General features: G+C 41.8%; 55 protein-coding genes, 1 pseudogene and 1 riboswitch (1 of these 57 running past the window's edge). Of the genes and pseudogenes, 44 read left to right on the forward strand and 12 right to left on the reverse strand.

From position 1 onward, the window contains the following. Positions 1 to 1,227: the 3' portion of a tRNA uridine-5-carboxymethylaminomethyl(34) synthesis enzyme MnmG gene (gene mnmG, locus PAN07_RS06380; RefSeq protein WP_269797500.1), read on the forward strand. The gene continues 687 nt to the left of window position 1, outside the view; only the last 1,227 of its 1,914 coding nucleotides appear in the window; its start codon lies off the left edge, out of view; its stop codon occupies positions 1,225 to 1,227. Between the two features lie 139 nt (positions 1,228 to 1,366). Here the strand turns inward: mnmG and PAN07_RS06385 are convergent, their stop codons facing one another. Continuing rightward, positions 1,367 to 3,046 carry a ribonuclease J gene (locus PAN07_RS06385; RefSeq protein WP_033682444.1) on the reverse strand — a complete coding sequence of 560 codons (1,680 nt, stop codon included), beginning with the start codon at positions 3,044 to 3,046 and terminating at the stop codon, positions 1,367 to 1,369. A gap of 1 nt (position 3,047) precedes the next feature. Further along, positions 3,048 to 3,281 carry a DNA-dependent RNA polymerase subunit epsilon gene (locus PAN07_RS06390; RefSeq protein ID WP_000639572.1) on the reverse strand — a complete coding sequence of 78 codons (234 nt, stop codon included), beginning with the start codon at positions 3,279 to 3,281 and terminating at the stop codon, positions 3,048 to 3,050. A gap of 1,317 nt (positions 3,282 to 4,598) precedes the next feature. Here PAN07_RS06390 and tsaB point away from each other — a divergent pair. From tsaB to PAN07_RS06465, 15 genes and pseudogenes are all read left to right on the forward strand, one after another. Continuing rightward, positions 4,599 to 5,282 (forward strand): tRNA (adenosine(37)-N6)-threonylcarbamoyltransferase complex dimerization subunit type 1 TsaB, encoded by a 684-nt coding sequence (gene tsaB, locus PAN07_RS06395; protein ID WP_269797501.1) that lies wholly within the window; start codon positions 4,599 to 4,601, stop codon positions 5,280 to 5,282. Further along, complete coding sequence (gene rimI / locus PAN07_RS06400; RefSeq protein WP_269797502.1) at positions 5,279 to 5,716, forward strand: ribosomal protein S18-alanine N-acetyltransferase; 438 nt, start codon at positions 5,279 to 5,281, stop codon at positions 5,714 to 5,716. Before tsaB ends, rimI begins: the two co-directional genes overlap by 4 nt. Next, positions 5,706 to 6,716, forward strand: coding sequence for a tRNA (adenosine(37)-N6)-threonylcarbamoyltransferase complex transferase subunit TsaD (gene tsaD, locus PAN07_RS06405; protein WP_269797503.1), 1,011 nt, complete (start codon positions 5,706 to 5,708; stop codon positions 6,714 to 6,716). Before rimI ends, tsaD begins: the two co-directional genes overlap by 11 nt. Before the next feature lie 103 nt (positions 6,717 to 6,819). Continuing rightward, positions 6,820 to 7,683 carry an Rgg/GadR/MutR family transcriptional regulator gene (locus PAN07_RS06410; RefSeq protein WP_269797504.1) on the forward strand — a complete coding sequence of 288 codons (864 nt, stop codon included), beginning with the start codon at positions 6,820 to 6,822 and terminating at the stop codon, positions 7,681 to 7,683. Between the two features lie 240 nt (positions 7,684 to 7,923). After that, positions 7,924 to 8,588: pseudogene (locus PAN07_RS06415) on the forward strand (lysostaphin resistance A-like protein). A 71-nt stretch (positions 8,589 to 8,659) separates the two neighbouring features. Next, positions 8,660 to 9,886: an MFS transporter gene (locus PAN07_RS06420; protein WP_000862437.1), complete on the forward strand. Its 1,227-nt coding sequence runs from the start codon at positions 8,660 to 8,662 to the stop codon at positions 9,884 to 9,886. A gap of 143 nt (positions 9,887 to 10,029) precedes the next feature. Next, positions 10,030 to 10,251: a TetR/AcrR family transcriptional regulator gene (locus PAN07_RS06425; protein ID WP_004250194.1), complete on the forward strand. Its 222-nt coding sequence runs from the start codon at positions 10,030 to 10,032 to the stop codon at positions 10,249 to 10,251. A gap of 49 nt (positions 10,252 to 10,300) precedes the next feature. Beyond that, a complete protein-coding gene (locus tag PAN07_RS06430; protein ID WP_269797505.1) occupies positions 10,301 to 10,813 on the forward strand; it encodes a DUF308 domain-containing protein in 513 nt (170 codons plus the stop codon). A gap of 125 nt (positions 10,814 to 10,938) precedes the next feature. Next, positions 10,939 to 11,634, forward strand: coding sequence for an AzlC family ABC transporter permease (locus PAN07_RS06435; protein ID WP_000659743.1), 696 nt, complete (start codon positions 10,939 to 10,941; stop codon positions 11,632 to 11,634). Beyond that, positions 11,624 to 11,947 (forward strand): AzlD domain-containing protein, encoded by a 324-nt coding sequence (locus tag PAN07_RS06440; protein WP_000253936.1) that lies wholly within the window; start codon positions 11,624 to 11,626, stop codon positions 11,945 to 11,947. Before PAN07_RS06435 ends, PAN07_RS06440 begins: the two co-directional genes overlap by 11 nt. A 209-nt stretch (positions 11,948 to 12,156) precedes the next feature. Continuing rightward, on the forward strand, positions 12,157 to 12,987 hold the full coding sequence (locus tag PAN07_RS06445; protein WP_004254995.1) for an amino acid ABC transporter substrate-binding protein: 831 nt from the start codon (positions 12,157 to 12,159) through the stop codon (positions 12,985 to 12,987). Positions 12,988 to 13,139: 152 nt separating this feature from the next. Further along, positions 13,140 to 13,994 carry a MetQ/NlpA family ABC transporter substrate-binding protein gene (locus PAN07_RS06450; protein ID WP_070482468.1) on the forward strand — a complete coding sequence of 285 codons (855 nt, stop codon included), beginning with the start codon at positions 13,140 to 13,142 and terminating at the stop codon, positions 13,992 to 13,994. A gap of 96 nt (positions 13,995 to 14,090) precedes the next feature. Then, positions 14,091 to 15,464: a M20/M25/M40 family metallo-hydrolase gene (locus PAN07_RS06455; protein ID WP_084862726.1), complete on the forward strand. Its 1,374-nt coding sequence runs from the start codon at positions 14,091 to 14,093 to the stop codon at positions 15,462 to 15,464. Continuing rightward, positions 15,457 to 16,518: a methionine ABC transporter ATP-binding protein gene (locus PAN07_RS06460; RefSeq protein WP_000085666.1), complete on the forward strand. Its 1,062-nt coding sequence runs from the start codon at positions 15,457 to 15,459 to the stop codon at positions 16,516 to 16,518. The genes PAN07_RS06455 and PAN07_RS06460 overlap by 8 nt, the downstream gene beginning before the upstream one ends. A gap of 1 nt (position 16,519) precedes the next feature. Continuing rightward, positions 16,520 to 17,212 (forward strand): methionine ABC transporter permease, encoded by a 693-nt coding sequence (locus PAN07_RS06465; protein WP_049546857.1) that lies wholly within the window; start codon positions 16,520 to 16,522, stop codon positions 17,210 to 17,212. Positions 17,213 to 17,241: 29 nt separating this feature from the next. On the opposite strand, the gene PAN07_RS06470 is transcribed toward PAN07_RS06465, so the two are convergent. Beyond that, positions 17,242 to 17,811, reverse strand: coding sequence for an MptD family putative ECF transporter S component (locus PAN07_RS06470; protein ID WP_269797506.1), 570 nt, complete (start codon positions 17,809 to 17,811; stop codon positions 17,242 to 17,244). Between the two features lie 134 nt (positions 17,812 to 17,945). On the opposite strand from PAN07_RS06470, the gene PAN07_RS06475 reads away from it, so the two are divergent. The 5 genes from PAN07_RS06475 to nrdI all read left to right on the forward strand — a co-directional run bounded on the left by PAN07_RS06475 (position 17,946) and on the right by nrdI (position 22,638). Next, positions 17,946 to 18,560: a YesL family protein gene (locus tag PAN07_RS06475; RefSeq protein ID WP_000532348.1), complete on the forward strand. Its 615-nt coding sequence runs from the start codon at positions 17,946 to 17,948 to the stop codon at positions 18,558 to 18,560. After that, positions 18,538 to 20,208: a sensor histidine kinase gene (locus PAN07_RS06480; protein WP_346658448.1), complete on the forward strand. Its 1,671-nt coding sequence runs from the start codon at positions 18,538 to 18,540 to the stop codon at positions 20,206 to 20,208. The genes PAN07_RS06475 and PAN07_RS06480 overlap by 23 nt, the downstream gene beginning before the upstream one ends. An 11-nt stretch (positions 20,209 to 20,219) precedes the next feature. After that, positions 20,220 to 21,506, forward strand: a complete 1,287-nt coding sequence (locus PAN07_RS06485; protein ID WP_269797507.1) for a response regulator transcription factor — start codon at positions 20,220 to 20,222, stop codon at positions 21,504 to 21,506. A 60-nt stretch (positions 21,507 to 21,566) separates the two neighbouring features. Then, the gene (locus tag PAN07_RS06490; protein ID WP_247933476.1) at positions 21,567 to 22,100 is read left to right on the forward strand and encodes an ABC transporter permease; all 534 of its coding nucleotides are present in this window, start codon (positions 21,567 to 21,569) and stop codon (positions 22,098 to 22,100) included. A 73-nt stretch (positions 22,101 to 22,173) separates the two neighbouring features. Next, positions 22,174 to 22,638 (forward strand): class Ib ribonucleoside-diphosphate reductase assembly flavoprotein NrdI, encoded by a 465-nt coding sequence (gene nrdI / locus PAN07_RS06495; RefSeq protein ID WP_020901834.1) that lies wholly within the window; start codon positions 22,174 to 22,176, stop codon positions 22,636 to 22,638. A 166-nt stretch (positions 22,639 to 22,804) separates the two neighbouring features. Here the strand turns inward: nrdI and PAN07_RS06500 are convergent, their stop codons facing one another. Together PAN07_RS06500 and argS are read right to left on the reverse strand one after the other, a co-directional pair. Beyond that, positions 22,805 to 23,050, reverse strand: coding sequence for a hypothetical protein (locus tag PAN07_RS06500; protein WP_033682430.1), 246 nt, complete (start codon positions 23,048 to 23,050; stop codon positions 22,805 to 22,807). A 576-nt stretch (positions 23,051 to 23,626) separates the two neighbouring features. After that, a complete protein-coding gene (argS, locus tag PAN07_RS06505) occupies positions 23,627 to 25,318 on the reverse strand; it encodes an arginine--tRNA ligase (RefSeq protein ID WP_269797508.1) in 1,692 nt (563 codons plus the stop codon). A 134-nt stretch (positions 25,319 to 25,452) separates the two neighbouring features. Here argS and argR point away from each other — a divergent pair, with 134 nt between their 5' ends. Both argR and mutS read left to right on the forward strand, forming a co-directional pair. After that, positions 25,453 to 25,899, forward strand: coding sequence for an arginine repressor (argR, locus tag PAN07_RS06510; protein WP_001231476.1), 447 nt, complete (start codon positions 25,453 to 25,455; stop codon positions 25,897 to 25,899). Positions 25,900 to 25,949: 50 nt separating this feature from the next. Then, positions 25,950 to 28,484, forward strand: coding sequence for a DNA mismatch repair protein MutS (gene mutS / locus PAN07_RS06515; RefSeq protein WP_269795163.1), 2,535 nt, complete (start codon positions 25,950 to 25,952; stop codon positions 28,482 to 28,484). A 41-nt stretch (positions 28,485 to 28,525) separates the two neighbouring features. Here mutS and PAN07_RS06520 read toward each other — a convergent pair whose 3' ends face one another. Then, positions 28,526 to 28,984: a DUF3021 domain-containing protein gene (locus PAN07_RS06520; RefSeq protein ID WP_084862744.1), complete on the reverse strand. Its 459-nt coding sequence runs from the start codon at positions 28,982 to 28,984 to the stop codon at positions 28,526 to 28,528. Further along, positions 28,981 to 29,421, reverse strand: coding sequence for a LytTR family DNA-binding domain-containing protein (locus PAN07_RS06525; RefSeq protein WP_084862746.1), 441 nt, complete (start codon positions 29,419 to 29,421; stop codon positions 28,981 to 28,983). Before PAN07_RS06525 ends, PAN07_RS06520 begins: the two co-directional genes overlap by 4 nt. Positions 29,422 to 29,627: 206 nt before the next feature. Here PAN07_RS06525 and mutL point away from each other — a divergent pair, with 206 nt between their 5' ends. Genes mutL through PAN07_RS06540 form a run of 3 tightly spaced genes read left to right on the forward strand, consistent with a single transcriptional unit; the run spans position 29,628 to position 32,759 of the window. Continuing rightward, on the forward strand, positions 29,628 to 31,577 hold the full coding sequence (gene mutL, locus PAN07_RS06530; protein WP_084862748.1) for a DNA mismatch repair endonuclease MutL: 1,950 nt from the start codon (positions 29,628 to 29,630) through the stop codon (positions 31,575 to 31,577). 15 nt (positions 31,578 to 31,592) lie between these two features. Further along, on the forward strand, positions 31,593 to 32,186 hold the full coding sequence (gene ruvA, locus PAN07_RS06535; protein ID WP_141230338.1) for a Holliday junction branch migration protein RuvA: 594 nt from the start codon (positions 31,593 to 31,595) through the stop codon (positions 32,184 to 32,186). A 9-nt stretch (positions 32,187 to 32,195) separates the two neighbouring features. After that, a complete protein-coding gene (locus tag PAN07_RS06540; protein ID WP_269797509.1) occupies positions 32,196 to 32,759 on the forward strand; it encodes a DNA-3-methyladenine glycosylase I in 564 nt (187 codons plus the stop codon). 84 nt (positions 32,760 to 32,843) lie between these two features. Here the strand turns inward: PAN07_RS06540 and PAN07_RS06545 are convergent, their stop codons facing one another. From PAN07_RS06545 to PAN07_RS06565, 5 genes are all read right to left on the reverse strand, one after another. Further along, a complete protein-coding gene (locus PAN07_RS06545) occupies positions 32,844 to 33,107 on the reverse strand; it encodes a SemiSWEET family transporter (protein ID WP_000166114.1) in 264 nt (87 codons plus the stop codon). 105 nt (positions 33,108 to 33,212) lie between these two features. Next, positions 33,213 to 34,247: a S66 peptidase family protein gene (locus PAN07_RS06550; protein WP_049487390.1), complete on the reverse strand. Its 1,035-nt coding sequence runs from the start codon at positions 34,245 to 34,247 to the stop codon at positions 33,213 to 33,215. A gap of 161 nt (positions 34,248 to 34,408) precedes the next feature. Further along, a complete protein-coding gene (locus PAN07_RS06555; protein WP_000331824.1) occupies positions 34,409 to 34,756 on the reverse strand; it encodes a hypothetical protein in 348 nt (115 codons plus the stop codon). Between the two features lie 15 nt (positions 34,757 to 34,771). Beyond that, positions 34,772 to 35,449, reverse strand: a complete 678-nt coding sequence (locus tag PAN07_RS06560; protein WP_049493910.1) for a DUF1129 domain-containing protein — start codon at positions 35,447 to 35,449, stop codon at positions 34,772 to 34,774. An 11-nt stretch (positions 35,450 to 35,460) separates the two neighbouring features. Next, complete coding sequence (locus PAN07_RS06565) at positions 35,461 to 36,405, reverse strand: magnesium transporter CorA family protein (protein WP_000815623.1); 945 nt, start codon at positions 36,403 to 36,405, stop codon at positions 35,461 to 35,463. Between the two features lie 131 nt (positions 36,406 to 36,536). Between PAN07_RS06565 and uvrA the strand changes: the two genes are divergently transcribed. The 18 genes from uvrA to rplC all read left to right on the forward strand — a co-directional run. Further along, positions 36,537 to 39,368, forward strand: coding sequence for an excinuclease ABC subunit UvrA (gene uvrA, locus PAN07_RS06570; protein ID WP_261116673.1), 2,832 nt, complete (start codon positions 36,537 to 36,539; stop codon positions 39,366 to 39,368). After that, on the forward strand, positions 39,361 to 40,422 hold the full coding sequence (locus PAN07_RS06575) for a Xaa-Pro peptidase family protein (RefSeq protein WP_033682421.1): 1,062 nt from the start codon (positions 39,361 to 39,363) through the stop codon (positions 40,420 to 40,422). Before uvrA ends, PAN07_RS06575 begins: the two co-directional genes overlap by 8 nt. Before the next feature lie 57 nt (positions 40,423 to 40,479). Continuing rightward, positions 40,480 to 40,630, forward strand: a riboswitch (M-box (ykoK) riboswitch). 194 nt (positions 40,631 to 40,824) lie between these two features. Then, complete coding sequence (gene mgtA, locus PAN07_RS06580; protein ID WP_269797510.1) at positions 40,825 to 43,488, forward strand: magnesium-translocating P-type ATPase; 2,664 nt, start codon at positions 40,825 to 40,827, stop codon at positions 43,486 to 43,488. Positions 43,489 to 43,623: 135 nt separating this feature from the next. Then, complete coding sequence (gene spx / locus PAN07_RS06585) at positions 43,624 to 44,022, forward strand: transcriptional regulator Spx (protein ID WP_000591165.1); 399 nt, start codon at positions 43,624 to 43,626, stop codon at positions 44,020 to 44,022. A gap of 65 nt (positions 44,023 to 44,087) precedes the next feature. Continuing rightward, entirely contained in the window at positions 44,088 to 44,657 is a 570-nt protein-coding gene (locus PAN07_RS06590) for an SP0191 family lipoprotein (RefSeq protein WP_261027252.1), read from the forward strand. An 86-nt stretch (positions 44,658 to 44,743) separates the two neighbouring features. After that, entirely contained in the window at positions 44,744 to 45,010 is a 267-nt protein-coding gene (locus tag PAN07_RS06595; RefSeq protein ID WP_000507059.1) for an IreB family regulatory phosphoprotein, read from the forward strand. Between the two features lie 3 nt (positions 45,011 to 45,013). After that, positions 45,014 to 45,433 (forward strand): Holliday junction resolvase RuvX, encoded by a 420-nt coding sequence (gene ruvX / locus PAN07_RS06600; RefSeq protein ID WP_004239076.1) that lies wholly within the window; start codon positions 45,014 to 45,016, stop codon positions 45,431 to 45,433. Between the two features lie 15 nt (positions 45,434 to 45,448). After that, the gene (locus PAN07_RS06605; protein WP_000017620.1) at positions 45,449 to 45,754 is read left to right on the forward strand and encodes a DUF1292 domain-containing protein; all 306 of its coding nucleotides are present in this window, start codon (positions 45,449 to 45,451) and stop codon (positions 45,752 to 45,754) included. Positions 45,755 to 45,960: 206 nt separating this feature from the next. Next, positions 45,961 to 47,211, forward strand: coding sequence for a folylpolyglutamate synthase/dihydrofolate synthase family protein (locus PAN07_RS06610; RefSeq protein ID WP_269797511.1), 1,251 nt, complete (start codon positions 45,961 to 45,963; stop codon positions 47,209 to 47,211). An 86-nt stretch (positions 47,212 to 47,297) separates the two neighbouring features. Then, positions 47,298 to 47,762 carry an SP_0198 family lipoprotein gene (locus PAN07_RS06615; protein WP_033682416.1) on the forward strand — a complete coding sequence of 155 codons (465 nt, stop codon included), beginning with the start codon at positions 47,298 to 47,300 and terminating at the stop codon, positions 47,760 to 47,762. A gap of 254 nt (positions 47,763 to 48,016) precedes the next feature. Beyond that, the gene (cls, locus tag PAN07_RS06620) at positions 48,017 to 49,549 is read left to right on the forward strand and encodes a cardiolipin synthase (protein ID WP_120719112.1); all 1,533 of its coding nucleotides are present in this window, start codon (positions 48,017 to 48,019) and stop codon (positions 49,547 to 49,549) included. A gap of 254 nt (positions 49,550 to 49,803) precedes the next feature. Then, entirely contained in the window at positions 49,804 to 51,357 is a 1,554-nt protein-coding gene (locus PAN07_RS06625) for a damage-inducible protein CinA (RefSeq protein WP_269797512.1), read from the forward strand. 119 nt (positions 51,358 to 51,476) lie between these two features. After that, positions 51,477 to 53,684 carry an anaerobic ribonucleoside-triphosphate reductase gene (gene nrdD / locus PAN07_RS06630; protein ID WP_269797513.1) on the forward strand — a complete coding sequence of 736 codons (2,208 nt, stop codon included), beginning with the start codon at positions 51,477 to 51,479 and terminating at the stop codon, positions 53,682 to 53,684. An 11-nt stretch (positions 53,685 to 53,695) separates the two neighbouring features. Continuing rightward, positions 53,696 to 53,836 (forward strand): hypothetical protein, encoded by a 141-nt coding sequence (locus PAN07_RS06635; RefSeq protein ID WP_000521618.1) that lies wholly within the window; start codon positions 53,696 to 53,698, stop codon positions 53,834 to 53,836. A 43-nt stretch (positions 53,837 to 53,879) separates the two neighbouring features. Then, positions 53,880 to 54,386, forward strand: coding sequence for a GNAT family N-acetyltransferase (locus PAN07_RS06640; protein ID WP_269797514.1), 507 nt, complete (start codon positions 53,880 to 53,882; stop codon positions 54,384 to 54,386). Continuing rightward, entirely contained in the window at positions 54,379 to 54,969 is a 591-nt protein-coding gene (gene nrdG, locus PAN07_RS06645) for an anaerobic ribonucleoside-triphosphate reductase activating protein (protein ID WP_001064216.1), read from the forward strand. Before PAN07_RS06640 ends, nrdG begins: the two co-directional genes overlap by 8 nt. Positions 54,970 to 55,223: 254 nt before the next feature. Then, on the forward strand, positions 55,224 to 55,532 hold the full coding sequence (rpsJ, locus tag PAN07_RS06650; protein WP_001284513.1) for a 30S ribosomal protein S10: 309 nt from the start codon (positions 55,224 to 55,226) through the stop codon (positions 55,530 to 55,532). A gap of 81 nt (positions 55,533 to 55,613) precedes the next feature. After that, positions 55,614 to 56,139: 50S ribosomal protein L3 (rplC, locus tag PAN07_RS06655; RefSeq protein ID WP_269797515.1), on the forward strand; the 526-nt coding region annotated here is incomplete at its 3' end.

Genomic DNA, 56,139 nt, shown 5'->3' on the forward strand with positions numbered 1-56,139 from the left:
TCTTATACTTCACGTGATGAGGATTATGTCAAGGATCAGGTGCCATGCTGGTTGACCTATACCAATGGTACCAGTCATGAAATTATCCAAAATAACCTCCACCGTGCGCCTATGTTTACAGGTGTGGTCAAGGGAGTGGGGCCTCGTTACTGTCCATCGATTGAGGACAAGATTGTGCGCTTTGCAGACAAGGAACGCCACCAACTCTTCCTTGAGCCAGAAGGGCGCAATACTGAGGAAGTCTATGTTCAAGGACTTTCAACCAGTCTGCCTGAGGATGTCCAACGTGACTTAGTTCATTCCATTAAAGGTTTGGAAAATGCTGAAATGATGCGAACTGGTTATGCCATTGAGTACGACATGGTTTTGCCTCACCAGTTGCGTGCGACTCTGGAAACCAAGAAAATCTCAGGACTTTTCACAGCTGGTCAGACAAATGGAACGTCAGGTTACGAAGAAGCTGCTGGCCAAGGGATTATCGCTGGTATCAATGCGGCTCTGAAAATCCAAGGCAAGCCAGAGTTGATTTTGAAGCGCAGTGATGGCTATATTGGGGTAATGATTGATGACTTGGTGACCAAGGGCACTATTGAACCTTACCGTCTCTTGACCAGTCGTGCTGAATACCGTCTCATCCTCCGTCATGACAACGCTGATATGCGTCTGACAGAGATGGGACGCGAGATTGGACTTGTGGATGATGAACGTTGGGCTCGATTTGAGATTAAGAAAAATCAATTTGACAATGAGATGAAGCGTCTCGACAGTATCAAACTCAAGCCAGTCAAGGAAACCAATGCCAAGGTTGAGGCGATGGGCTTCAAGCCGTTGACCGATGCAGTGACAGCCAAGGAATTCCTTCGCCGTCCAGAAGTTTCTTATCAAGATGTGGTGGCTTTTATCGGACCAGCAGCAGAGGACTTGGATGACAAGATTATCGAATTGATTGAAACAGAAATCAAATACGAGGGTTACATCTCAAAAGCTATGGATCAGGTTGCCAAGATGAAACGCATGGAAGAAAAACGCATTCCAGCCAATATCGACTGGGATGACATTGATTCTATCGCGACAGAAGCTCGTCAGAAGTTCAAACTCATTAATCCAGAAACCATCGGCCAAGCCAGCCGTATTTCGGGAGTAAACCCAGCAGATATTTCTATTTTGATGGTGTATCTTGAAGGTAAAAATCGTAGTATTTCTAAAACTCTTCAAAAATCAAAATGATACGTCGTCGGCTTCGGCTCACCTAACTCAAGTTATGCTTTCGCCGAGCCTTCTAGTCTGATTTCGATTTTTATTGAGTTTCAATCTCAAAAGAAAGCATAGAGAAAAACAGCTCCGTCTTCGGGGCTGTTTTCTTGCTTTATTCTTCGTCTGGTGTGAGGATCATCGGGATGATGATCGGTTCACGTTCTGTATTTTCATAAAGGAAGGGGCGAATAGCGTTGACAATGGCACCATTGACAGATTGCACGCTAGCATCCTTGTTTTTCAGTGCGATACGAATTGCATTGAAGAGGATGCGCTGGCTTTGGCGAATCAAGTCACCAGATTCTCTCATGTAGACAAAGCCTCGGCTGAGGATATCTGGACCAGACAGGATCATCTGCGACTTGAAGTCAACAGTTGCGACTGCCAGAACGACACCGTCTTCAGATAGATCACGACGATCCTTGAGGACAGCAGCACCGATTTCACCGATACGATTTCCATCTACATAGATATCTTGGGCGTTGAAATGGCCTGCAATACGAGCTGAGTCAGCAGTAAGGGCAAGCACATCACCATTGCTCATGATAAAGATATTGTCCTTCTCAACACCAGTATCTACCGCTAGTCCAGCGTGGACTTTTTGCATGCGGTATTCACCGTGGACAGGCATGAAGTATTTTGGCTTAATCAAGCGGAGCATGAGTTTTTGCTCTTGCTGACCACCGTGTCCAGATGTATGGATATTGTTAACCTTACCGTGGATAACTTCGACACCAGCTTCAGAAATGATGTTAATCAGCTTGTTGACGCTAGTAGTGTTTCCAGGGATCGGACTAGAAGAGAAGATAACCGTATCGCCTGGTTGGAGTTGTACCTGACGGTGGGTTCCGTTGGCGATACGAGAGAGGGCCGCCATAGGTTCACCCTGACTACCTGTACAGAGGATAAGAATCTCGCCTGCAGGGTAGTCTTTGATTTCATTTGGCTCGATAAAGGTTCCCTTAGGAGCTTTGATGTAGCCAAGGTCGATTCCGTTGACAATGGCCTTTTCCATAGAACGACCAAAGACAGCGATCTTGCGCCCAGTCTTAACAGCAGCTTCTGTTGCTTGCTGGAGACGGAAGATATTTGAGGCAAAGGATGCAAAGATGATACGTCCTTCGATGCCTTGGATAATCTTCATGATGGACTGGCCAACGACTTTTTCAGAGTTGGTAAAGGTTGGTACTTCCGCATTTGTTGAGTCAGACAGGAGACAGAGCACGCCTTCTTCACCAAGGGCAGCCATACGGTGCAAGTCTGCAGGTTCTCCAACTGGAGTAAAGTCGAACTTGAAGTCACCCGTACAAACGATTTTTCCTTGAGGAGTATGAATGACAATCCCCAAAGGCTCTGGAATAGAGTGAGTGGTTCTAAAGAAAGTTGCCTTGAGATTTTTAAAGGTTAACTCAGTGTTGTGGTTGATTTCGTAAAGTTTGGCGTTGCGCAGGAGGCCGTGTTCTTCGAGTTTTCCACGGATTAAAGCCAGGGCAAGCGGTCCAGCATAGATCGGGACATTTGCTTGCTTGAGCAGGAATGGAATCCCACCGATGTGGTCCTCGTGTCCGTGTGTGATTAAGACAGCCTTGACGCGGTCGATATTGTCCACGATGTAAGAGTAGTCAGGAATGACATAGTCGATACCCAGCAAGTCATCTTCTGGGAATTTAATCCCAGCATCGACGATGATAATCTCATCTTGGTATTCAATCCCGTATGTGTTTTTCCCGATTTCTCCCAGACCACCGATGGCAAAAACGCCGACTTCTTCAGGTTTAAGAGTATAGGCCATATTAGAACTCCGTGATTTCGAAGGCGCCAGTTTCTTTTTCGTAATCTAGCAATTTGTCAGACAAGAGTTCGATATACTCGATGTTATACTCTGGGCGATTTTCTTCGACAAGTTGGCGAGCAGCGATACGACCCTCAAGTTCTGAGCTGGCATCGATGTCTAGGTAAAGTGCGCGTGTTGTTTCACGGCGTGGGCTACGTTCTTTTGTTTCTTGATAAAAAACTTTGTAAATCATATAGTTCCTTTCTATTTACAGGTCAGCTTATTCCAAACTTTTAGCAGAGATTTGCTTGATTTCATTCCATTTTGTGTCTAGATTGACCTTGATTCGTTACAATTATTTCAATTATACCACAAAATGAAAAATTAGTAAAAGACGGAAACGAGAAAGTCGTGAGGGGAAGAGGGAGCAAAAGATAGATAGGATTCGTTCGGAGAGCGCTTAGGTGTTATAATTAAAGGGGAAATCTAAAGAGATAGTAGATTTAAGGGAGAATATAGTTCTAGTTTCATTAATCGTTGGTGTAGATGGTTGGGACAGAATGGTATCTTTGAAAAAAGAAAAAGCTCTTGAGAAATCTCGAGAGCAAATAAAAAAGCTGAGACAAAACTCGGGGATTTTCCTGGAGCAGTCCAGGTGGCAGCACCTCTACCTGAAGCGAATGCATCGCAACCTTTGAATGACTTGTCACCAAATCAAACTCGATCTCAGCCTTTACTTAATTCTATCATCTATGAGGTTAAGAAGTCAATCTATAAGTATAACGATGTAGAAATAGCAAGATGGAGTGGAGTGCTTACTAAAAGGCAAAGACAAGCACTTAATTTAAGAGTAAGCAAAAAGAGAGGACCAATGGTAGTCAGGGGTCTTTACAGCTCAAAGCTGAAGGCAGTCCCACACCCGTACCAGAAGTTGGTACCTTTGAACGCTCTGTTACCAGTCGCTCTACGTTATCCTCTCAATATTTATATTTTACTATAACTTACTGAGGGAATCAACTTTAAAAGCATCAAAAAGCTCCTGACCGAAGTCAAGAGCTGTCGAACACTGGGGGCGAATTGTTCAATCGCAATTCCAGTTCTTTAGAAACCAAAGTTTCAGGGATAGCACCGCAACCCGAAGAGTCAACGACTCAACCTGATTTTCCTACCAGTGTTGAATTACATTTTAACATTGATAGACCAACATAGTCAACAGTTTATATAAAAATAGGAATACCAAAAGTAGGATTAAGAATGTTTAGTTTGTTTGAATTTGCGATAGGGTTAGCCTCTTGGTGTTTATAGTCTTTGTAGTCTGTGTCTAAGGGGGAATGCTCTGTTTGTATATCTGGGACACCGCAAAAAAAATTCCTTTGGAAGCTTGCTTTTGTGACTCTCTACTCGCTTTTTCTCCTCCTCGTAACCTATGTCGTTTGGTTTGTATTTTACTTTGGATTAAATGCTTAGATGCCCTGCTCATGCTGGGGCTTTTTGTTTGGGGGCAAAGAAAATTCCCATGTGCCAGCTTTTGTAGTATAATAGTAAGCAGACAAAAAGATAGGAATGTGTTATGAAAGTATTAGCTTTTGATACGTCCAGCAAGGCTCTTTCTCTCGCTATTTTAGAGGACAAGCAGGTTCTTGCCGAGACGACGATTAATATTAAGAAAAATCACAGTATTACCCTCATGCCTGCCATCGATTTTTTGATGGCAAGTTTGGATTGGACACCCAAGGATTTGGACCGAATTGTGGTGGCGGAAGGGCCAGGTAGCTATACAGGCTTGCGAATCGCGGTAGCCACTGCCAAGACTTTGGCTCATACCCTGAACATTGAGTTAGTTGGTATGTCTAGCCTCTTGGCTCTGGTGCCCTACCAACAAGAAGGCTTGTTCGTTCCTTTGATGGATGCGCGTCGCAACAATGTTTATGCAGGATTTTATGAAAATGCTAAACCTGTCATGCCAGAAGCGCACCAATCTTTTGAAGAAGTGTTAGAGAAAGTTAAGGGTGCTAGTCAGGTAACCTTTGTCGGAGAAGTTGCCCCCTTTGTGGAGCAGATTCAAGAACACTTGCCAAGGACTAATTACAAAGAAACCTTGCCTAATGCAGCCAATCTTGCTCTTTTGGCTTGGGACAAGGAAGCAGACTCCTTGCATGATTTTGTGCCGAACTACCTCAAGCGTGTTGAGGCTGAGGAAAACTGGCTCAAGAACCATACCGAGTCTGGAGAATCTTACATTAAACGCCTATGATAGAGATCAAACGAATCCAACAGCAGCCTGACTTGGCTCAAGACATCTACGCTGTCATGGCAGCTGTTTACTCAGTCAGTCCTTGGACGCTGGAACAAATCCAAGCAGACCTTTCCCAAGATCAGACTTGGTATGCTCTGGCTTATGATGGGGCAGAAGTGCTTGGTTTTCTAGCTGTACAGGAAAATATCTTTGAAGCAGAAGTCCTGCAAATAGCTGTCAAAGAAGCCTATCGAGGCCAGGGGATAGCCTCTGCTTTATTTGCTCAATTGCCGGCAGACAAGGAGATTTTCCTCGAAGTCAGAAAGTCAAATCAACGAGCGCAAGTATTTTACAAGAAAGAAAAGATGGCAGTCATCGCTGAGAGAAAGGCCTACTACCATGATCCAGTCGAGGACGCCATCATCATGAAGAGAGAAATAGATGAAGGATAGATATATTTTAGCATTTGAGACATCTTGTGATGAGACTAGTGTTGCCGTCTTGAAAAACGACGATGAACTCTTGTCCAATGTCATTGCTAGTCAAATCGAGAGTCACAAACGTTTTGGGGGCGTAGTGCCTGAAGTAGCCAGTCGTCACCATGTCGAGGTCATTACAGCCTGTATCGAGGAGGCGCTAACAGAAGCAGGGATTACCGAAGAGGATGTGACAGCTGTTGCGGTTACCTATGGACCGGGCTTGGTCGGAGCCTTGCTAGTTGGCTTGTCAGCTGCTAAGGCCTTTGCTTGGGCACATGGACTTCCACTTATCCCTGTTAACCATATGGCTGGTCACCTCATGGCCGCTCAAAGTGTGGAGCCTTTGGAGTTTCCCTTGCTAGCCCTCTTGGTCAGCGGTGGACACACAGAGTTGGTTTATGTTTCTGAGGCTGGTGACTACAAGATTGTTGGAGAAACGCGAGATGACGCGGTTGGTGAGGCTTATGATAAGGTCGGCCGTGTCATGGGCTTGACCTATCCTGCAGGTCGTGAGATTGATGAGCTAGCTCATCAGGGACAGGATATTTATGATTTCCCCCGTGCCATGATTAAGGAAGATAATCTAGAGTTTTCATTCTCAGGTTTGAAGTCTGCCTTTATCAATCTTCACCACAATGCCGAGCAAAAGGGAGAAAGTCTGTCTACAGAGGACTTGTGTGCTTCCTTCCAAGCAGCAGTCATGGATATTCTTATGGCTAAAACCAAGAAGGCTTTGGAGAAATACCCTGTTAAAACTCTAGTCGTGGCAGGTGGTGTGGCAGCCAATAAAGGTCTCAGAGAACGCCTAGCAACCGAAATCGCAGATGTCAAGGTCATCATTCCACCTCTGCGCCTCTGCGGAGACAATGCAGGTATGATTGCCTATGCCAGCGTCAGCGAATGGAACAAAGAAAACTTTGCAAGCTTGGACCTCAATGCCAAACCAAGTCTCGCTTTTGATACCATGGAATAAAGAGTCAGCTTAGGGCTGGCTTTTTTGCTCTCTTAAATGTCAGAATATTTTGACAAATAATTGTGAATAATGATATACTATATAAAAAATAGGAGGTGGTGAGATGATTGAGAGAATGGAGTTGGGAGAATTTTACAAGGAATTACGTTTGGCGAGAAAGCTCAAGCAGTCAGATGTGGCTTGTGCTGGTCTAACAGCCTCTCAGTTGTCCAAGTTTGAACTAGGGCAGTCTATGCTATCTGCGGATAAGTTGATCCTAGCCATCCAAGGGATCAATATGAATTTTGATGAGTTTGGTCATAAGCTAAACAATTATCAAGAATCCCTACATATGCAGATTGGTAGAAAGGTTGTGGATCGCTTTGCCCACCAAGATATAGCTGGTTTAGAGCAACTGTTGGAGGAAGTCGAGCAAGAACAGATGGCAGAGACCTATCGTCGTTTGAATGCCATTGTAATTAAAAACGCACTCCATTCCTTAAATAAGAACTATCCATTAGTAAAAGAAGATAGCGAGTTTTTGACTATCTATCTCTATGCTATTGAGTCTTGGACCTGGTTTGAACTCTATATATTCTGTAATACCATGCCTTTCTTGAGCAATCAAGATTTGATATTTTTATCAACCACTTTACTTGAGAAATCTAAGGAATTTAAAGAGTTGGTACATAATAGACTGTATATGAAAAGTGGATTTCTGAATATTATATCAGAGCTCATGGAGCGCAAACTTTTCTCTTACATCCCAATCTTTGAAGCTGAGCTGGGGAGTATGCTTCGTCCATACGATGTTTTTGAAAAAGTATTGAGGCAATTTTTAAAGAAAATGAGTATTTTCCTTCAAACCAAAGGAAACAATCAAAAAGAGATTGAACACTTTATCCAATCTCTGCAAGTATTAGAAAATCCACAATTAACAGCCCTCTTCGCATTGCGTTTTCAGCAATACAAAGAACTTATCGATTAGTTAGAAACGGGAAAATGATAATAATCTCAGCAACGATTGTCAATAATGTTAAAATTTGTTTTTTCATAGTTGCTCCACTCCTTAATTAGTGATAACTTTATTATACCAGTGAAATAATCAAATATACCAAAATCGCAAATCTGAAATTTTTATAAGCAAAAATGTCAAATATGCGATTTTTTAAAATAAGCCAATTTTCGTGTTATACTATCTTTATTTCATAGTATAGGAGAAAATAGAATGAAAAAGATAATCTCACGCTACTACTTGTTTATAGCTTTTCTACTAGTTATTGCTGACCAGAAGTTCAGTGGTCTAGTTTTACGCAGCAACCTTGTTACTGGTCTATCTGACTTTGCCTACTATTTGTCGGATATGATGTTGAATTTTCTTGTAGTCCTTCTTGCTTTTTTTGCTATGACTAAGTCAGGGAGATGGCAACAAATCAATAGTAGAAAGTTTAAAGGGTCCTATCTTTTCTATTCTTTTCTAGCTCTTCTTGCTTTTGTTATTTGGAATTTTGTTACATTTTTTATTTTTCCACCTACTCGAAATGAAATTTCTTATCAACATGCTGCTCCTACTTTTACAGGAGCTACGGCATTTTTGATGTATTTTTTTATCCTGTGATTGCAGGCCCCATTTTTGAAGAGATGATTTATCGTGGATTAGTGATGACTGCTCTGGAAAAAGGGAAGAAATGGGGACTGGATGTACTCGGATCAGCTATATTATTTGGAATCTTGCACATTAGTAGTCATGGTTGGGTCTTGACAGACTTTGTCTACTATATGGGTGGCGGCCTTATATTTGCAGTCTTATTTAGAGTAACAAAGTCAATTTATTGGCCTATTGGATTGCATATAGTCTACAATGGCATTGGTCAGCTTTTGATGTTACTGTAATTTTGGTTGTTAGTAGTATCGTGGTCTATCCTTGGGGAAAGATTCCCATTTGAATTCAAAAAGGAGTTGTGATGAAAGTATTTCTTCAAAATAGAGATTTTAGGCAATTAACCATCAACCAGTGGATTTCAACGGTTGGGGATACGATTTTTTATCTGGCCTTTTTGAATTATGTGGCAGATGCATCTTTTGCCCCTTTGGCGATTTTACTGATCACGATTTCAGAAACCCTTCCTCAAGTTCTGCAAATCTTTCTGGGAGTTTTGGCGGATTTTCAACATCATCGTGTCCTAAAATATACAATGATTAGTTTTGCAAAATTTTTGCTTTACTCTATCGTTTCTTTATCACTTTCAGGGCAGTCCTTTTCCTTGTTATTAGTAGCATTTATTTGTCTGATTAACCTCTTATCTGACACATTGAGTTATTTTTCAGGCGCCATGCTCACTCCGATTTTCATTAGAATTATTGGGCAAGACCATCTGGCAGAAGCTATTGGATTTAAACAGTCAACTGTTAGTTTAGTGAAAACAATCAGTAATATTCTAGGAGGAGTCTTACTAGGTATTCTATCTATCCAGTCTATTTCCTTACTGAATGCTCTGACCTTTTTAATCGCATTTTTAGGTATTCTTTTCATAAAAACAGACCTCTTGAAAGTAGAAAAAACGATTAGCTATCAAGAAGGACTCTCTGTAAAATCCTTTTGCCAGCATCTGCTCCAATCATCAAAATTGATATGGAATATGAATAAGGTGCTCTTGGTTTTGTTTATTATCTCTATTAGTCAAGCAGTGATAAATGTTACAGTTCCTGTTTCTACTCTGTTTTTGAGGAATCAGCCCTTTTTGAATTTACAAACAGGTCAATCTCTTGCCTTGTTATCCACCCTTGAATTGTCAGCCCTTATTGTCGGAAGCCTTGTGAGTGGCTATCTGAAGAATACAATCTCCATAAAACTAGCCCTATATGCCTCGCTTATTATCCAATTACTCCTTTTAGTTGGCTTTGTGGCAGTTCGTTTTGACTGGATTCTTATCTTTAGTGCCTTGGATGCCTTTTTCGCAGGTATCCTCTCTCCTCGATTACAGGAACTCATTTTTAAACAAATACCTGAGGAGTCAATGGGAGCAGTTCAATCCTCTATCGGCGCCATTACAGTTGTTTTACCTAGCTTATTTACAATAGCTTTGGTAACCATTGCTACTAGCTTTGGAACTCTGGCAGTTAGCTTTGTTTTATTGCTATTTCTTCTAGCTGCCTTTATCATACTCTTGAATATCCGTGAAAACATTTAGCGAAGAATGTGTATATTATATGTTTGAGACTGGATTCCAGTCTGTTTATGATGGCTACAATCAGCAGACTGTTAAATTTTTGAGAAAGTTGCTTGACATTTTAGACCAATCGGTTTATAATTAAAAAATGTAGAGGTAAATACATGAGAAAAGAAGAAAAAACAAGACTACGAAGAGAGAAAATCATTACCGCTGCTTTGTTTGAATTTGCTACAAAAGGCTATCAAGGTTTTGTCATCAATGAACTTTGTAAAGTGGATGGTATTGCCAAAGGAGTTTTGTATCATAATTTTTCAGGGAAATCAGACCTCTATCTAACTTGGTTTCAGGATATGAACATCAATTATCACAGGTTTTGGATATGATGATTTATGGAATACTAGAGGAAGATTCCTCTAAAAAAGGAGAAAAATAATGTCGAAAATTTGGAAATGGTTGTTACTAATTGCGGGTATTTTTGCAGTTTTTGCAGGTTTTAATATGTTTGCACATCCTCTTATTAGCTTGGCTTCCATGACTTTCTTGTTTGCACTTGTATTTGCAGTTCAAGGGATTTCTGAGATTGTACAATACTTCAAATCAGAAGAAAAGCATGGCTGGAATTTATTTGGAGGAATTGTTACCCTCATCCTCGCTCTTAACTTATTCTCAGGTAGCTTTATTGAAATGGTAACATTTGTACCATTTATCATTTCTTTATGGGCCTTGACAAATGGTATTACAAAAACTATCGTTGGTTTCAAGGTTCGTAAGACGGATAAATCGGTAGGTACCCCTCTAGTTTGGATGGGGATTTTAGGAATCGTAGCAGGTTTAATCATGATGGGATACCCATTGATGACCGGTCTCTATATTAGTTACACCATTGCCTTTGTCTTTATTTATCAAGGTATTGTGGCAATTGTTCAATTCTTCAAGATTAAATAAGAATAAAATGGAGTCTGTCTGATTACAATCAGCAGACTTTTTTCTCTTTCCTGAATGTGTTATAATAGTCCATGCTATGGCTGGAGCCTTTTCAGCCCATTTATTAAGACAATATGAGGAGAAATATGAAAGAAAAAGGATTTTGGGAGGGGGCGCAGGCAGCTATGCCAACAGCCCTTGGTTATGTCAGTATTGGCCTTGCCTGTGGGATTATCGGTGCGCCCTATGTGACACCTGTTGAGATGGGCTTGATGAGCCTCTTTGTTTATGCTGGGAGTGCCCAGTTTGCTATGTTGGCCTTGATTGCGGTTCAAGCGCCTGTAGCAGCTATTGCTATGACGGTCTTTTTGATTAATTTGCGTCTCTTTTTGTTGAGTTTGCATGCGTCGACCTATTTTCGTCATACTAGTCTCTGGCAAAATATCGGTATGTCTAGCCTTTTGACAGATGAAACCTATGGCGTTTTGATGGGCGAATTGGCCCATACAGACAAGGTCAATCCTATGTGGATGCACGGAAACAATCTCAATAGCTATGTGGCTTGGTTTGTGGGGACAGTAGTCGGAACGGCTCTGGGTGGCCTACTGCCAAATCCAGAAATCTTTGGTTTAGATTTTGCCCTGGTTGGGATGTTTATTGGTATTTTTGCTTCGCAATTCCAGATTATGCAAAGACGGATTCCTGTCCGCAATCTGCTGATTATCCTAGCAGTTGTTGCGGTGTCCTTCTTTTTACTCTTAACAGTGGTGTCTCAATCACTAGCTGTTCTGTTTGCGACCTTGCTAGGTTGTACAATGGGGGTGGTTTTAGATGGTCAGTAAGTATCTTTTATTAGCAGTTATTTTCTCTGGTTTGGTGACCTGGATTCCCCGTATGATTCCCTTCATCTTGGTCAAGTATAAGGGCCTGCCTGCAATCGTTGAGCGTTTTTTGAAGTTCTTGCCCGTTTCTATTATCTTTGCCTTGATTCTTTCAAGCGTAGTGACAGGCAAGGTTGGGAGTCTTCCTCAAATCAAATGGCTGGACTTCTTAGCAGTCTTTCCAACGGCTTGGGTAGCCTTTCGCTACCGCAATCTAGTCGGAACAGTTCTCTTTGGAGTGGTCTTAATTGCAGTCTTGCGTTTGGTCTTTTAATACTCTTCGAAAATCAAATTCAAACCACGTCAGCGTCGCCTTACCGTACTCAAGTACAGCTTGCGGCTAGCTTCCTAGTTTGCTCTTTGATTTTCATTGAGTATAAATTACCCATAAAGAAAATCTATCACAGAGATAAATATTATATAATGGCATAATTACTTTTTTTCTGATAAGATAATAAGGTATTCTATTTTGGAGGAAATGACATGAAAAAAATCGTTAAATACTCATCTCTTGCTGCCCTAGGGCTTGTTGCTGCAGGTGTGTTAGCAGCTTGCTCAGGTGGTGCTAAGAAAGAAGGAGAAGCAGCTAGCAAGAAAGAAATTATCGTTGCAACTAATGCTACACCAAAACCATTCAACTATGAAGAAAATGGCGAATTGACTGGTTACGAAATTGAAGTGGTTCGCGCTATCTTTAAAGACTCTGACAAGTATGATGTCAAGTTTGAGAAGACAGAGTGGTCAGGAGTCTTTGCAGGACTTGATGCCGACCGTTACAATATGGCTGTTAGCAACATCAGCTACACTAAAGAACGTGCTGAAAAATACCTTTATGCAGCTCCAACTGCTAAAAACCCTAACGTTCTTGTAGTGAAAAAAGATGACCCTAGCATCAAATCGCTTGATGATATCGGTGGAAAATCAACAGAAGTTGTTCAAGGGACAACTTCTGCTAAACAGCTAGAAGACTACAACAAACAACATTCAGATAATCCAACTGTCCTAAAGTATACTAAAGCAGACTTCCAACAAATCATGGGACGCTTGAGCGATGGCCAGTTTGACTACAAGATTTTTGATAAAATCGGTGTTGAAACAGTCATCAAGGACCAAGGTTTGGACAACTTGAAAGTGATCGAACTTCCAAGCGACCAACAACCTTATGTTTACCCACTTCTTGCTAAAGGTCAAGATGAGTTGAAAACATTTGTAGACAAACGTATCCAAGAACTCTACAAAGACGGAACTCTTGAAAAATTGTCTAAACAATTCTTCGGCGACACTTACCTACCAGCAGAAGCTGATATTAAATAATTTTTTGAAATCATCCATTCTGATCAGGTGGATGATTTCTCAGTTTTTAAGGATATAGTTTTAAACTATATATCTGACTATCTAATAACAATTTGTGAAATCAAACAAATTGTGAGATACTAGTACGGTATTATTTTTAAGGAGAAAGAATCATGAAAATCAAAAAATGGCTTGGTGTAGCAGCTCTTGCTACAGTCGCAGGTTTGGCTCTTGCAGCTTGCGGAAATTCAGAAAAGAAAGCAGACAATGCAACAACTATCAAAATCGCAACTGTTAACCGTAGCGGTTCTGAAGAAAAACGTTGGGACAAAATCCAAGAATTGGTTAAAAAAGACGGTATCACTTTGGAATTTACAGAGTTCACAGACTACTCACAACCAAACAAGGCAACTGCTGATGGCGAAGTAGACTTGAACGCTTTCCAACACTATAACTTCTTGAACAACTGGAACAAAGAAAACGGGAAAGACCTTGTAGCGATTGCAGATACTTACATCTCTCCAATCCGCCTTTACTCAGGTTTGAATGGAAGTGACAACAAGTACACTAAAGTAGAAGACATCCCAGCAAACGGAGAAATCGCTGTACCGAACGATGCTACAAACGAAAGCCGTGCGCTTTACTTGCTTCAATCAGCTGGCTTGATTAAATTGGACGTTTCAGGAACTGCCCTTGCAACAGTTGCTAACATCAAAGAAAATCCAAAGAACTTGAAAATCACTGAATTGGACGCTAGCCAAACAGCTCGTTCATTGTCATCAGTTGACGCTGCCGTTGTAAACAATACCTTCGTTACAGAAGCAAAATTGGACTACAAGAAAGCACTTTTCAAAGAACAAGCTGATGAAAATTCAAAACAATGGTACAACATCATCGTTGCGAAAAAAGATTGGGAATCATCACCAAAAGCTGATGCTATCAAGAAAGTAATCGCAGCTTACCATACAGATGAAGTGAAAAAAGTTATCGAAGAAACATCAGACGGTTTGGATCAACCAGTTTGGTAATAAGAAACAGGGAGGTGGGAGAGAAAATTCCACCTCTTGCTTTTGTATAAAGCATGGATTGTCAGGAAGAGTAGTTCATAGAAAGGTAGAGAGAATATGGTTTTTCCTAGCGAACAAGAACAGATTGAAAAATTTGAAAAAGATCATGTGGCCCAGCATTATTTTGAGGTTTTGCGTACCTTGATTTCTAAGAAATCAGTCTTTGCCCAGCAGGTTGGACTTAAGGAAGTCGCAAACTATCTGGGTGAGATTTTCAAACGTGTTGGGGCTGAAGTGGAGATTGATGAGACTTATATGGCGCCCTTTGTCATGGCGCATTTCAAGAGTTCGCGTCCAGATGCCAAAACCCTGATTTTCTATAACCACTATGACACTGTGCCAGCGGATGGGGATCAGGTCTGGACAGAGGATCCCTTTACGCTTTCGGTCCGCAATGGTTTCATGTATGGGCGTGGGGTTGACGATGACAAGGGCCATATTACAGCTCGTTTGAGTGCTTTGAGAAAGTATATGCAGCACCATGATGATCTGCCTGTCAATATCAGTTTTATCATGGAGGGAGCGGAGGAATCAGCTTCGACAGACCTAGATAAGTATCTGGAAAAGCACGCTGATAAACTCCGTGGTGCGGATTTATTGGTCTGGGAACAAGGGACCAAAAATGCCTTGGAACAGCTAGAAATTTCTGGTGGAAATAAGGGGATTGTGACCTTTGATGCCAAGGTAAAAAGCGCTGATGTCGATATCCATTCTAGTTATGGTGGGGTTGTAGAATCAGCTCCCTGGTACCTCCTTCAAGCTCTACAGTCTCTTCGTGCTGCTGATGGCCGTATCTTGGTTGAAGGCTTGTACGAAGAAGTACAAGAGCCAAATGAACGTGAATTGGCCTTGGTGGGTACCTATGCCCAACGAAATCCAGGGGAAATCAGCCAGATTTATGGTTTGGAATTGCCCCTTTTACAAGAGGACCGCGCAGCCTTTCTGAAACGTTTCTTTTTCGAGCCAGCCCTTAATATCGAAGGGATTCAGTCAGGTTACCAAGGACAAGGGGTTAAAACGATTTTGCCAGCAGAAGCCAGTGCTAAGCTAGAGGTTCGTTTGGTTCCTGGTCTAGAACCGCATGATGTTCTGGAAAAAATTCGGAAACAGCTAGACAAAAATGGCTTTGATAAGGTAGAATTATACTATACCTTGGGAGAGATGAGCTATCGAAGCGATATGAGCGCGCCAGCCATTCTCAATATGATCGAGTTGGCCAAGAAATTCTATCCACAGGGCGTTTCAGTCTTGCCGACGACAGCGGGGACAGGGCCTATGCATACGGTCTTTGATGCCCTAGAGGTGCCAATGGTGGCCTTCGGTCTAGGAAATGCCAACAGCCGAGACCACGGTGGAGATGAAAATGTGCGAATCGCCGATTACTACACCCATATTGAATTAGTAGAGGAGCTGATTAGAAGCTATGAGTAGAGATATTATCAAGTTAGATCAGATCGATGTGACTTTTCACCAAAAGAAGAGAACCATCACAGCGGTCAAGGATGTGACCATTCACATTCAAGAAGGGGATATCTACGGAATCGTTGGATATTCTGGAGCAGGGAAATCAACCCTTGTACGGGTGATTAATCTCTTGCAAAAACCATCTGCAGGGAAAATTACCATTGACGACGATGTGATTTTTGATGGCAAGGTGACCTTGACGGCTGAGCAGTTGCGTCGTAAACGTCAAGATATCGGAATGATTTTCCAGCATTTTAACCTCATGAGCCAAAAGACAGCAGAGGAGAATGTAGCCTTCGCCCTCAAACACTCTGGACTTAGCAAGGAAGAAAAGAAGGCTAAAGTAGCCAAGTTGTTGGACTTGGTTGGCTTGGCAGACCGTGCTGAAAACTACCCTTCACAACTATCTGGAGGGCAAAAACAGCGTGTGGCCATTGCACGTGCCTTGGCAAATGATCCAAAAATCTTGATTTCAGATGAGTCAACTTCTGCTCTTGATCCGAAGACAACCAAGCAGATTTTGGCCTTGTTGCAAGATTTGAACCAAAAATTAGGCTTGACGGTTGTCTTGATTACGCATGAAATGCAGATTGTCAAAGACATTGCCAACCGTGTGGCAGTTATGCAGGATGGGCATTTGATTGAAGAGGGCAGTGTTCTTGAAATCTTCTCAGACCCTAAACAACCTTTGACCCAGGACTTTATCTCAACAGCCACTGGCATTGATGAAGCCATGGTTAAGATTGAGAAGCAGGAAATCGTGGAACATTTGTCTGAAAACAGTCTCTTGGTGCAACTCAAGTATGCGGGTGCTTCAACAGACGAGCCACTTTTGAATGAATTGTACAAGCATTATCAAGTAACGGCTAATATCCTTTATGGAAATATCGAAATTCTTGATGGCACTCCTGTTGGAGAATTAGTTGTGGTCTTGTCAGGTGAAAAAGCAGCGCTAGCAGGCGCCCAAGAAGCCATTCGTCAAGCAGGCGTACAACTAAAAGTATTGAAGGGAGGACAGTAAGATGGAATCATTGATTCAAACCTATTTGCCAAATGTCTATAAAATGGGCTGGGCTGGTCAGGCAGGCTGGGGAACAGCCATCTACCTAACCCTTTATATGACAGTTCTTTCCTTCGTCATCGGAGGTTTCTTGGGGCTTGTTGCAGGTCTCTTCCTTGTCTTGACAGCGCCAGGTGGTGTTTTGGAGAATAAGGTCGTTTTCTGGATTTTAGATAAGATTACCTCTATTTTCCGTGCGGTTCCTTTCATCATCCTCTTGGCAATCTTGTCTCCCCTTTCTCACTTGATTGTGAAGACAAGTATCGGGCCAAATGCAGCCCTTGTCCCACTTTCTTTTGCAGTCTTTGCCTTCTTTGCCCGTCAGGTGCAGGTGGTCTTGGCTGAACTGGATGGCGGTGTCATTGAGGCAGCTCAAGCTAGCGGAGCGACATTCTGGGATATCGTAGGTGTTTACCTATCAGAAGGTCTTCCAGATTTGATCCGTGTGACGACTGTGACCTTGATTTCACTTGTTGGTGAAACAGCCATGGCCGGTGCGGTTGGAGCTGGTGGTATCGGTAACGTAGCCATCGCTTATGGATTTAACCGCTACAATCACGATGTGACCATCTTGGCAACCATCATTATCATTTTGATTATCTTTGCAATCCAATTCTTGGGAGACTTCTTGACCAAAAAATTGAGTCATAAATAAAAAAGAGCCGTGTGGCTCTTTTTTAGTAATCAGATTTTCTGTGCCAATTTTTTACTCAAGGCTTGTCCAATCAAGGCACCCACTAGGGCTCCGATGACAATACTTGCGATAAATAGAAGGACGGTTCCAGGATTTAGCGCGACCATGATACGGTCGATATATTCTTGGGATTTTCCTCTTGCTAGAAGGGTTGCCATATAGGTTTTGGGCGCAATCCACATAAGTAGGATTGGTCCTGATGTGCTAAAGGCAAAGAGAATAAAAGAAAGGAAGTTCTTTGTTTGATCTTTATATTTTCCTAAAAGAGCTACTCCATCTGCTAGGAGGCCACAGATAATTCCAGGAAGGAAGGCACCGGCACCGTGTTTAGTTCCCAAGAAAAAGAGAGCAATGACAAGGCCGATAGTGGTAATGGCTCCAAAACGTGGAACTTTTGCGATTAGAGTCATATAGACGCTACCGCCGACAAGGGCAGTAAAGGCAGGCGCATAAAACATGTTTCCAGCTTGGTCAAAGAGATTGCCCAAAAGGACACCAATCCCCATGCAGAGGAAGTAAAGAACTGCAAAAAGAAGTGTAGTTAAGATAGATTTTTTCATGAATTGTCTCCTGATAATTTTTTCACAATTCTCATTGTACCACGGTTTGGTGGGATTGTAAATGGATACTAGAAGTTTTTGAAAACGCTTGAAATATGATATAATAGTTTCATAGTTATTTTTAGGAGGATATCATGGGGAGATTTTTAGACTTTGTCTTTAATCGTTTCTTTTTAGGAATGATTGCGACAGCCTTCTTTTGGCTATTAACATTGGCAGGAGGGATTATCCTTGGTCTAGCGCCGGCTAGTGCCACCTTGATGAGTCTATATGCAGAACATGGTTATAGCTTTCGGGAATACAGTTTGAAGGAGGCGTGGTCTCTTTATAAGCAAAATTTCGTCTCAAGCAACCTGATTTTCTATAGCTTTTTAGGGGTGGATCTAGTTTTGGTCTATGGCCTGTATCTCTTGGTGCAATTGCCTCATCAGACTATTATTCATTTGATTGCGACCTTTTTGAATGTCCTAGTAGTTGCCCTGATCTTTTTGGCTTATACAGTATCTTTGAAATTACAAGTTTATTTTGATTTGTCCTATCGAAATAGTCTCAAACTATCCTTGATTGGCATCTTTATGAGCTTAGCAGCTGTGGCCAAGGTTCTCCTTGGGACAGTGCTACTTGTGGCAATTGGTTACTATATGCCTGCCCTACTTTTCTTTGTAGGAATTGGGATGTGGCATTTCTTTATCAGTGATATGTTGGAACCGGTCTATGAAAGTATCCATGAAAAATTGGCGACAAAATAGAATGAAGCAGTTTTGGCTACATACGCTTCTGAGAACCTACAGTTCAGTTATGATCATTATTATTGCGAGTTTTGCAATCTTACTCTCCTATGCTGACTGGGATTCACGGGAAAAGGAAGCTCAAAGAGTAGCCCAGCGTGTAACTACTCGAACAGTCGATGAGGTAGAGTATTATTATCGGGAGTCAGCTCAACTAGCACAAGATTTAGTAGCCAATCAAGACCGGATACAAGGGGTTTATAAGTACTTTAGCCTATCCACTTCTGAGTATTTTTATTGGCTGTTGGAGCATCAAGCGGCTTCGTCAACTTCTATTTCTCTGTATGAAAATATTGATGATCTTTATGTCCAAAATGACTATATAACGGGTGTTGCAATCGTCTTGCAGGACTTTAAAGAAGTTTATGTGTCAACAAGGGATAAAAGAAGTGGGCATGTCTTGCCAGCTGAGGCTTTTAAACCGGAGACCAATAGTTTTGGAATTCCTGTTCTGGACCCAGCGACGGATCAATCTATAGGGGTGATTTACATCTCCTTGGATCCAGAAGTTTTGTATCATGCCATTGACAATACTCGAGGTCATATTCCGATGGCTGTTACTGTGACGTCGCCATTTGATACGGAGATTTTTCATATTGGTGAGAGGGTCAATAGGGAACATGAGAACTGGTTTGTCGGTTTTACCTCTCATGGATATCAGGTTCAGGTGGCAGTTCCTAAAAACTTTGTTTTACAAGAAACAGTGGCTAGCTCTGCTTTGATTGTGGGTTTGAGCCTTCTATTTATTGTCATTCTCTATCTGACTTTGAGACAGACCTTTGCTAATTATCAAAAGCAGGTAGTGGATTTGGTGGATTCCATCCATGCTATTGCCCAAGGGCAAGAAGGTCTTCGCATCGATACGCTTGAAAAGGATCAGGAATTGCTCCTAATCGCAGAGACGACCAATGATATGCTGGATCGTTTGGAAAAGAATATCCATGATATTTATCAGCTAGAGCTTAGTCAAAAAGATGCCAATATGCGAGCCCTGCAGGCTCAAATCAATCCTCATTTTATGTATAATACGCTGGAATTCTTGCGTATGTACGCAGTTATGCAGAGTCAAGATGAGTTGGCAGATATCATTTATGAGTTTAGTAGTCTCCTACGTAACAATATTTCTGACGAAAGAGAAACTCTTCTCAAACAGGAATTAGAATTTTGCCGTAAATACAGCTATCTCTGCATGGTTCGTTATCCCAAGTCCATTGCCTATGGTTTCAAGATAGATCCAGAGTTAGAGAATATGAAGATTCCTAAGTTTACCTTGCAACCGCTGGTAGAAAACTATTTCGCCCATGGTGTTGACCACAGACGGACAGATAATGTGATTAGCATCAAGGCTCTTAAACAGGATGGTTTTGTGGAAATTTTAGTGGTCGATAACGGCCGTGGAATGCCGGCTGAAAAGCTGGTAAATATCCGAGAAAAATTAAGGCAGAGACATTTTGAACACCAAGCCAGCTACAGTGCCCAAAGGCAGTCTATCGGGATTGTCAATGTACATGAGCGTTTTGTACTCTATTTTGGGGACCGCTATGCCATTAGTGTAGAGTCTGCAGAACAAGCAGGTGTTCAGTATCGTATTACAATTCAAGATGAGTAGAAAGGGAGAAAATGTATAAAGTATTATTAGTAGATGATGAGTACATGGTGACAGAAGGTCTGAAACGTTTGATTCCTTTTGATAAGTGGGATATGGAGGTCGTCGCAACAGCCAGTCATGCCGATGAAGCCCTAGAATATGTTCAGAAAAATCCCGTCGATGTAGTCATTTCCGATGTCAATATGCCCGACAAAACAGGGCTTGATATGATTCGGGAGATGAAAGAAATCTTACCAGATGCTGCCTATATCCTGCTCTCAGGTTATCAGGAGTTTGATTATGTAAAAAGAGCAATGAACCTTAGTGTGGTGGACTATCTGGTCAAACCTGTTGATAAGGTAGAGTTGGGAAATCTGCTGGAGAAGATTGCAGGTCAGCTCGGCGAGAGAGGAAAGAAAAGTCAGATCCTCAGTCAAGATTTAGACGAGGCTGGATTTGTTAGTTATCTAGGAGGTAAGGAGAATTGGTGGATAGGCCTATCCAAGGAAAAACAAGGTTCCTTCACCATTCCCTACTATGTCTTGGGTCAAGACTGGCAGATTTTTATTTCTGATCAACCCCTAGATGGTTTAGTCGTTACTCCCTTTGAAGCTCCTTATCAAGAACACTTTGAACGCTGGAAGCTGAATGCTGAGAAAGCCCTCTTTTACGGCTCTGTAAATCTACAACAGTCTGAGAGTCTCTTTACCTACTACGAACCGATTTATAGGGTTATCATTCAGGGGAATCTCAATCAAATCGTGGAAGAGTTGAACCTTTTGGAGAAGGTGGTTCTTGAAAATACGCCGCGTGTTCCGATTACCAAACAGCTTTTTATCCAGTTTGTCATGGATGTCTTTCATTTGTTTGAACATCTCAAAGCTGATGATATGACGGACATTGTCAAAACCATTCATGCTATTCAATCCTTCGATGAATTGGTTCCTTATATCAAGGAAACTCTGACTCGATTCTTTGGGCAATATCGAATGAATGAAAATGTGGTCAGTGTGTTGGAAGTCATTGGGCGTGATTATCAGAAAGAACTTTCCCTCAAGGATATCAGTAAGGATCTCTTTATCAATCCTGTCTATCTGGGGCAGTTGATTAAGCGTGAAACCAATTCGACCTTCGCAGAGCTTTTAAACAAACAACGTATTAAGGCTGCCCAGCAACTCTTGCTTTCAACTAGTGACAGCATCGAAGATATTTGTTATGCTGTTGGTTACAGTAATGTTGGATATTTCTATAAAGTGTTCCGAAAATTGTGCGGAAAATCGCCAAAAGCCTACCGAAAACAGGTAGAAACTACACTATAATATTTGTATCCCTTTACAAAAAGTGCTATAATATCAATAATAACATCAGGAGGTTCTATCATGAAAAAGAAACCAATCTATCTATGGGTATTACTGATTTTTTCAGCCTTACTCTCAGCAATGTCACTATTTGGAATCATATCTCCAGTACCTACTGCGGAGGGTATGAACAATCTAGAAACATCAGCATCAGGTGTTAATGCTACTTATGCTAAGGAGCTCGTTGCTTACACCATTAAGGTATCGGAGCATGGTCATTCTATCTTCAACATTCTCTTGGTTGTCTTATCTGTTATTCTGGTGGTTGTGTCTTTGGTTTTCCTTGTTCGTAAAAACATCCAATTGGCTAACTACACTTATCTTGCTTATGTCTTCGTTGCCATCATTGGTTCTATCTACAACTTTATCGGCGTTCAGGATGCGGTTTTACTTTTTACAGACCCTAACATCCGTATGGGAGCGGAGCTTGGTGCCAAAGGTTCTGCTATTTTTGGGATCGTACTCAATGTTATCTTCCTAGCAATTGTCTTCTATAAAATGTGGCGTCAGCAAAAAGAATTGACAGAAACTCAAGAAGAGGAAGAACTTGCCTAAGAGTTGACAAAGCATAACTATCAAGATACAATCTTGGTAGTTATTTTTTATGATTTAAAAAAAGGAGGAGAACATGAAAAAAGTTTCCTTGGTCTACATCAGTCTGAGCGGAAATACGGAGAGTTTTGTGACGCGCTTGAAAGACTATCTCTTGTCCCAGTACGAGGGAATTGAGGTTCAAAAGATTCATATCAAGGATTTGGTCAAAGAAGGCCAAGATTTCTATGAAATGGACCATCCCTATGTTGCTTTTTTGCCGACTTACCTAGAAGGTGGGAATGGCGTGGATAACGGAGATGTCGAGATTTTGACGACACCAGTGGGAGATTTTATCGCCTATGGTGACAATGCTAGTAAGTGTTTTGGTGTGGTTGGTTCAGGAAATCGTAACTTTAATAACCAATACTGCCTGACAGCCAAGCAATATAGTCAACGTTTTGGCTTCCCTGTATTGGCTGATTTTGAAATGCGAGGTATGCTGGGAGATATCAAACGTGTCGCAGCTATTATCGCAGATTTGTATGAATTGGAAAGTTAAGCTGAAACCAATCTTTCAATCATTAGAAGAAAGAACTTATTATATCCCCCTCTATAGCAAAGATGAAAATTACCTATAAAATTTTTAATATAAATGTTATTTGCTATAGTTGGAAGATAAAAATTATGCCCTAAAAAAACCGAGAAGCTTTCTTCTCGGTTTTTGATTATTTCAATTGATCTGTAATGTCTTTTGATAGCAACATTCCCAGATGGTAAGTTTTATTGATATATGCAATGACATCATTGATATTTTCAGTCGTTTGAATTTTCTCTTTGATGTCAGCCCTAAATGTTTCATCCTTTAAAAGTTGTTCTTGGTAGAGCTTTTGCAGTCTTTCCTTTTCATACTTATTAAGCAGAAAAAGGAATACCAAGCTAATCACAACGAGGATATAAGCATATTGGCTCATAGAAAATCTCCCTGTATGATAAAGAAGTAGTAGTGAGTAGATTGAATTAGTGAAGCGCCTAACCAAATCACCATAGTTACGACGTCATGTTCTCTAAATCGATTATATTTAGAGAACATGACTAGTGAAGCAGTTAGCTAGTCCGCATATAAGCTGCTAGCGTCTAAAAATTAGGAACTTTAGTTCCAATAAATTTAAGATTACGACGTTTTAGGACATAAATCGATCATATTTATGTCTTAAAACTAGTGAAGCACCTAGCCAAATACCTGATAGGATTTGGCATTCGTTACTTAGACTACTTTACAATAAAGTGATTAAAAGATTACGACATGAGCCTAACCAAATCGATATTATTTGGTTAGGTGAATTAGTGAAGCAGTTAGCTAGTCCGCATATAAGCGTCTAGCGTCTAGCAATTAGGAGCTTTAGTTCCAATAACTTTAAGGTTACGACGTTTTAGGACATAAATCGATCATATTTATGTTCTAAAACTAGTGAAGCGCCTAGCCAAAGTCCGAATAGGATTTGGCGTTAGTTACTTAGATTGCTCCGCAATCAAGTAACTTTGGCGATTTACATCTTCTCTGGAGCTTCTACTCCAAGTAAGCGAAGGGCTTCTTTTAGGACAACTGCGGTTGCGTAGCTGAGAGCTAGACGACTTTCGCGTTCTGGGCTTTCATCCAAGATACGGGTATGTGCATAGTATTTGTTGAAGGCTTGAGCCAGGCTAATTGCAAATTTAGCAATGATAGAAGGTTCAAAGTTATCAGCCGCACGGTTGATAATACGTGGGAAGTCTTGGATGAGTTTGATAATTTCCCAGCTTTCAGCATCATTCAAGCTATAGTTGCCAGTTGTTTCTGGTTTGAAATCGGCTTTGCGTAAGATAGATTGGATACGAGCGTAGGCATATTGAACATAAGGTCCAGTTTCACCTTCAAATGACACCATGGCTTCTAAGTCAAAATCATAACCATTAGTGCGGTCAGTCTTAAGGTCGTAGAATTTAATGGCTCCAACCCCAACAGCATGCGCTACTTGGTCTTTATTTTCAAGTTCAGGATTTTTAGCTTCAATTTGGGCTTTTGCACGGCTAACAGCCTCTGCAACTGTAGGCTCTAGCAGGATGACATTCCCTTTACGAGTAGAGAGTTTTTTCCCTTCTTTTGTAACCAAACCAAAAGGAACGTGAGTAATATCGTCACTCCAATCGTAGCCCATTTCTTGCAAGACAGCTTTGAGCTGTTTAAAGTGGGCAGATTGCTCTTGACCAACGACGTAGATAGATTTAGCAAATTGGTATTCGTTTTTACGGTAAAGAGCTGCAGCCAAGTCACGTGTGATATATAGAGTTGCTCCGTCAGATTTCTTGATGAGGGCTGGATGTTCAATTCCATATTTCTCAAGGTTGACAACTTGGGCCCCTTCTGATTCAACAAGAAGGCCTTTTTCAGAAAGAATGTCTACGACTGCATCCATCTTATCGTTGTAGAAGGCTTCTCCATTGTAGCTGTCAAATTCGACTTGCAATTCATTGTAAAGGCGGTTAAATTCCACTAAACTTTCATCACGGAACCATTGCCAAAGAGCGAGAGCTTCCTCGTCTCCATTTTCAAGTTTACGGAACCATTCGCGTGCTTCTTCATCCAAGCTAGGGTCATTTTCAGCTTCAGCATTGATACGAACGTAGAGTTTAAGAAGTTCATCAATTGGATGAGCTTTTACAGCTTCTTCGTCGCCCCATTTTTTGTAGGCAACAATCAGCATCCCAAACTGTTTACCCCAGTCTCCCAAATGGTTGACCTTGACCGTTTGATAACCGATTTTTTGGAAAATATGTGACAAGCTATCTCCGATAACAGTTGAGCGCAGGTGACCAATAGAAAATGGTTTAGCGATATTGGGACTAGACATATCGATAACAACATTTTCTTGCTTGCCAATATGTTGGTCAGCATAGTGTTCTTTTTCAGTGATAACAGCTTGCAATACTTGAGCAGAAATGGCAGATTTATCAAGGAAAAAGTTAACGTAAGGTCCTGTTGCGACAACCTTTTCAAAGGCTTGGCTGTTAATTTTTTCAGCCAGTTCAGCAGCAATCATTTGAGGTGCTTTACGTTCGACTTTTGCAAGAGAAAAAGCAGGGAAAGCGATGTCTCCCATTTCTGAGTTTTTAGGGGTTTCCAGTAAATTTAAAATAGCCTCTTGGTCCAGGCTATCAATGACGCTAGCCAACTCGCTAGCAATCAATTCTTTTGTATTCATTAAGAGCTCCTTTTGGACTTTTCTACTATTTTATCACAATTTTAAAGAAAGAAGAAAAAATTTTTGAAATCTCCTGTTTTTTTGGTATAATATAGTTATAAAATTAGTTATAAATATGCATATAAGAGGATTTTATGAGAAAAAGAGATCGTCATCAGTTAATAAAAAAAATGATTACTGAGGAGAAATTAAGTACACAAAAAGAAATTCAAGATCGGTTGGAGGCACACAATGTCTTTGTGACGCAGACAACCTTGTCTCGTGATTTGCGCGAAATCGGCTTGACCAAGGTCAAGAAAAATGATATGGTGTATTATGTACTAGCAAATGAGACAGAAAAGATTGATTTGGTGGAATTTTTGTCTCATCATTTAGAAGGTGTTGCAAGAGCAGAGTTTACCTTGGTGCTTCATACCAAATTGGGAGAAGCCTCTGTTTTGGCAAATATTGTTGATGCAAACAAGGATGAATGGATTTTAGGAACAGTTGCTGGTGCCAATACCTTATTGGTCATTTGTCGAGACCAGCACGTTGCCAAACTCATGGAAGATCGTTTGCTAGATTTGATGAAAGATAAGTAAGGTCTTGGGAGTTGCTCTCAAGACTTATTTTTGACAAGGAGAGACGGACAATGGCGACAGAAAAGCTATCACCCGGTATGCAACAGTATGTGGATATTAAAAAGCAATATCCAGATGCGTTTTTGCTCTTTCGGATGGGTGATTTTTATGAATTATTTTATGAGGATGCGGTCAATGCTGCGCAGATTCTGGAAATTTCCTTAACGAGTCGCAACAAGAATGCCGACAATCCGATTCCTATGGCGGGTGTCCCCTATCATTCTGCCCAACAGTACATTGATGTCTTGATTGAGCAGGGCTATAAGGTAGCTATCGCAGAGCAGATGGAAGATCCTAAACAAGCAGTTGGGGTTGTGAAACGAGAGGTTGTTCAGGTAATTACGCCAGGAACAGTGGTTGATAGCAGTAAGCCGGACAGTCAGAATAATTTTTTGGTTGCTATAGACCGCGAAGGCAATCAATTTGGTCTAGCTTATATGGACCTGGTGACCGGTGACTTTTATGTGACAGGTTTATTGGATTTCACGCTGGTTTGTGGGGAAATCCGTAATCTCAAGGCGCGAGAAGTGGTGCTGGGTTATGACTTGTCTGAGGAAGAAGAACAAATCCTCAGTCGCCAGATGAATCTGGTACTCTCTTATGAAAAAGAAAGCTTTGAAGACCTTCATTTACTGGATTCGCGATTGGCAGCTGTGGAGCAAACAGCATCTAGTAAGCTGCTCCAGTATGTTCATCGGACCCAGATGCGGGAGTTGAACCACCTCAAACCTGTTATCCGCTATGAAATTAAGGATTTCTTGCAGATGGATTATGCGACCAAGGCCAGTCTGGATTTGGTTGAGAATGCCCGTTCGGGCAAGAAGCAAGGCAGTCTTTTCTGGCTTTTAGATGAAACTAAGACGGCAATGGGTATGCGCCTGTTACGTTCTTGGATCCATCGTCCCCTGATTGATAAGGAACGAATCGTCCAACGCCAAGAAGTGGTGCAGGTCTTCCTCGACCATTTCTTTGAGCGCAGTGATTTGACAGACAGTCTCAAGGGTGTTTATGACATTGAGCGCTTGGCTAGTCGTGTTTCTTTTGGCAAAACCAATCCTAAGGATCTCTTGCAGTTGGCGACTACCTTGTCTAGTGTGCCACGGATTCGTGCGATTTTAGAAGGCATGGAGCAGTCTGCTCTGGCCTATCTTATCGAACAGTTGGATGGAATCCCTGAGTTGGAGAGTTTGATTAGCGCTGCTATTGCTCCTGAAGCTCCTCATGTGATTACGGAAGGTGGTATTATCCGCACTGGATTTGATGAGACTTTAGACAAGTACCGTCGTGTTCTCAGAGAAGGGACTGGTTGGATTGCTGAAATTGAGGCTAAGGAGCGAGAAAACTCTGGAATCAGCACGCTTAAGATTGATTACAATAAGAAGGATGGCTACTATTTCCATGTGACCAATTCGCAACTGGGAAATGTGCCTGCTCACTTTTTCCGCAAGGCGACGCTGAAAAACTCAGAACGTTTTGGAACCGAAGAATTAGCCCGTATCGAGGGAGATATGCTGGAGGCGCGTGAGAAGTCAGCCAATCTCGAATACGAAATTTTTATGCGTATTCGTGAGGAAGTCAGCAAGTATATCCAGCGTTTGCAGGCTCTAGCTCAAGGAATTGCGACAGTTGATGTCTTACAGAGTCTGGCGGTTGTGGCTGAAACCCAGCATTTGATTCGGCCAGAGTTTGGAGAGGATTCGCGAATTGATATCCAGAAAGGGCGCCATGCTGTCGTTGAAAAGGTTATGGGGGCTCAGACCTATATTCCAAATACGATTCAGATGGCAGAAGATACCAGTATTCAACTGATTACAGGGCCAAACATGAGTGGGAAGTCAACCTATATGCGTCAGTTAGCCATGACGGCGATAATGGCCCAGATGGGTTCCTATGTACCGGCAGAAAGCGCCTATTTACCTATTTTTGATGCGATCTTTACCCGTATCGGAGCAGCAGATGACTTGGTTTCAGGTCAGTCAACCTTCATGGTGGAGATGATGGAGGCCAACAATGCCATTTCGCATGCGACCAAGAACTCTCTCATTCTCTTTGATGAATTGGGACGGGGAACTGCAACTTACGACGGTATGGCTCTTGCTCAGTCCATCATCGAATACATTCACGAGCATATCGGAGCCAAGACCCTCTTTGCGACCCACTACCATGAGTTGACCAGTCTGGAGTCTAGTTTACAACACTTGGTCAATGTTCACGTGGCAACCTTGGAGCAGGATGGGCAGGTCACCTTCCTTCACAAGATTGAACCAGGACCAGCCGATAAATCCTACGGTATCCATGTTGCCAAGATTGCTGGCTTGCCAGCAGACCTTTTAGTAAGGGCGGATAAGATTTTGACTCAGCTAGAGAGTCAAGGAACAGAAAGTCCTGCTCCTATGAGACAAACAAGTGCCGTCACTGAGCAGATTTCACTCTTTGATACGGCAGAAGAGCATCCTATCCTAGAAGAATTAGCTAAATTGGATATTTACAACATGACACCTATGCAGGCTATGAATGTTTTGGTTGAGTTAAAACAGAAACTATAAAAATAATCCCACTCATGCATTTATGAGTGGGATTATTGCTATTACTTTCTATGCTCCAAGAGTTGATTGATGTGGTCTACCTTTTTAGCCTCTCTTTTATAGAGAATAGCCCAAATGATGAGGTAGACAATTGAAAACTCGATAATGAGCTGGAGATAGAAGATCCAGTGGAAGGGGAACCAACCAGCCAGAGTTGCTAGTGGGACAAAGCCAGCCAGCATGAGGAAGAAATGAGTCAGAGTGGCACGAAGCATGCTCCAGTCACGGCTGAATAAGCGGTTGCCAAAGTTGAAGAGCATACCGATAGTTGCCCAGATAAGTGTGCAGTAGAGTAAGACTAGAGCACCGTGAACCTGATGTTGAGCCATCACTTGGCCGATCAGAGACTCGGGACTTAGTGGTGTATAAGTACTTGGTGCATAAATGAGTGAAAAGATGATAGAGAGGATGAGGCCGATGAGGACACCAGCAGCTGCGTCGTGAAATACTTGTTTTTTCATAGTTCTAATTTCTCCTTGATGGTTTTTAGGTAACGGCGTGAAGAGTAGGTGAAGCTTTGGTTTTTTAGAAAGATTTCTACCAGACCGTTGGGCGTGAGCTTGAGGTGAGAGATGGAATTGATATTAATGATTTCTGATTGGGAAATTTGGATAAAATTGCTTGGCAAGAGTTCAAGAACCTGATAGAGTCGTAAATCAATGGTGTAGGTCTGACTTGCCGTTTCTGCCAGAACCTTCCGATTCTCGATATAGAAGCGCTGAATCTTGCCAATTTCAACTAGATAGACCTGATCTTCGATTTTCCCTTTGATTTTTTCTTTTTGATCCAGATTTTCTGCGAACTCGATGACTTTTTGGACTTTTTCGGTCTCTTGAGGTGCTTGGATAATCAACTTTTCCTCCTCGTAAGACTCGCTAATCTGTAGTTCTACTTTCATAAATTTCTCTCCTTGTCTTTCATACAAAATTGTGATCACTTCTTGTATATTTCTATTAAACACTATTTTACGCCTTCATACAAGGGACTTTGTCTATGTGGAGGGATTTGGTTCCTATGTGGCGCTTGCTTTTCTGTCCTGTCTGAAATATGGTATAATAGCACTAATCAATTTCTAGGAAAAAAGATACGGAAAGGGGCTGAAAAATGTCTCATATTATTGAATTGCCAGAGGTGTTGGCAAACCAGATCGCGGCAGGAGAGGTTATCGAACGTCCTGCCAGTGTGGTTAAAGAGTTGGTAGAAAATTCCATTGACGCTGGCTCTAGTCAGATTATCATTGAGATTGAAGAGTCTGGTCTCAAGAAGATTCAAATCACAGATAATGGTCATGGAATTGCCCACGATGAGGTGGAGTTGGCTCTGCGTCGCCATGCAACTAGTAAGATAAAAAATCAAGCAGATCTCTTTCGAATTCGGACGCTTGGTTTTCGTGGTGAAGCCTTGCCTTCTATCGCTTCTGTTAGTGTTCTGACTCTGTTAACGGCGGTGGATGGTGCAAGTCATGGGACTAAGTTAGTCGCGCGTGGGGGAGAAGTAGAAGAAGTCATCCCAGCGACTAGTCCTGTGGGAACCAAGGTTTGTGTGGAGGACCTCTTTTTCAACACGCCTGCCCGCCTCAAGTATATGAAGAGCCAGCAAGCGGAGCTGTCTCATATCATTGATATTGTCAACCGTCTGGGCTTGGCTCATCCTGAGATTTCTTTTAGTTTGATCAGTGATGGTAAGGAGATGACGCGGACAGCAGGGACTGGCCAACTGCGACAAGCAATCGCAGGGATTTACGGTTTGGCGAGTGCAAAGAAGATGATTGAAATTGAGAACTCTGACTTAGATTTCGAGATTTCAGGCTTTGTTTCCTTGCCTGAGTTGACTCGGGCTAATCGCAACTATATCAGCCTCTTCATCAATGGCCGTTATATCAAGAACTTCCTGCTTAATCGTGCTATTTTGGATGGTTACGGAAGCAAGCTTATGGTGGGCCGTTTTCCACTGGCTGTCATTCACATCCATATCGACCCTTATCTAGCGGATGTCAATGTGCATCCAACTAAGCAAGAGGTGCGGATTTCTAAGGAAAAAGAACTGATGACGCTGGTTTCAGAAGCTATTGCAAACAGTCTCAAGGAGCAAACCTTGATACCTGATGCCTTGGAAAATCTTGCCAAATCTACCGTGCGCAATCGTGAGAAGGTGGAGCAAACCATTCTCCCACTCAAAGAAAATACGCTCTACTATGAGAAAACTGAGCCGACAAGACCTAGTCAAGCTGAAGTAGCTGATTATCAGGTAGAATTAACTGATGAAGGACAGGATTTGACTTTATTTGCCAAAGAAACCTTGGATCAATTGACTAAGCCAGCAAAACTGCATTTTGCAGAGAGAAAACCTGCTAACTACGATCAGCTAGATCACCCAGAGTTAGACCTTGCGAGTCTTGATAAGGCTTATGACAAGCTGGAGCGAGAAGAATCTTCAAGCTTCCCAGAGTTGGAATTTTTCGGGCAAATGCACGGGACTTATCTCTTTGCCCAAGGGCGAGATGGGCTCTATATCATAGACCAGCACGCGGCGCAGGAACGGGTCAAGTATGAGGAATATCGTGAAAGTATTGGCGATGTTGATCAGAGCCAGCAGCAACTCCTAGTGCCCTACATCTTTGAATTTCCAGCGGATGATGCCCTTCGTCTCAAGGAAAGAATGCCTCTTTTGGAGGAAGTGGGTGTCTTCCTAGCAGAGTACGGAGAAAATCAATTTATCCTGCGTGAACATCCTATTTGGATGGCAGAAGAAGAAATTGAGTCAGGCATCTATGAAATGTGCGATATGCTCCTTTTGACCAAGGAAGTTTCTATCAAGAAATACCGGGCAGAGTTGGCTATTATGATGTCCTGCAAACGGTCTATCAAGGCTAACCATCGTATCGATGACCATTCAGCTAGACAGCTTCTTTATCAGCTTTCTCAATGTGACAATCCCTACAACTGTCCCCACGGACGTCCTGTTTTGGTGCACTTCACCAAGTCGGATATGGAAAAGATGTTCCGACGCATTCAGGAAAATCACACCAGTCTCCGTGAGTTGGGGAAATATTAAACTAAAAGGAAAACTATGTACGAATATTTAAAAGGAATCATTACCAAAATTACTGCTAAATACATTGTGTTTGAAGTCAACGGTATCGGTTATATCCTGCATGTGGCCAATCCCTATGCTTACTCAGGACAGGTCAACCAAGAAGCTCAAATTTATGTGCATCAGGTCGTACGTGAGGATGCCCATCTACTTTATGGATTTCGCTCAGAAGACGAGAAAAAGCTCTTTCTCAGTCTGATTTCGGTCTCTGGGATTGGTCCTGTATCAGCTCTGGCCATTATCGCTGCCGATGACAATGCTGGCTTGGTTCAAGCCATCGAAACCAAGAACATCACCTACTTGACTAAGTTCCCTAAAATTGGTAAGAAAACAGCCCAGCAGATGGTGTTGGACTTGGAAGGCAAGGTAGTAGTTGCAGGAGATGACCTTCCTGCTAAGGTGGCAGTACAAGCTAGCGCAGAAAACCAAGAATTGGAAGAAGCCATGGAAGCAATGTTGGCTCTGGGCTACAAGGCAACAGAGCTCAAGAAAATCAAGAAATTCTTTGAAGGAACGACAGATACAGCTGAGAACTATATCAAGTCCGCCCTTAAAATGTTGGTCAAATAGGAGTAGAGCATGACAAAACGTTGTTCGTGGGTCAAGATGACCAATCCGCTCTACATTGCCTATCATGATGAGGAGTGGGGTCAGCCCCTCCATGATGACCAAGCATTGTTTGAGTTGTTGTGTATGGAAACCTATCAGGCAGGCCTGTCTTGGGAAACGGTACTAAACAAACGCCAAGCTTTCCGAGAAGCATTTTATGGCTATCAAATTCACGCAGTCGCAGACATGACCGACACCGAATTGGAAAACTTGCTGGATAATCCAGCCATCATCCGAAATAGAGCCAAGATTTTTGCTACACGCGCTAACGCCCAAGCCTTTCTACGACTACAGGCAGAGTACGGCTCTTTTGATGCCTATCTTTGGTCTTTTGTTGAGGGGAAAACGATCGTTAACGATGTTCCCGATTACCGCCAAGCCCCAGCTAAAACACCTCTGTCTGAGAAGTTAGCCAAAGATCTCAAAAAACGAGGCTTCAAGTTCACAGGCCCAGTCGCCGTCTTGTCTTTTCTACAGGCTGCAGGGCTAGTTGATGACCATGAGAATGATTGTGAGTGGAAAAGCGGTCGTTAGTATGTACAGGTAACTAGCATATCTGAGAATATAGAAAAAAGCTGAGAAATTTTTCCCAGCTTTTTATATATACTATTAGATTTGTTAGAGTGAAGTCAAAAAAGTGATTCCACCTAAAATAACACCAGCTGAATTTGGAATGATTAGTATCCAATCCTTCTTAGGTTCCTTTGTCCATCCATAAATAACCCAGATTAAGCAAGATATAGCAGCTGATAAAGGTTGAAATGGTTGAGCTTTATTTCCCTGTAAATTAGCGATAATTTGAGGTATGTAGGCAATAAATACTATGATTCCAATAAAGGCACCAATAGAACCTACGATTCGATTAATTTTTTGTTTTGTCATATACACCTCCTTCAAAAGGATATCATAGAAATTAGCGAAATGCAATAAATTCAGATACAAATTGTAACGAAAACGAATACAAAAGCACAAAAATAGAGACACTATTTATTTTTTGTTATAGTCAAAGCGAATGACTTGCTCCTGTGCATCTACATAGGCATGGACTCCGAAGGGGACAATTGCTCTCGGAGTTGCGTGGCCGACATTCAGATTATAGACAATTGGAATATTGCTGTCAATGATATCCAATAGTGCCTCTTTATAGTCGTCATAGAAAGTTTCATCCATAGGTTTCCCGACCAAGAGTCCGCTGATGACCTTGAATATACCAGTGTTCTTTAAAGTTTGTAACATCTTTTTGAAGTCTTCCGGCTCAGGCTTTTCTTCGCTTGTCTCTAGCAAGAGGATCTTTCCTTCCCAGTCTGACAAGTCAGGGAAAAGTTTGTATTCTTGGCAGAGCTCCGTGCTATCTGCGTATCGAGAGTTGTCAAAGATATCGTAGAGGGATTCGAGGCAACCACCGAGGATTTTCCCCTCGAACTGGGCAGTTCCTTGTAACAACTCAAAACCAGTATTTGTATGACTGACACGAGGTGTCCCCAGAGCTTTGGGACTAAAATCAGTTCGTTCCTCATACCAAACATTGCTAGGGCGAATTTCTGAGATTCTTCCTGTCTCAATCAATTCTTTAAAGTAGTGAAGGCTATAGGCTAGCATTTCTTTGTCCAATTCACAAATGTCTGCTAAAAAGGATTGACCATAAAAAGTTTTAACACCTAGTTTATGCAACATGAGATGGTTCATGGTTGTATCTGAGAAGCCAAGAAATATTTTTTGGTTGATAACCTTTTGTAGTTGGTCATTTTCAAAAAGATAAGGTAGTAAGCGATAGGTATCGTCTCCACCGATGGCGCATAGGATCATGTCGATGCTATCATCAGAAAAGGCATGAATCAAATCCTCTGCACGAGCTTCAGGATGGTCCTTGATAAAGTCTAATCCTTTTAGCGAATGAGGCAAAAAGGTAGGATTGAGTCCCAGGTTCTTGAGACGTTGGACACCCAAGTCCACTTCGTGTTTGACAAAGTCCTCTCCGATAATGCCACTAGATAAACTAACAACACCAATAGTAGAAACCATATTTCTTCCTCCTAGAAATTGATTGAGCCTATTTTATCATAAAAGATGGGAGAAAACTATAGGGAAAAGGGTAGAGGGAAGCTTGTAGGCAAGCAAGTGAAAAAGCAACCGCTGGTGCAGTTGCTTTTCGTTTTCTAATCAGTAATCTCGCTAGATATGAGTTACTTGGTCAACTCTTGATTATAGGAGAGAGCCAAATCAATCCAGTAAGGCAATTCTTTTTGGCCTTCTATATCTAAGTCTATATACCCATGATAAAGGCGCCCCCTCATCAATGTAGTATGAGCTCCTGTTCGGGGTAGAACTTGCTTCTCCATTTCCTTGCCAATTCTGACCATAACCAGTTCATCCTTTCTGGAACTGACAGTAAGGACCATTTTACCACGAATCATAAAGGCCAGGCCACCAAACAGCTTCTTTTCTTCTAGCTCTTCTTCGAAAATTTGGGGAGGAAGTTTGAGCGCTAGAATTTTTCGAATCTGCTGAGCTAAAGATTGACTATATGCCATAGCTCTTTCCTTTTCTTAGTAACGTGTTGGTCCTGCACTTGCGCTGCGGATGTTCAAGCGTTTCTTGAGATAGAAGCGAAGGGCTAGGAGGGCTGCTCCGATAATAGCTAGTGGCAATGGAGCAAGTACTGGGTTAAGGCTAGCTGGTAGGAAGCTTGTTGCAAAGAAAACAAGCAACCAAAGAAACATAGATGCTAGGATAACCAGTACAGATTTCCAGAAAGGTGGACGTTGACTGCGGTCCATATCTGGTCCATAGTATTGGTAAACGAAGTAGTACATCAAGTAGAAGGCAAATCCACCAACCAGTCCAACTAATAGGAGGGTAATCAAACCGTAACCGATAGCTTGATCTGCCGAGAAGAAGGTTGTGAGGGCGCTGACGAGGGCAAAGAGGCTAGTGATGAAAAGAGCTGAGTCCATAATCATGAGTTTTGGATCATCATTTTCTTTTGGATGCTCTTTTTCGTATTGCTCCTTGACAGTGAAGCTATGAGCCCAATGAGTCGGTGCGCCGTAGAGGGAACGAGCAGTCGTACCTTTGGCTTGCTCTTCAAGGATTTGTGGAATAACTTCCTCAAAAATAGCTTTGATTTCAGCGTCTGATTTCCCATCTTTGATGAATTGCTGAGTAGCGATGTGGATAAACTCTTGGTTTTTCTTGGTTAATTTTTGTAGATCAATCTGAGACATAGGAACTCCTCTTAGAACCATTTTTTATGGATGAGATAGAGAGTGAGCGAAACACTCATAGCAAAGGCGATAAAGACGATTAACCAGAAGGCATTTGGTTCGCCGTTTAGGGGGATTTCATTATCCTTAAAGTTCATCCCGTAGGCAGAGAAGACCATGGTTGGGATGGACATGACGATGGTCACAAGGGCCAAGGTTTTCATGATGTTGTTCTGGTTGTTGGAAATGATAGAGGCAAAGGTCTCTGTCATAGAATGCAAGACGTTTCCATAAATGTCTGCCATCTCGATGGCCTGTTGGGTTTCAATCAGGGTATCTTCAAGCAGGTCTTCGTCTTCAAGGTATTTCTTGATATTGCTGGTTGAGCTGGTTAATTTCTTAATCACGCGCTCATTTGTTTTGAGGGAGGCCTTGAAATAGACGATGGTTTTTTCCAATTCCATGAGCTCAATCAATTCTTCATTACGAGTTGATTGATGCAGTTGACTTTCGATTTGTTCACTCTTACGGTCAATCGAACGAAGGGCTGTTAGGTAAAGTTCTGCATTGCGATAGAGAATCTGGAAGATAAAACGTGAGCGCATGAAGGTATAGAAATTACGCAAGCGACGGTTGATAAAGACATCGAGGACCGGTAATGGTTCCAAACAAGTAGTGATAATGGTTTCCTCAGTGATGATAATACCAAGCGGGATGGTGACGTAGTAGGTGCGGTTATTTCTTTCTTCTGTGACCGGCACGTCCACGATGATCAAAGTATACTCATCTTCGATGGTAATACGAGACATTTCTTCCGCATCGAGTGGTGCACGAAGGTCGGCAATATCAATATCGAAGGCGTTAGCGATTTCGAGTGATTCATTTTGAGTCGGATTGACGAGATTGATCCAAGTACCCGGTTCAAGCGTATCGATCTCTTTAAATTCAGTTGTTGTAGAGAGAAAAACTTGTTTCATATCCCTTATCCTTTCTCATTTTTCAGATTTTTTCACACCGTACTATTATACTATAAATTCAGCCTTTTGGGTAATAGAATCTCACTTTTTTTGGTATAATGGTAAGCAATAATGGACTAGAAAGAACAAAGATGCAAGATAAAATTGTCATTCATGGGGCGCGTGCCCATAATTTAAAAAATATTGACGTGGAAATTCCACGAGACAAGTTGGTTGTCGTGACCGGCTTGTCAGGTTCAGGGAAATCCAGTCTGGCCTTTGATACCCTCTATGCGGAGGGTCAACGTCGCTATGTGGAGAGTTTGTCAGCCTACGCTCGTCAATTCTTGGGGAATATGGAGAAGCCTGATGTAGATGCTATTGATGGTCTCAGCCCCGCTATTTCCATCGACCAGAAAACGACTAGTAAAAATCCTCGCTCGACGGTGGGAACAACGACTGAAATCAATGACTATCTGCGTCTCCTCTACGCACGTGTGGGGACGCCTTACTGTATCAACGGGCATGGGGCTATCAAGGCTTCTTCTGTGGAGCAAATCGTTGATAAGGTTTTGGAGTTGCCAGAACGCCAACGTCTGCAAATCTTAGCCCCAGTTATCCGTAAGAAAAAAGGACAGCACAAGAGTGTTATTGAAAAGATTCAGAAAGATGGGTATGTTCGTGTCCGTGTGGATGGGGAAGTCTATGATGTGACCGAAGTGCCAGAGTTGTCTAAGAGCAAGCAACACAATATCGATGTCGTGGTTGACCGTATTGTCATCAAGGAGGGCATTCGTAGTCGTCTCTTTGATTCCATTGAGGCAGCCCTTCGTATTGCAGAAGGTTATGTCATTATCGACACTATGGACGACTCTGAGTTGTTGTTCTCTGAGCACTATGCCTGTCCAGTTTGTGGCTTTACTGTTCCAGAGTTAGAGCCACGTCTCTTCTCATTCAATGCTCCTTTTGGTTCTTGTAGTGAGTGTGACGGCTTGGGCATCAAGCTGGAGGTGGATACTGATTTGGTAGTACCAGATGCCAGCAAAACGCTACGTGAGGGGGCGCTAGCACCTTGGAATCCTATCTCATCCAACTACTATCCAAACATGCTAGAGCAGGCTATGACAGCCTTTGGAGTGGATATGGATAAGCCTTTTGAGGACTTGTCAGAAGAGGATACGAACTTGATTCTCTATGGGTCAGATGGCAAGGAATTCCATTTCCACTATGAGAATGAATTTGGTGGTGTGCGCGATATTGACATTCCTTTTGAGGGAATTGTCAATAATATCAAGCGTCGCTATCACGAGACAAACAGCGATTACACCCGCACCCAGATGCGCCTCTACATGAATGAGCTGACCTGCGGAACCTGTCACGGTTACCGTCTCAATGATCAGGCCTTGTCTGTCCGTGTGGGTGGCGAGCAAGGGCCACATATCGGAGAAATTTCAGACCTGTCTATCGCAGACCACTTAGACTTGGTGAGCCAGCTGACCTTGTCTGAAAATGAAGCCATCATCGCTCGTCCCATTCTCAAGGAAATCAAGGATCGTTTGACCTTCCTTAATAACGTGGGTCTTAACTATCTGACTCTGTCTCGCTCAGCAGGAACCCTTTCAGGTGGGGAAAGCCAGCGTATTCGCTTGGCAACCCAGATTGGTTCTAACCTATCAGGTGTCCTTTATATTCTAGATGAGCCGTCAATCGGTCTTCACCAGAGGGACAATGACCGTCTGATTGCTAGTCTCAAAAAGATGCGCGACTTGGGTAATACACTCATTGTGGTGGAACATGACGAAGATACCATGCGTGAGGCGGATTATCTGATTGACGTTGGTCCCGGTGCCGGTGTTTTTGGTGGGGAGATTGTTGCTGCAGGTACGCCTAAACAGGTAGCTCGTAACAGTAAGTCTATCACAGGCCAGTACTTGTCAGGTAAACGTGCTATTCCAGTGCCAACAGAGCGCCGTACTGGTAATGGTCGTTTTATCGAAGTGACAGGAGCGCGTGAGAACAACTTGCAAAATGTCACTGCTCGCTTCCCACTAGGGAAATTTATCGCAGTGACAGGGGTGTCGGGTTCAGGGAAATCGACCCTCATCAACAGCATTCTCAAAAAAGCGATTGCCCAAAAGCTCAACCGTAATTCAGATAAACCTGGTAAATTTAAGACTATTACAGGGATTGAGCATGTTGATCGTTTGATTGACATTGACCAGAGTCCTATCGGACGGACGCCAAGGTCTAACCCTGCTACCTATACGGGAGTTTTTGACGATATACGTGACCTCTTTTCCCAGACAAATGAAGCCAAGATTCGAGGCTACAAGAAGGGTCGTTTCAGTTTCAACGTCAAGGGTGGTCGCTGTGAAGCCTGCTCAGGTGATGGGATCATCAAGATTGAGATGCACTTCTTGCCAGATGTTTATGTGGCTTGTGAAATTTGCCACGGAACCCGCTACAACAGTGAAACCCTAGAAGTCCACTACAAGGAAAAAAATATCTCGCAGGTCTTGGATATGACCGTCAACGATGCGGTGGAATTCTTCCAACATATTCCGAAAATTCAACGCAAACTTCAGACCATCAAGGATGTAGGGCTGGGCTATGTGACGCTAGGTCAACCAGCTACCACCCTTTCTGGGGGAGAAGCCCAGCGTATGAAGTTGGCTAGTGAACTTCACAAACGCTCGACAGGAAAATCTTTCTACATTTTGGATGAGCCAACGACAGGGCTGCATACTGAGGACATCGCTCGCTTGCTTAAAGTCTTGGCTCGCTTTGTAGACGATGGCAATACAGTCCTCGTCATTGAGCACAATCTGGATGTCATTAAGACGGCAGACCATATCATCGACTTGGGACCTGAGGGCGGTGTCGGTGGTGGAACCATCATCGCAACAGGAACTCCAGAAGAAGTAGCGGCCAATGAAGCCAGCTACACAGGACATTATTTGAAAGGAAAGTTACATCATGAATAAACGCGTACAAGCATTTCTAGCTAAAATGCAAGAAAAAGAACTAGATGGCATTATCATCAATAACCTTAAAAACGTCTATTATTTGACGGGTTTTTGGGGCTCAAACGGAACAGTCTTCATCAGTCGTGACCGCCAGGTCTTGGTGACAGACTCTCGCTATATCATTGCAGCTAAGCAAGAAACCAGTGGGTTTGAGATTATGGCTGATCGTGATGAATTGGCTGTCATTGGAGGAATTGTTAAGGATATGGGCTTGTCTCGAATCGGTTTTGAGGACGAGATTTCGGTTTCTTATTACCATCGTATGCAGGCTACCTTTGAAGGAATTGACTTGCTTCCACAGACTCAGTTTGTTGAAGGTCTTCGAATGATTAAGGATGAAGCGGAGATTGCAGCTATTCGCAAGGCTTGTTCTATCTCAGACCAAGCTTTCCGCGACGCGCTTGACTTTATCAAACCAGGAAAGACAGAGATTGAAATAGCCAACTTCCTTGACTTCCGCATGCGTGAGTTGGGAGCGTCTGGCTTGTCTTTTGATACGATTCTAGCTAGTGGTATCAACTCTTCCAAACCTCATGCTCATCCTATGCACAAACCAGTGGAGCTGGGAGAAGCCATTACTATGGACTTCGGTTGCCTTTATGACCACTATGTCAGTGATATGACACGGACTATCTATCTGGGGCATGTCAGCGACGAGCAGGCGGAGATTTACAATACGGTTTTGAAAGCCAACCAAGCCTTGATTGACCAGGCTAAGGCAGGATTAGGTTTCCGAGACTTTGACAAAATCCCTCGTGATATTATCATCGAGGCAGGCTATGGCGACTACTTTACCCACGGTATTGGACACGGTATTGGACTGGATATCCATGAGGAACCATACTTTAGCCAGACTTCTACAGAAACTATTAAGGCAGGTATGGCCTTGACAGATGAGCCAGGTATCTATATTGAAGGTAAATACGGGGTTCGTATCGAGGATGATATCCTGATTACAGAGACCGGTTGTGAATTATTGACCCTGGCTCCAAAAGAGTTGATAGTTATTTAAGAGTCAAACAACTCAAATGATTGACTTTTAAATTTTAAAGGTTTATACTGAAAGACGAAAACGGTAGGTGAGGCTACCATAGGGATACGGATGACTACCGCAAAGCAGTGGAGACACTACTCGTTGGTCAACAGTCCTGGTCGCGAAGGCCAAGACTAAGCTCATTACATTGCCCTATGGAGTTAAAGCTTGAACGAAAAACAGATAATTAGTTTTTTAATCCTGCCATTTTATGGTGGGATTTTCTACTGTTTAAATCAAAGAAAGGAGATAGACGATGCAAATTGACGATCATCCGGAACCGCACATACACAGCCAATCGCTGATTTGTGTCGTTCTGCCCTTATAAAGTGATTGGTCTCTGTGTATGAAACACATCATTCATACAGATAGGAGAAACCAATGAAAACTACAAAAGAAAGATTAGCAACAGCTATTCATACATCTTTAAACGAAACTCTATCTTTTTATAAGACAAGTCTAACAGGCTTGACTGGGGAGCAGCAGGTGGAGAAAAATCGTGACCTATATGGTGAAAATACCATCACAAAGGGTCAAGAAGACAGTATCCTCAAAAAAATTTACGAATCCATTATCAATCCTTTTACGATCATCTTACTGGTCATCGCCGTGATTTCCTTGGTGACCAATGTCTGGTTGGCAAAACCAGGTCAAGAGGATCCGACGACTTCTATTATCATCGTTGTCCTCGTCCTCATTTCTGGTGGCATACGCTTTGTCCAAGAACTCCGTAGTGATAAGGCTGCGACCAATCTATCAAAAATGATTGTCAACACAGCGACTGTCATTCGTCAAGGAGAAATCCAAGAAGTACCTATCGATGATTTGGTAGTGGGTGACGTGGTTAAATTAAGCGCTGGAGACATGATTCCAGCAGATCTTCTTTTATTTGAGTCGCGCGATTTCTTTGTACAACAGTCGGGCTTGACAGGTGAAAGTGAATCGGTTGAAAAATTGGCCTTGACCAAGGCAACAGTTCAACAATCTGATAGTCTGCTAGAAGCAGAAGCGCTCGCCTTTATGGGAACCAATGTCTTGTCTGGTAGTGCCAAGGCCGTGGTTTTAGCAGTTGGTGATGATACCATGATGGGAGCCATTGAGCAGACTTTGAACACCTATGACGAGCCTACTTCGTTTGAGCGGGAGATGAATAGTATTTCATGGCTCTTGATTCGTTTGATGTTGGTCATGGTGCCCATCGTTTTCTTGTCCAATGGTTTAACAGATGGAGATTGGTTAGAAGCTGGCGTATTTGCTTTGAGTGTTGGTGTTGGATTGACACCTGAGATGCTTCCTATGATTATCACGGCCAGTCTAGCAAAAGGCTCCATTATCATGGCCAAGGAAAAAGTGGTTATCAAGAAACTCAATGCCATACAGGACTTAGGGGCGATTGATATCTTGTGTACGGATAAAACCGGAACCCTCACTCAAGACGAAATTGTTCTTGAATATCCTTTGGATATACATGGAGATTTGGATTTGACCGTCTTGAGACGAGCTTATCTCAATTCTTATTTTCAAACGGGCTTGAAAAATTTGATGGACAGAGCCATCATCAAACGGACTGAAAAGGAAGCAAAAGAACACACCCACTTGCAAAATCTGGCTCAAACTTTTCAAAAAATAGATGAGCTTCCCTTTGATTTTGAACGCAGACGGATGAGTGTTATCGTTAAGGATGAACACGAAGTTGTTAGTTTGGTAACCAAGGGTGCCCTAGAGGAAATGTTGACGATTTCCAGTCATGCGGAATACCAAGGAGTGATTACTCCATTGACAGATGCTATTAGAGAAGAAATATTAGCGGAAGTACGACAACTAAATCAACAAGGTTTGCGTGTCTTGGGAGTGGCCTATAAGTCAGGTTTGAGGGAAGGTCATACCTATACAGTTGATGATGAAGGGGATATGATTCTAACTGGTTATTTAGCCTTCCTAGATCCTCCTAAACCATCTGCAGCACCAGCAATTAAGGCTCTGTTAGAACATGGGGTTCAAACAAAGATTTTGACGGGAGACAACGAAAAAGTTACCCAAGCAGTCTGTGAAAAGGTTGGTTTGGATATCAATCAGATGCTGTTAGGATCTGAAATTGATCAGATGAGTAATCAAGAATTGGCTCAAGCCGTGGAGGAGGTAACAGTCTTTGCCAAACTTTCTCCTGACCAAAAAGCAAGGATTATTTTGCAATTTAAGGCTAATGGTCATGCTGTAGGCTATATGGGGGATGGAATCAATGATGCTCCTTCTATGAAAGTTGCAGATGTGGGGATTTCTGTTGATACAGCAGTAGATATTGCCAAAGAAACAGCTGATGTTATCCTACTTGATAAGGATCTCATGGTTCTGGAAAAAGGACTTGTTGAAGGGCGTAAGGTCTATGCCAATATGACTAAATATATCAAAATGACAGTGAGTTCTAATTTTGGGAATATCTTATCCCTATTAGTCTCTGGAATCTTTTTACCATTTTTACCAATGGCACCAGTCCATTTGATTATCCTAAATCTAGTCTATGATTTGTCTTGTATTGCCTTGCCTTTTGACAAGGTGGATAAAGATTTTTTGAGAAATCCGCATACCTGGGAAGCTAGGTCCATCACACGTTTCATGATTTGGATGGGACCTATCTCTTCTGCCTTTGATATTTTGACCTTTATTTTGCTTTATTTTATCATTGTACCCATGACAACAGGTCAAGCTTATGTTCATGGGGCAGAGTCTGCCGTAGAATTTATTGTCTTGTTTCAGACAGGTTGGTTTATCGAGTCCATGTGGTCACAGACCATGGTTATCCATATGTTGCGTTCAGCTAAAATTCCTTTTTTACAAAGTCGTCCAGCTTGGCTAGTCCTTGTGACAACCTTATTGGCTGCAGCCTTTGTGACCTTCCTTCCCTACAGTCCACTAGCTAGCCTTCTTCATCTAACTCCTTTGAAACCGATTTATTTTATCTTTTTGATTTTCATCATCATTTTGTACATGATTAGCGTGACAATTGTGAAAAAAATCTATATCAAGAAATATAAAGAATGGCTGTAAATTTCATTTTGTCAAGAAAAAAGTACGAAAATGACGAAAAAAATCAAAAAAATTTAAAAATAGGTCGCAAGTCGGATGTTTTTTATGGTATAATAGACTAAACTGATAGTAACATGTAGCGAAAGGGGTAGGTACATGATTAAAATTTATACAGTCTCAAGTTGTACTAGCTGTAAAAAAGCAAAAACCTGGCTCAATGCCCACCAGTTAAGTTATAAAGAACAAAACCTTGGTAAAGAAGGAATTACGAGAGAAGAATTACTGGATATTCTGACTAAAACAGACAATGGAATAGCCAGCATCGTTTCATCTAAAAATCGCTATGCTAAAGCTCTTGGAGTGGATATTGAAGATTTAAGTGTCAATGAAGTCCTCAATCTGATTATGGAAACACCGAGAATTTTAAAGAGCCCAATCCTTGTAGATGAGAAACGCCTGCAAGTTGGCTATAAGGAAGACGATATTCGTGCCTTCCTACCACGCTCTGTCCGTAATGTAGAAAATGCAGAAGCACGTTTGCGTGCAGCTCTATAAACATCAAGGCTGGGAGCAACTCCCAGTCTTATTCTATTTTAATTTCAAAAAGAAAGAAGAAAGAAATGAAAAAAATAGTTCTTGTTAGCCTAGCTTTCCTTTTCGTCCTGGTTGGTTGTGGACAGAAAAAAGAAACTGGTACAGCTACCAAAACAGAAAAGGATACGCTTCAGTCAGCATTGCCAGTTATTGAGAATGCAGAGAAGAATACAGTTGTGACCAAGACTTTGGTTTTGCCAAAGTCAGATGATGGTAGCCAGCAAACCCAAACCATTACATACAAAGACAAGACTTTTTTGAGTCTAACTATCCAACAAAAACGTCCAGTTTCTGATGAGTTGAAGACTTATATTGATCAACATGGAGTGGAAGAAACCCAAAAAGCTCTTCTTGAGGCGGAAGAGAAAGATGAATCGATCATAGAAGCTCGTAAATTAGCAGGATTTAAGCTTGAAACCAAGCTGTTAAGTGCAACAGAACTTCAAACAACGACTAGTTTTGATTTTCAAGTTCTGGATGTCAAGAAGGCTTCTCAGTTGGAATATCTGAAGAACATTGGTTTAGAAAATCTCTTGAAGAATGAACCAAGCAAATATATTTCAGACAGATTGGCAAATGGCGCGACAGAACAATAGAAAATCCAAATAAATAGACTGCCTGAATTGTAGAACGTAAGGAATTATGCTATAATGGTACTATTCTAAGGAAAGAGGGTGTTAGAATGGGATTTACTGAAGAAACAGTACGTTTTAAATTGGACGATTCCAATAAAAAAGAAATTAGCGAAACTTTGACTGATGTTTATGCTTCGTTGAACGATAAGGGCTACAACCCAATTAACCAAATCGTAGGTTACGTATTGAGTGGAGACCCTGCCTACGTTCCTCGTTATAATAATGCACGAAATCAAATCCGTAAGTATGAGCGTGATGAAATCGTTGAGGAATTGGTTCGCTACTACCTAAAAGGACAAGGAGTCGATCTATAATCTATGAGAATTATGGGATTGGACGTCGGTTCAAAAACGGTAGGGGTGGCCATTAGCGATCCGCTCGGTTTTACAGCTCAAGGGCTTGAAATCATTCAAATCAATGAGGAACAAGGTCAATTTGGTTTTGACCGCGTTAAGGAGTTGGTTGATACTTACAAGGTGGAACGATTTGTAGTGGGCTTGCCTAAAAACATGAACAATACAAGCGGACCGCGCGTGGAAGCTAGTCAAGCCTACGGAGCAAAGTTAGAAGAGCTTTTTGGTTTACCAGTAGACTATCAAGATGAACGCTTGACAACAGTTGCCGCAGAGCGCATGTTGATCGAGCAAGCAGATATCAGTCGTAATAAGCGCAAGAAAGTCATTGATAAGTTAGCAGCTCAGCTGATTTTACAAAATTATTTAGATAGAAAATTTTAATACAAAGGAGAGGCTATGTCACACGATCATAACCACGACCACGAAGAACGTGAATTAATCACACTAGTAGATGAACAAGGAAATGAAACCTTGTTTGAAATCCTTTTGACCATTGACGGAAAAGAAGAATTTGGTAAAAACTATGTTCTTCTAGTACCAGTTAACGCAGAAGAAGACGAAGACGGACAAGTTGAAATCCAAGCTTACTCATTCATCGAAAACGAAGATGGAACAGAAGGTGAATTGCAACCAATCCCAGAAGACTCAGAAGACGAATGGAACATGATTGAAGAAGTCTTCAATAGTTTTATGGAGGAGTAAAAACGTCCGGTGGACGTTTTTAGCCTGACGCTAAAAAATAAAAACCGTCAGTAAGTTCGGGGGATGTTTTACCCCACGTTAATATTCATAGTAGCTAGTTATTAGCTAACCAGGTGAGAGGTCGGGACGAAAATCCTGGCCTCGTTTTTGTTAGTTATGAGACTTTATTGAGGCAGTTGATTGAACCTGTAATTAAGGAGATGTATATGTTTGAAGTAGAAGAATGGCTCCATAGTCGGATTGGTTTGAATTTTCGATCAGGCTTGGACCGAATGCAGCAAGCGGTGGATTTGTTAGGAAATCCTGAGCAGTCTTACCCTATTATCCACGTCACTGGGACTAATGGGAAAGGATCTACCATTGCTTTTATGAGGGAGTTATTTATGGGGCATGGCAAAAAAGTTGCGACCTTTACCTCCCCTCATATCGTCTCTATCAATGATCGAATCTGCATTAACGGGCAACCAATAGCTGATGCAGACTTCATCCGTTTGGCTAATCAGGTCAAGGAGATGGAGAAAACGCTTCTGCAAACCCATGATCAGTTGTCCTTTTTTGAATTGCTGACCTTGATTGCTTTTCTTTATTTTAGAGAGCAAGAGGTGGATTTGGTTTTATTAGAAGTGGGAATTGGTGGCTTACTTGACACGACCAATGTGGTAACTGGAGAGATTGCTGTCATCACCTCCATCGGACTTGACCATCAGGAGACTCTGGGTGACAGTATAGCAGCAATTGCAGAGCAGAAAGCTGGTATTTTTAAGGCTGGTAAAAGGGCAGTGATTGCGAAAATACCTTCAGCAGCTAGGCTTGTTTGTCAGAAAAAAGCAGACTCTTTAGCTGTTGACCTTTATCAGGCAGGCCAAGATTTTTCAATGCTGAATGGTAATTTTTCAAGTTCTTTACTAAATCTTTCACAGCTGAACATAGGCTTAGAAGGAGCTTATCAGCGGGAGAATGCGGCCTTGGCGCTACAAACCTTTCTTCTTTTTATGAGGGAAGGAAAGGAAGTTGTTGATGAGCAGGTTGTAAGACAGGCTTTGGAGAAGACCCATTGGGCTGGGCGTTTGGAGCGTATTCGTTCTCAGATTTACTTGGATGGTGCTCATAACCTCCCTGCCTTGACTCGCTTGGTTGAGTTTATCAAAGAAAAAGAGCAGGAAGGCTATCGTCCTCAAATCCTATTTGGAGCCTTGAAACGGAAGGATTATCAAGGGATGTTGGCTTATCTGACTGAAAAATTGTCTCAGGTGGAACTCAAGGTGACCGGCTTTGACTATCAAGGTTCTTTGGATGAAACAGATGTAACAGGTTACGATATAGTTCCTTCTTACCGAGAATTTATTAGCAATTTTGAAGCAAGAGCAGGTGCCCAGGATTTGTTGTTCGTTACAGGGTCTCTCTATTTTATCTCAGAAGTACGGGGCTACTTGCTGACCCATGAGCAGATGAATTGACCTCCTTTTTTGAACTTGTTATACTAGGGAAACTACTAGTTAGAGGGAAAAAATTCTGTAAATTGGTAGCAGAAAGGAAATTTATCATGAAATTAAAAAGATTCACACTTTCTCTTGCTTCTCTAGCAAGTCTTAGTCTTTTAGTAGCTTGTTCACAAAGAGCACAACAAGTTCAACAACCAGCAACTCACTCGCAAACACAACAAACTCAGCAATCACAATCTGCTGCTTCATCTTCTACAGAAAATAGCAGCCAGGCAGCAACAAGTTCTTCACAAAATGCTCCTGAGGCTCAACCAACTGATATTGATGGAACCTATACCGGTCAGGACGAGGGAGACCGTATCACTTTAGTGGTAACTGGTACAACGGGCACCTGGACACAGGTAGAAACTGACGGAGATCAAGAAATCAAGCAGGTTAGCTTCGATGCCGCTAATCAACGTATGATTATTGGGGATGATGTCAAGATTTATGCAATCAATGGAAATCAGATGATTATCGACGATATGGATAGAGAAGCGTCTGATCGCATTGTTTTATCAAAATAGACTAGAAGGAGACTGGTTTTGTCAGTCTCTTTTGTTTTTACGCAGAAAAATGATTATAAATACTTGCCTTCTACCGAATACCTGAGTTATACTAGTATCAATTACCTGTTTTTAGCATTCATACTCTTCGAAAATCTCTTCAAACCACGTCAGCTTCCATCTGCAACCTCAAAACAGTGTTTTGAGCAACCTGCGGCTAGCTTCCTAGTTTGCTCTTTGCTTTTCATTGAGTATCAAAATATCAAGGAGGGGATATGAAATATAGAAAATTTCAATTATTAATGTCCAAGTATGGCTTTAGTCTTTCGATTATGCTGCTTGAACTTTCTCTTGTTTTTGGTCTCTTTCTTTACTTAGGGCGTATGGCTTCTATTCTATGGGTTATTCTCTTAATCTTTATGAGTATGGCGACTATTGTCGCAATTGTCAATCGTTCAATGACACCTGATAGTAAAGTAATGTGGTTAGTGGTAACTTTTGTTCCTGTCATCGGCCCCTTGCTCTATCTGATGTTTGGTGAAAGGCGATTGTCCAAAAAAGAAATCAAGCAGTTGGACAAACTTGGTTCTATGCATTTTCGGGAGGATAACAGTAAAGCTCTCCGCCAGAAATTGAAGGAAGATGATAAGGCGGCTTACGGAGTTATCAAATCTTTGCTAAGTATGGATAGCAATGCCGATGTCTATGATCGAACAGATTCACAATTCTTTTCTTCGGGTGAAAGCATGTGGCAACATATGTTGGAAGACCTCAAGAAAGCTGAGAAATTTATCTTTCTAGAGTACTATATTGTCGAAGAAGGTTTGATGTGGAATAGCATACTAGATATACTAGAGCAAAAGGCAGCTCAGGGTGTAGAGGTCAAGATGCTCTATGATGATATCGGCTGTATGGCGACTTTACCTGGAGACTATACTATTCAGCTTCGTAGTCGAGGAATTGAAGCCCATAAGTTTAACAAGGTGATTCCTCGTTTGACGGTGGCTTACAACAATCGGGACCATCGTAAAATCCTTGTCATAGATGGTCAGGTAGCCTATACAGGAGGCATTAACTTAGCCGATGAGTACATCAATCATATAGAACGCTTTGGCTATTGGAAGGACAGTGGGATTCGCTTAGATGGCCCTGGTGTCAAGGCTCTAACCCGTCTTTTTTTGATGACTTGGTACATCAATCGTTGGGAAATCAGCGATTTTGACCAGTATCACCTGGAAAATCAGCCTTGTTCTGGCCAAGGGCTCTGCATTCCTTACGGTAGTGGACCCAAGCCCATCTTCCGTACTCAAGTAGGGAAAAAAGTTTATCAAAGTTTGATTAATCAGGCTACTGATTCAGTCTATATCACAACACCCTATTTGATTATTGACTATGATTTAACTGAGAGTATTAAAAATGCAGCCATGAGGGGTGTTGATGTCCGCATCGTGACTCCTTTCATTCCGGATAAAAAATTAATCCAGCTCATAACAAGAGGAGCCTATCCGGATCTTTTGTCAGCAGGAGTCAGGATTTTTGAGTATAGTCCAGGCTTTATCCACAGTAAACAAATCCTAGTGGATAAGGATTTTGCTGCAGTTGGGACTATCAATTTAGATTATAGAAGTTTGCTTCACCACTATGAAAATGCCGTTTTGCTATATAAAACGGCATCAATCACAGAGATTCAAAAAGATTTTCAGGAGATTTTTTCAGTATCTCAAGAAATTTTCCAAGATACGATAAAAAATAGCTGGTATCAAAAATTGATTAAGGAAATTGCCCAGTTATTTGCCCCAATATTATAAGAAATCTAGGACTTAGGACACAAACCAGTCCTATTTTTCTTGCCTTTTACGAATAGAAAGATAGAGGGGGAATGATGCTGACTCAGAAAGAATTGGATTATATCCTGACATTTAAACAGACGCATTTACACCGATTTCGGGAAATTGAAACCTTTGTGCAACTATGTAAAAAATCACTCAAACAGCCATCGCAAGCTGACAATTCTAGGTCTTTTTGATATACTAAGACAGATAAATTGAATAGGAGAAACGACATGGCTGTATACGGCAGAATCGAAGAAGTATCCGAAACGATACAGAGTGATGAAATAGAAAATAGATTGAATAGGAACCTTGAATCGGACCTGGAAAAAGAAGAGCACCTAGCTTTCCCATTTTTCAAGCTTATCATGGGAAGTACGATTGCGACGATTTTTTCTGTGGTGCTTCCTTTACTTTTAGATATGGTAAGTCCTTCTCAGGCTCAGGATTTGTATATAGGGTGGGCTTTGCATCAGGGAGGACAGCTTTACAGTAGCTATTATGCTAGTCAAGGCATTCTTTATTACTTGCTACTTTATATTACCCAAGGCGGCATTCTTTTTGCCTTGGTAGAATGGCTAGCCCTCTTAGGAGGAGGTTACTTCCTCTTTTCTTCGACAGAGTATTTGACAGGGCAAAGGGAGCAAGCTAAGCAACTCCTAACAATATTTTATATTTTGGTGTCGGGGCTTGGTTTTGGAGGAGGCTATGCTACGATCTTAGCTCTGCCATTCCTGTTTGCAGGATTTTCATTCATAGCAGCTTATCTTTCAACTCCTAACCATGACAAGGGATTTTTACGTCTGGGGATCTTTTTGGGTCTATCATTTTTCATAGAGCCTCTTACAAGTCTTCTCTTTACTGCAGTAGTAACGATTGGTTTATTTGTCTTTAATGTTGGGCATGGTCGTTTTGTCCATGGAGTTTATCAGTTTTTTGCAGCGGCGCTTGGTTTTTCTCTCATCTTTTACCCAGTAGGCTACTATGTCCTTGCTTCAGGTGGTTTTGGAGAAGCTCTAGGGAGTCTTTTGTATCCGATTGATTCCCTTCAGGTCTTTACCAATCCCCAACTAATGGATAATGTTGTATTCTATGGTTTGTTGACCTTTGGTTTAGGAGCTCTTTTCCTTGTTTTTCTAGGCTTGTTCCAATCAAAGACATCAAGATTATATGTTATTTCAGTGCCTGCTAGTTTCACTTTCTTATTTGTACTAGCCTTGTTGCTTTTTTCTCAAGAACCTCTTCACGGTTCGCGTTTGATTCTAATCATTCCATTTTTACTCCTTCTTTTGATGACCAGTATTCGTTGGAAACATTCAGCTAGAGGAGCTCGTCGTCGGAGAAGAGAAGATGTTCCTACATTATGGAAAAAATTCATGAAGGGAAATCTCTACCTACCTATCCTAGTGGTGGTTTATCTGATTGCTATTCCTTTTGTGGCTCGTTTTGTCTTGCATCCAGCTTCTTATAGAGAACAACATCAAGTGGTAGATAGAGTCAAACAAGAGACGAGTGATGGTGACCAAATCTATATTTGGGATTCACATGTTCAGATGTATAAAGAAAGCCAGCGTTTGTCTGGATCCATGTTCCCATCACCTCTTCTTTACACGAGTACAGAAGAGAATAAAACTAGTTTAATCAATGACTTGAAAGAAAACAAACCTAAGGTGATTGTGGTGAATGATAAGGTAGCAGTCTGGTCTGAAGTGGAAACAATTTTGAAAGAAAATTACCAACAAGTAAAGACTGATTACTCAGAGTTTAAAGTCTATAAAATTAAATAACTAAATCAATATCTTGTGTATTTTTAAAAAATTTAGGATTTTTAACACAAGATATTGATTTTTCTTTTTAGAGTGGTATAATACTTTTTAGAAAGAACATTTTAGAAAAGAGCATGCATATGATTGCACTAGAAGAAAAAATTACAATTTTGCCAACTCTCTTCGTCGAGAAACGAGATGGGAGACGTGTTGTGTTTGATGTGGACAAGATTGACAAGGCTCTCCACAAGGCAGCAGACAAGGTTATGGACGTGACACCCTTGGTCGAAAAACGCCTCAATGCTTTGACCGAGCGAATTGTCACAGAAATTCATAGTCGCTTTCCAAAGGGAGTTAAGATTTACGAAATCCAAAATATCGTAGAACATGAACTCCTTGAAGCCAAAGAATATGCGCTGGCTGAGGAGTATATTACTTACCGGACACAGAGGGATTTTGAGCGCTCAAAAGCGACAGATATTAACTTTAGTATCCATAAGCTTCTCAACAAAGACCAGGCAGTTGTCAATGAAAATGCTAATAAAGACAGCGATGTCTTCAACACCCAGCGTGATTTGACAGCAGGGATTGTTGGAAAATCAATCGGACTGCAAATGCTTCCTAAGCACGTAGCCAATGCCCACCAAAAAGGGGATATCCACTATCATGACTTGGACTACAGTCCCTATACCCCTATGACCAACTGCTGTTTGATTGATTTTAAGGGTATGTTGGAAAATGGTTTTAAGATTGGGAATGCAGAGGTAGAAAGTCCCAAGTCTATCCAGACTGCGACAGCTCAGATTTCCCAAATTATCGCCAACGTTGCTTCTAGCCAGTATGGGGGCTGTTCAGCTGACCGTATTGATGAAGTCTTGGCTCCTTACGCAGAGAAGAATTACCAAAAACACCTCAAGGATGCGGAAGAATGGGTCTTACCTGACAAACGGGAAGATTACGCTTGGAAGAAAACCCAAAAAGATATCTATGATGCCATGCAATCTCTCGAGTATGAAATCAATACTCTCTTCACTTCAAATGGGCAAACACCTTTTACTTCGCTAGGTTTTGGTTTAGGAACTAGTCGTTTTGAACGAGAAATTCAAAAAGCTATTTTGACTATTCGTATCAAGGGTCTTGGTTCAGAACATCGTACGGCTATCTTCCCTAAACTGATTTTTACTCTGAAAAGAGGTCTTAACTTGGAAGAAGGGACTCCCAACTACGACATTAAGCAGTTGGCTCTTGAGTGTGCAACCAAGCGGATGTACCCAGACGTCTTGTCTTACGATAAGATTGTTGACTTGACAGGTTCTTTTAAGGTGCCTATGGGTTGCCGTTCCTTTCTCCAAGGGTGGAAGGATGAGAATGGTGTAGAAGTCAATTCAGGCCGTATGAATCTGGGTGTTGTGACAGTTAACCTGCCTCGTATTGCTCTTGAGTCTGAGGGCGACATGAATAAGTTCTGGGAAATCTTCAACGAGCGTATGAATATCGCAGAAGATGCTCTGGTTTACCGTGTCGAACGCACTAAAGAAGCGACGCCAGCGAATGCTCCTATCCTTTATCAGTACGGTGCTTTTGGCCATCGTCTAGGTAAAGAAGAAAGTGTTGACCAGCTCTTTAAGAATCGTCGGGCAACTGTTTCGCTGGGTTACATCGGTTTGTACGAAGTGGCTACTGTCTTCTTTGGAAATAGCTGGGAACACAATACAGAAGCCAAGGAATTCACTCTGGACATCATTCGTGATATGAAACGCCGTGTAGAAGAGTGGTCTGACCAATATGGCTATCATTTCTCTATCTACTCAACACCATCTGAAAGTTTGACAGACCGTTTCTGTCGACTAGATACAGAGAAGTTTGGTTCTATTCCTGATATTACAGACAAGGAATACTACACCAACTCTTTCCACTACGATGTTCGTAAAAATCCAACACCGTTTGAAAAACTGGATTTTGAAAAAATCTATCCAGAAGCAGGTGCGTCGGGTGGTTTCATCCATTATTGTGAGTATCCAGTTCTCCAGCAAAATCCAAAGGCCTTGGAAGCTGTCTGGGACTATGCCTATGACCGTGTCGGCTATCTAGGGACCAATACACCAATTGACCGTTGCTACAAGTGTGATTTTGAAGGGGATTTTGAACCAACTGAGAGGGGCTTTGCTTGTCCTAACTGTGGCAATAGCGACCCTAAAACAGTAGACGTTGTTAAACGGACTTGTGGCTATTTAGGCAATCCTCAAGCGAGACCTATGGTCAATGGACGTCACAAGGAAATCGCAGCGCGTGTCAAACATATGAATGGTTCAACGATTAAAATAGCTGGCCATCAAGTAACAAATTAGAAAGAAGTGAAATGGGAAAATATCAATTAGACGATAAGGGGCGTGCACAAGTAACCCGTTATCACGAGAAACACTCTAAAGGTGGAGCTGGTAAAAAAGAACGCTTGCTCAACCTCAGAGAACAATTTTTAAATAAGAATAAGAAGAAATAAAAGTGAGAGTCAGCTCTCGCTTTTCTCTTAGTGGGAGGTAAGGATGGAATTACGCAGACCAAGATTAGCAGATAAAGAAACAGTTTTAGAGATGATGGCAGAGTTTGAAAAATATCAGTCGCCTCACGACGGTGGTTTCTGGGATACAGAAAATTTTTCTTATGAGGAATGGTTGGAAAGTAATCAGAATCAGGAAATGGGGATTAATTTGACTGAAGGATGGGTTCCCGCAATTCAGTTAGTAGCTTTTTCTGTGAAAGGTAAAGCAATTGGATTTCTTAATCTCCGGTTGCGCCTCAGTAACTTTTTACTAGAAGAAGGTGGCCACATTGGCTACTCCATTCGTCCATCAGAAAGAGGCAAGGGTTATGCTAAGGAAACTCTCCGTCAGGGCTTGCAAGTTGCTAAGGAAAAGAATATCAAGAAAGCTCTGGTGACCTGTAGCGTGAATAATCCTGCTAGCAGAGCAGTCATTTTAGCAAATGGTGGGCTCCTTGAGGATGTTCGTGATGGTGTAGAGCGTTATTGGATAGAGGTAGCGAATGAATAATCCAAAACCACAAGAATGGAAAAGCGAGGAACTCAGTCAAGGGCGTATCATTGACTACAAGGCTTTTAACTTTGTGGATGGAGAAGGTGTGCGGAATTCCCTCTATGTATCAGGCTGCATGTTTCACTGTGAGGGGTGCTATAATGTAGCTACCTGGTCCTTCAATGCTGGCATTCCCTATACAGCAGAATTAGAAGAACAGATCATGGCAGACCTTGCCCAGCCCTATGTTCAAGGATTGACCTTGCTGGGAGGGGAACCTTTTCTCAATACTGGCATTCTTTTGCCACTCGTGAAGCGTATTCGGAAAGAATTGCCAGATAAGGATATCTGGTCCTGGACGGGCTATACATGGGAAGAAATGATGTTGGAAACTCCAGATAAACTGGAACTATTGTCGTTAATTGACATCCTTGTCGATGGACGGTATGACCGAACTAAGAGAAATCTCATGCTCCAGTTTCGAGGTTCGTCCAATCAACGCATCATCGATGTGCAAAAATCACTCAAAAGTGGGCAAGTAGTGATTTGGGACAAGCTCAATGATGGAAAAGAAAGCTATGAACAGGTGAAGAGAGACTAACTTTCTTCTATGAAAATAGTTAAATAAATGACCTATCAAAAAAGAAAACAGTTTCATTGTAAAAAAACGAAAAAACAGCAACAAATCCCTTGCAATCGCAGGGGTTTTGTGTTATTCTATTATGGTGCTGTAAATTACAGCCTTAGCTTTGATGCAAGAGGTTGCGACACGCTCGGTTGCATTGCCACGCAACACCGCGTCGGTTTTCTTGTGGAGCTAGCCTATTATCTTAAATAGACGAAAAGGAGAAAAAGATGGCAAACAAAAAAATCCGTATCCGTTTGAAAGCTTACGAACACCGTACGCTAGATACAGCGGCTGCAAAAATCGTAGAATCAGCTACTCGTACAGGTGCACAAGTTGCGGGTCCAATCCCACTTCCAACTGAACGTAGCCTCTACACAATCATTCGTGCGACTCACAAATATAAAGACTCTCGCGAACAATTTGAAATGCGTACACACAAACGTTTGATCGATATCGTTAACCCAACTCAAAAAACAGTTGATGCGTTGATGAAATTGGATCTTCCAAGTGGTGTAAACGTAGAAATCAAACTTTAATCTAAAGCTTGGTATTTGAGCATAAAAAACGCTCGTTAAAAACTTTTTGAATAAAAAATATAGAAAAGGAACTATTTTCTCATGACAAAAGGAATCTTAGGGAAAAAAGTGGGAATGACTCAAATCTTCACTGAAGCTGGCGAATTGATCCCTGTAACAGTTATTGAAGCAACTCCAAACGTTGTTCTTCAAGTTAAAACTGTTGAAACAGACGGATACAACGCTATCCAAGTTGGTTTCGATGACAAACGCGAAGTATTGAGCAACAAACCTGCTAAAGGACATGTAGCAAAAGCTAACACGGCTCCTAAGCGCTTCATTCGTGAATTCAAAAACGTTGAAGGCTTAGAAGTTGGTGCTGAAATTACAGTTGAAACATTCGCAGCTGGAGACGTTGTTGATGTAACTGGTACTTCTAAAGGTAAAGGTTTCCAAGGTGTTATCAAGCGCCACGGACAATCACGTGGACCAATGGCTCATGGTTCTCGTTACCACCGTCGTCCAGGTTCTATGGGACCTGTTGCACCTAACCGCGTATTCAAAGGTAAAAACCTTGCAGGACGTATGGGTGGTGACCGCGTAACAATTCAAAACCTTGAAGTTGTAC

The organism is Streptococcus sp. SM5 (genome assembly GCF_027497975.1).

Bases quoted from the DNA above. Each gene is read 5' to 3' on its own strand.
- PAN07_RS06385 (WP_033682444.1), bottom strand. From the start codon at position 3,046: ATGGCCTATACTCTTAAACCTGAAGAAGTCGGCGTTTTTGCCATCGGT.
- PAN07_RS06390 (WP_000639572.1), bottom strand. From the start codon at position 3,281: ATGATTTACAAAGTTTTTTATCAAGAAACAAAAGAACGTAGCCCACGC.
- tsaB (WP_269797501.1), top strand. From the start codon at position 4,599: ATGAAAGTATTAGCTTTTGATACGTCCAGCAAGGCTCTTTCTCTCGCT.
- rimI (WP_269797502.1), top strand. From the start codon at position 5,279: ATGATAGAGATCAAACGAATCCAACAGCAGCCTGACTTGGCTCAAGAC.
- tsaD (WP_269797503.1), top strand. From the start codon at position 5,706: ATGAAGGATAGATATATTTTAGCATTTGAGACATCTTGTGATGAGACT.
- PAN07_RS06410 (WP_269797504.1), top strand. From the start codon at position 6,820: ATGATTGAGAGAATGGAGTTGGGAGAATTTTACAAGGAATTACGTTTG.
- PAN07_RS06420 (WP_000862437.1), top strand. From the start codon at position 8,660: ATGAAAGTATTTCTTCAAAATAGAGATTTTAGGCAATTAACCATCAAC.
- PAN07_RS06425 (WP_004250194.1), top strand. From the start codon at position 10,030: ATGAGAAAAGAAGAAAAAACAAGACTACGAAGAGAGAAAATCATTACC.
- PAN07_RS06430 (WP_269797505.1), top strand. From the start codon at position 10,301: ATGTCGAAAATTTGGAAATGGTTGTTACTAATTGCGGGTATTTTTGCA.
- PAN07_RS06435 (WP_000659743.1), top strand. From the start codon at position 10,939: ATGAAAGAAAAAGGATTTTGGGAGGGGGCGCAGGCAGCTATGCCAACA.
- PAN07_RS06440 (WP_000253936.1), top strand. From the start codon at position 11,624: ATGGTCAGTAAGTATCTTTTATTAGCAGTTATTTTCTCTGGTTTGGTG.
- PAN07_RS06445 (WP_004254995.1), top strand. From the start codon at position 12,157: ATGAAAAAAATCGTTAAATACTCATCTCTTGCTGCCCTAGGGCTTGTT.
- PAN07_RS06450 (WP_070482468.1), top strand. From the start codon at position 13,140: ATGAAAATCAAAAAATGGCTTGGTGTAGCAGCTCTTGCTACAGTCGCA.
- PAN07_RS06455 (WP_084862726.1), top strand. From the start codon at position 14,091: ATGGTTTTTCCTAGCGAACAAGAACAGATTGAAAAATTTGAAAAAGAT.
- PAN07_RS06460 (WP_000085666.1), top strand. From the start codon at position 15,457: ATGAGTAGAGATATTATCAAGTTAGATCAGATCGATGTGACTTTTCAC.
- PAN07_RS06465 (WP_049546857.1), top strand. From the start codon at position 16,520: ATGGAATCATTGATTCAAACCTATTTGCCAAATGTCTATAAAATGGGC.
- PAN07_RS06470 (WP_269797506.1), bottom strand. From the start codon at position 17,811: ATGAAAAAATCTATCTTAACTACACTTCTTTTTGCAGTTCTTTACTTC.
- PAN07_RS06475 (WP_000532348.1), top strand. From the start codon at position 17,946: ATGGGGAGATTTTTAGACTTTGTCTTTAATCGTTTCTTTTTAGGAATG.
- PAN07_RS06480 (WP_346658448.1), top strand. From the start codon at position 18,538: ATGAAAAATTGGCGACAAAATAGAATGAAGCAGTTTTGGCTACATACG.
- PAN07_RS06485 (WP_269797507.1), top strand. From the start codon at position 20,220: ATGTATAAAGTATTATTAGTAGATGATGAGTACATGGTGACAGAAGGT.
- PAN07_RS06490 (WP_247933476.1), top strand. From the start codon at position 21,567: ATGAAAAAGAAACCAATCTATCTATGGGTATTACTGATTTTTTCAGCC.
- nrdI (WP_020901834.1), top strand. From the start codon at position 22,174: ATGAAAAAAGTTTCCTTGGTCTACATCAGTCTGAGCGGAAATACGGAG.
- PAN07_RS06500 (WP_033682430.1), bottom strand. From the start codon at position 23,050: ATGAGCCAATATGCTTATATCCTCGTTGTGATTAGCTTGGTATTCCTT.
- argS (WP_269797508.1), bottom strand. From the start codon at position 25,318: ATGAATACAAAAGAATTGATTGCTAGCGAGTTGGCTAGCGTCATTGAT.
- argR (WP_001231476.1), top strand. From the start codon at position 25,453: ATGAGAAAAAGAGATCGTCATCAGTTAATAAAAAAAATGATTACTGAG.
- mutS (WP_269795163.1), top strand. From the start codon at position 25,950: ATGGCGACAGAAAAGCTATCACCCGGTATGCAACAGTATGTGGATATT.
- PAN07_RS06520 (WP_084862744.1), bottom strand. From the start codon at position 28,984: ATGAAAAAACAAGTATTTCACGACGCAGCTGCTGGTGTCCTCATCGGC.
- PAN07_RS06525 (WP_084862746.1), bottom strand. From the start codon at position 29,421: ATGAAAGTAGAACTACAGATTAGCGAGTCTTACGAGGAGGAAAAGTTG.
- mutL (WP_084862748.1), top strand. From the start codon at position 29,628: ATGTCTCATATTATTGAATTGCCAGAGGTGTTGGCAAACCAGATCGCG.
- ruvA (WP_141230338.1), top strand. From the start codon at position 31,593: ATGTACGAATATTTAAAAGGAATCATTACCAAAATTACTGCTAAATAC.
- PAN07_RS06540 (WP_269797509.1), top strand. From the start codon at position 32,196: ATGACAAAACGTTGTTCGTGGGTCAAGATGACCAATCCGCTCTACATT.
- PAN07_RS06545 (WP_000166114.1), bottom strand. From the start codon at position 33,107: ATGACAAAACAAAAAATTAATCGAATCGTAGGTTCTATTGGTGCCTTT.
- PAN07_RS06550 (WP_049487390.1), bottom strand. From the start codon at position 34,247: ATGGTTTCTACTATTGGTGTTGTTAGTTTATCTAGTGGCATTATCGGA.
- PAN07_RS06555 (WP_000331824.1), bottom strand. From the start codon at position 34,756: ATGGCATATAGTCAATCTTTAGCTCAGCAGATTCGAAAAATTCTAGCG.
- PAN07_RS06560 (WP_049493910.1), bottom strand. From the start codon at position 35,449: ATGTCTCAGATTGATCTACAAAAATTAACCAAGAAAAACCAAGAGTTT.
- PAN07_RS06565 (WP_000815623.1), bottom strand. From the start codon at position 36,405: ATGAAACAAGTTTTTCTCTCTACAACAACTGAATTTAAAGAGATCGAT.
- uvrA (WP_261116673.1), top strand. From the start codon at position 36,537: ATGCAAGATAAAATTGTCATTCATGGGGCGCGTGCCCATAATTTAAAA.
- PAN07_RS06575 (WP_033682421.1), top strand. From the start codon at position 39,361: ATGAATAAACGCGTACAAGCATTTCTAGCTAAAATGCAAGAAAAAGAA.
- mgtA (WP_269797510.1), top strand. From the start codon at position 40,825: ATGAAAACTACAAAAGAAAGATTAGCAACAGCTATTCATACATCTTTA.
- spx (WP_000591165.1), top strand. From the start codon at position 43,624: ATGATTAAAATTTATACAGTCTCAAGTTGTACTAGCTGTAAAAAAGCA.
- PAN07_RS06590 (WP_261027252.1), top strand. From the start codon at position 44,088: ATGAAAAAAATAGTTCTTGTTAGCCTAGCTTTCCTTTTCGTCCTGGTT.
- PAN07_RS06595 (WP_000507059.1), top strand. From the start codon at position 44,744: ATGGGATTTACTGAAGAAACAGTACGTTTTAAATTGGACGATTCCAAT.
- ruvX (WP_004239076.1), top strand. From the start codon at position 45,014: ATGAGAATTATGGGATTGGACGTCGGTTCAAAAACGGTAGGGGTGGCC.
- PAN07_RS06605 (WP_000017620.1), top strand. From the start codon at position 45,449: ATGTCACACGATCATAACCACGACCACGAAGAACGTGAATTAATCACA.
- PAN07_RS06610 (WP_269797511.1), top strand. From the start codon at position 45,961: ATGTTTGAAGTAGAAGAATGGCTCCATAGTCGGATTGGTTTGAATTTT.
- PAN07_RS06615 (WP_033682416.1), top strand. From the start codon at position 47,298: ATGAAATTAAAAAGATTCACACTTTCTCTTGCTTCTCTAGCAAGTCTT.
- cls (WP_120719112.1), top strand. From the start codon at position 48,017: ATGAAATATAGAAAATTTCAATTATTAATGTCCAAGTATGGCTTTAGT.
- PAN07_RS06625 (WP_269797512.1), top strand. From the start codon at position 49,804: ATGGCTGTATACGGCAGAATCGAAGAAGTATCCGAAACGATACAGAGT.
- nrdD (WP_269797513.1), top strand. From the start codon at position 51,477: ATGATTGCACTAGAAGAAAAAATTACAATTTTGCCAACTCTCTTCGTC.
- PAN07_RS06635 (WP_000521618.1), top strand. From the start codon at position 53,696: ATGGGAAAATATCAATTAGACGATAAGGGGCGTGCACAAGTAACCCGT.
- PAN07_RS06640 (WP_269797514.1), top strand. From the start codon at position 53,880: ATGGAATTACGCAGACCAAGATTAGCAGATAAAGAAACAGTTTTAGAG.
- nrdG (WP_001064216.1), top strand. From the start codon at position 54,379: ATGAATAATCCAAAACCACAAGAATGGAAAAGCGAGGAACTCAGTCAA.
- rpsJ (WP_001284513.1), top strand. From the start codon at position 55,224: ATGGCAAACAAAAAAATCCGTATCCGTTTGAAAGCTTACGAACACCGT.